Below are 57,671 nucleotides of genomic sequence, written 5' to 3'. Positions count from 1 at the left end.
TTTTCTCGAAATATTATTACAAAAAAACTGGACAAAGGTTGTTTTGACTACGGCCTTGGTCATGGTATTGGTATGGAAGTTCATGAAAAGCCAAGGCTTCATCCTCAAAGTGATTATATACTTTCGGAAAATACTATTGTTTCTGTTGAACCGGGCATATATATAGAAAATTGGGGCGGAATAAGAATTGAAGATCTTCTGTTAATAGAAAAAGAAAAAGGAGGACGTAATCTTACAAAGGCACCGAAAGATACTTTATTAGAAATATAATTTTGTTATAAGGAGGAATGCTGAAAGCGAATTTTCAGCGAATATCTATGGAAAAAACAAAGAGAAAGAAAAATTTTTTAAACAGAACTCTTGACAGAGTTGAGATAGCTGGCAACAAGCTACCTCATCCAGTCACTCTGTTCTTCTACCTGGCAATATTTGTATTGCTTCTATCATTTATTGGGGCTTCTGTTGAATGGTCAGCATCGGGTGAAATTTTAAACAGAGTAACAAATGAAGTTGAAATGCAAAAAATTACAGTTAATAACCTGCTTTCAAAAGAAGGGCTTGTATATATACTTACAAGCATGTTATCTAATTTTACAGGATTTGCACCTTTAGGTGTAGTTCTTGTAGTTACCTTTGGTATAGGTATGGCAGAAGGAAGTGGATTTATAAGTGCTGCTGTTAAAAAAACAGTATCGGTTACACCAAAAAGATTAATAGTTCCAGTAGTAGTATTCCTTGGAATCATGTCTAATGTAGCTTCGGTTGTTGGATATGTTGTACTAGTCCCACTTGGTGCGATTATTTTTATGTCTTATAATAAGCATCCTCTTGCAGGAATGGCAGCAGCTTTTGCTGGCGCATCAGGTGGATTCAGTGCTAACCTTTTAATAGGTGCAATCGATCCCCTTCTTTCTGGCATTAGCACAGAAGGAGCGAGGATTCTTGATCCTTCGTATGTTGTCGACCCTACAGGAAACTGGTTTTTTATGATGGCCTCAACAGTAGTCATAACGATTGTAGGCACTATTATCACTGAAAAAATAGTTGAACCAAGACTGGGTATATACGATAAGAGTAAGGCACAAGTTACGCAAAGTGAAATGGAACTTGGTAATATGAGTCAAATAGAGAATAAAGCTCTTAAAGTATCAAGTATAGTTCTTTTTGCAATGCTTATTGGTTTATTTTTACTTTGTATTCCTAAGACTTCATTTCTGAGAAATATACAAACAGGTAGCCTTGTAAGTGGATCTGCTCTTATGAAAGGAATAATTCCTATTATTACAATAATGTTTTTTGTACCTTCAGTTATTTATGGGAAAATTACTGGTGTATATAAGTCGGAAAAAGATATTGCAGCACAAATGGGGAAAAGTATGTCTACAATGGGTGGATATATTGCACTTGCTTTTGTTGCATCACAATTTATATCTTATTTTGAAAAAACGAATATTGGCATTATTATAGCTTTAAAAGGTGCTAAATTTCTTGGTTCAATTGGAATATGGCCTCCACTTTTAATGGTTATCTTTGTAATTCTTGCAAGTTTACTAAATTTGTTTATGGGTTCTGCTTCTGCTAAATGGGTTATAATGGCACCAGTGTTTATTCCGATGTTTATGGGACTCAATATTTCTCCTGAAATGACACAGGCAGCATTCAGAATAGGTGACTCCAGCACAAATATAATTACTCCATTAATGGACTACTTTCCACTTATTCTTGCTTTTGCAAAAAAATATGATGAAGATACAGGTATTGGCACAATGATTTCCACAATGCTTCCATATTCTGTAGGATTCCTAATTTTCTGGGCAGTTCTTTTGGTTATATGGATGGTACTTGGCTTGCCACTTGGACCCGGTGTAGGCGTTTACATGTAATATAAATCATAAAAATAATATTTTATTAAGTAAGAATGAGCTTTTGTTCATTCTTACTTTTGTTATCATGGAAGAAATGATTTATATTATCATAGAACTCGTTGAATATATAGTCAGACTAAAGGTATTTACCTAAAAGTATTTTTATTTGTTTTTGTTGAAAGAACAATGGTTTCTTGATTTAAACAGTAATAGATGGTATAATGTTTAAAATAACGCAAATGTTGAAAGATTATTAAATTATGATATTCAATCCTGAAAATAAAACTCAAATATAACAAAGAGGAACGGGAATGTTTACAGAAATAGAACCAAGCGAAAAGGTAACAAATAAAATACTTAAACAGATAACTCAACTTATAAAAGACGGAGAGCTTAAGCCAGGTGAAAAGCTTCCTCCTGAAAGACAGATTGCAGAAATGATGGGAGTAAGTCGTCCTGCCCTCAAGCAGACAATAAGTATACTTGAAGCTATGGGTATTGTTGAATCGCGTCGTGGAGACGGGAACTATATTCTTCCATGCCAGAACAAGATATTCAATCCCATAATTCTTTCATTCTATGCCGCTCACGGAAATATGGACGACATATTAGAAGTAAGATATATCATTGAAGTACAAAATGTAAAAATAGCGGCACGCAAAAGAACAGAAGAGCAACTTGCTCTTCTGGATGAAATTATTTCCCGTATGGAAGGCCCTAAAACACTTAAAGAAAGAATTCTTCTAAACAATGAATTCCATCTTGAACTTATACGAATAACCGGAAATCCGCTGCTTATAAACTTCTATGAAAGCATAATCGATCTTATTGGCGAGCAGATAACAACTACCGACGGTAGTGATTTTTATTCCACTCACAAGGATATTGTAGAGTTTATAAGAGATAAAAATTCAGATGGAGCAGCAAAATCAATACTAAGACATTTTGGAGTAAAATTCCCAAATTTCAAGTATTACGCTGAAGATATGTAATTCTTAATAATAAGGTAGATGTTTTTTTGTCCTTCAATAGGAAAGTTTTCTAAAAAGTGAAAAAGGTGTACGCCCCAAACGCTTGTTGTACTTTATACGGTGATTGGGCGGTCAAAAAATGATTGCCCTATTATTGTTCCCTCATTTTCAATATACCTATTGCTCATACCTTTTGCATATATTGCAATGATACGGTTTCCTATATCAACGGTTTTAGTTTTGAATTTACTTATTGCCTTTGGAGAAAATTCTCCGCTTCTGTCACGAGGTACATTAATTGGTATCTCACCATATTCACTTTGTAAGGTTTATTGTATCCATTACGACTGTTTCCACTGCATTTTCCTTCGACAAAATGTTTATCATATCATAAAATGTTCATCCATCTCTGATTCAAGCATTTCTTCAATTTTTCCTTTAAAAAATTCTTTTAATAAATTTTGCACATCATTCAAGTTTTCTCAATTCTTTGCTATAAATTTTGCCAATTCCTGTGTCTTTTCCTCACGTAAAAAAGTTTCGTGTTTCATGATAATACCTCCTCGCTTTTGTGGTTACCATTTATACGAAACTTTATACAGTCTCTTTAGAATATCGAAACTATGGTCTAATATTTAATTAAATTAATTGTCTAATTGACATGAGTCAGTTCAACTGAGCATGACGCTTTTTTATTTTTTATAGTCAGGAAAGTCTTAACAATTATCCGCTTATTAACAACTCGTCTATGGGCCTTCCAGGCGGAACTATGGGATAAACGCTGCAGTCATGGTCAATTCTGCATTCAATCAATACGGGTTCATTGACACCGCAGGTGCTTTCAAGAGCATTTTCCAACTCTTCCATTGATTCTGCCTTAAATGATTTTATGCCGTAAGAGCCGGCAAGCATCTGGTAGTTCACATCGTCATGGTTATCTGTTTCGGAATACCTCGCATTGCTGAACATTCTCTGCCATTGACGAACCATGCCCAACGTATTGTTGTTAAGCAATATTATTTTAACAGGAAGCCTATATCTTGAAATTGTAACTAATTCTTCACAGTTCATTCTAAAACTTCCGTCTCCGGTAACAAGAACCGTTTTTTTATTTGGGTTTCCTATCTGTGCTCCCATTGCAGCTCCAATTCCAAAACCCATTGTCCCCAGACCACCGGATGTTATAAACTCATCCGACCTGTTAAAATTCCAATACTGACCGGTCCACATCTGATGCTGCCCCACATCTGTTGCAACAACTGTATCCACACTGTAATAGCTGTTAACTTTTTTCAATATGTTCTCCGGAATAAATTGACCTTCGATATTTTTTTTCTGCCTTTTAGACATTATCTCATTCAGCCAGCCGCTTCTGTCTTTTTCCTCGGCTTTTTCAAGAAGCCTTTCAAGTATTTCTTTCATTTCACCTATAAGCGGAATACTTTCGTAGGTATTCTTGTCTACTTCCGTGGAATCAATATCTATGTGTATTATTTTGGCCCCCGGAGCAAATTTGTCCGGGCTTCCGATAACTCTGTCACTGAAGCGTGCTCCCATTGCTATAAGCAGGTCGCAGTTTGTAACCGCCATATTAGTTTCAGTTGAACCGTGCATTCCTACAAATCCCAATGAAAGCTTGTGATTCCTAGGAATAGTTCCCAGCCCCATAAAGCTGTTACATACAGGTATCCCTGTTTTTTCCGCAAATTTCAGAAGAAGATCATCATTCTTGGAAATTCTGACGCCCCCGCCGGCATATATTACGGGCTTTTGAGAGCTGTTTATAAGCTCAGCCGCCAGTTCAAGGTTGCCTCTTACATGCTCTTTCTCTTCAAAGTCTTCACCGGTGCCGCTTCCTTTGAATTCACATAAGCTCATGAACACATCTTTAGGAACATCCACAAGCACCGGACCCGGTCTTTTTTCCATTGCAACTTCTGCGGCTTCTCTTATAACGTCCTCCAGATCTTCAACGTTTCGAACAAGATAGCTGTGCTTTGTAACCGACAGAGTCATACCCGTTATATCAACTTCCTGAAAAGAATCTTTTCCTATAAGTGTATTTGCAACCTGACCTGTTATTACTAACAGCGGAACAGAATCCATATACGCGTTTGCGATTCCTGTTATGGTATTTGTTGCCCCAGGTCCGGATGTTGCAACAAATACCCCAAGTTTTCCTGTGCTTCTGGCGTATCCGTCTGCGGCATGAACTCCGTTCTGTTCATGCGCAGGTCTCAATACCTTAAAATAATCAAGTTCATCATATAGAGCATCGAAGAAAGGTATTACAGCTCCGCCGGGATACCCGAATAAAGTGTCTATTCCTTTTTCTCTTAGTACCCTTAATATTATCTGTGAGCCTGACAGTTTCATTTTATCCTCCAATTTTTCGGCCTAACCCAAGTACTTATTATTCCTGTCCTTCTGCAGGTTTTCCTATCCATGACATCATAGATCTCAGCTCTTTGCCCGTCTTGATTAACGGATGCTGCAATTCCATGTTTTTCATTGCCATGAATCTAGGTCTTCCTACTTTATTTTCAGATATCCAATCATAAGCAAATGTACCGTCCTGAATATCTTTCAATACATTTCTCATTGCCTTTCTGGTATCTTCTGTTACAATTTTTGTTCCTGTTACATAATCACCGTATTCTGCGGTATCGCTTATTGAATATCTCATATTTTCAAATCCGCCTTCATAAATCAGGTCTACTATAAGTTTCATTTCATGCAGACATTCAAAGTATGCAACCTCGGGCTGATAACCTGCCCCAGTCAGTGTATCAAACCCTGCTTTGATCAGCTCAGTTATGCCGCCACAAAGAACAGCCTGCTCACCGAACAGGTCGGTTTCTGTTTCTTCCTTAAACGTCGTTTCAATAACACCTGCTCTTGTTCCGCCGATTCCTTTTGCATATGCAAGTGTAAGTTCCCTACATTTTCCTGTATAATCTTGGTATACGGCAAATACATCCGGAACTCCCTTTCCTTCAAGATATTGTCTCCTTACTAAATGTCCGGGTCCCTTAGGGGCAACCATGAATACATCTACATTTTTAGGTGGAACTATCTGATTATAATGAATATTAAACCCATGAGCAAAAGCAAGGGCATTTCCTTCTTTAAGATTTGCAGCTACACTTTCTTCATAAATTTGTTTTTGTACTGTATCCGGTGCAAGCATCATAACAACATCCGCTTCTTTTGCCGCTTCAGCAACAGTCTTAACAGTTAATCCGTGAGATTCAGCTTTTGCCTTTGATCTGCTTCCTTCCTGCAATCCCACTACTACATTTACTCCGCTTTCTTTTAAGTTAAGCGCATGAGCATGGCCCTGACTTCCGTAGCCTACTACTGCAACCGTCTTTCCTTCAAGATATTTTAAATCCGCATCATTATCATAATACATTTTTCCCATTTTCTTCTTCCTCCATGAACTTAATTTTTTGTTTTTGAAATGATCTGTATTATCCCTCTACAGTTATTCACAAATATTACTGAGCCTCGGCAACGTCATATACGTCAACCAATTTTTGCATTTGAAGAACTGCCCTTTCAAAGCTTTCCTTCTTTTTTTCCTCCAGTGTAACTTTAAACTCCGAATTTTTTTCATTCAGCGAAACCATGCTGAATTCTCTAACATCAAATTGCTTTCTCCTTAGAGTCGTCAGCACTCTGACCGCCGAATCCATTCCCATTGATACTTTAAAGCTTATGGTTCTGCACATTTAAATCCTCCTTTTGGCTTCAACTTGAAATTAAGAGGAGGGGTAGTAAGTGCCGTTACCTAGCCATTTTCAGAAAAAATTTTGAAAACAGTATTAAGCATAAAAAAAACCTCTCGTCTCTATATACATCTAGATGTATATAGGGACGAAAGGTCTTTCGCGGTACCACCCTATTTTACGATAAAAAAATATCGCCTCATTCAAGTCGAAAAAACTTATTGTTTTTTGAACTCTATCCTTGTAACGCAGGAACACGTCCTCGCCTACTGTATTTCGGCTTGGCAGCTCTGGAGTGATCATTATATCTTGTAACACCGGCTCTCACCACACACCGGCTCTCTGAAGCTACAGTACGATATTTTTGTCTCCGTCAAAGCTTTTTAATATGTTTATGATTATACATACAGAAAAATCCTTTGTCAATACTTTTTTTAATTATTTTTCTAAATATTTATGCAAACGTTTTTTATTTTGCAATAAATTATTCTGAACAAGACTTAAAATTTCTTATTCAGAATAACTTTTGATCATTTATTTTTTACTATTACTGTCGTATAAGTTTCAGTGCATTTATAACCATTGGAACAATCTGTTTTTTTCTCGAAACACATTTATCCGCATAAATTCCCTGAAATATATTTTCCTCTTCAAATATGGTCTTTACAAGTCTTTCTCTGGCTGAAGTATAAAATATGTACGAACCTTCGTTCACTATGTCGGTAACAGCCATTATTATAAGAAAATAGTCTTTGTCATATGTAACATCGTCAATAAGTTTGATAAACTCATCCTTTCTGTCCATAATCTGATTTATATCCAATGTAAACACTTGTGATATTCCTATATTCTTATACACAAGATTAAATTTCTTGAAATCCTGAAACAGAATTTCCTCCATTGTTTTTCCTTCGAGAGATGTACCTGCTTTGAACATCTCCATTGCATACTCATGCAAGTCCAAATCTACGATTTCCAACAGCTCTTTTGCGGCTTGTTTGTCTCTCTCGGTTGTTGTAGGAGATTTGAACAAAAGCGTATCGGAAATTATTCCGGACAGCATAAGGCCTGCTGTTTGGTTTTTTATGCTTACGTTATTTTCTTTGTACATATTGTAAATAATTGTGTTTGAACTGCCTACAGGCATGTTTCTGAATATTATTGGAATTGCTGTCTTGATATCGCCTATTTTGTGATGGTCTATTACTTCAAGCACTTCTGATTCTTCCAGTCCGTCCGCACTTTGATTCATTTCATTATGGTCAACAAGTATAACTTTTTTTCTCTGAGGGTTTATCAAATGATTTCTGCTGAGCAGTCCCAGGTATTTCTTGTCCTTTGACACTATAGGAAATTTAGAATGCTTTGATTGTTCTATATCCTCCTTGCAGTCATTTAAATAATCCTCATCCGTAAACATCATGATATCTTCGCTCTTCATGATATCTTTTACATACTTGGACAAAGAAATATTCTTTGCTGTATAGTATGTCTTATACGGTGTCAGTATCATGTTAACTCTATTTTTTTCTGCCAATTCAATTAAATACGTCGGCACTGCCAAATCTCCCGTAACTATGATCAATTTGACTCCTGTTTCAATTGCATACCTGATAATATCGTATCTGTCGCCTACGATTACTATGGACTCCTTGTTAATCAGTTTCGATCTCCTCAGAGTATCTTCTTCAAACGATGCTACAGTTATATCTCCGTCAATTATTTCATCAAATTTAAGCAGTGCTTTCCCTATGAGAGTTTCAATTATATTATCATATAGTGTGCACAGATGCTGCTGATCTGTATTAATCAGGCTCATAGCTATATCCTTCATAGTAATTATTCCGGACAGATACCCATCTTCATCCACTATGGGCAGTGTCCTGAGCCTGTTTTCGTTCATATTAAAATATGCAAAATGCACGGAATTGTTTTTATTAAAGGGCTTGACCCTATCATAAGCTAAATCCTTAATTTGAATTTTTACATTATCCAGCACCTGGGGAACCTGTACGTTAAAATAATTTAGTACAAATTCTGTTTCTTTGTTGGCACTCCCCAGCATGTAGGGTATTGATAGTTCATTCAGTTCATTTTTAAGCTCCGCCAGTGCTATTGCGGAACACACGCTGTCAGTATCCGGTGTTTTGTGTCCGAATATTAAATTGTGTTTCATATATTCACCTTTCATTACTTGCTTTCCCACCTTAAATCCTTGCCGTAAAATTTAAGCGGAGCAAAATTATTGAACACTCTTGACATAATTCTGTCCGAATATGTCTCGGCAAGCTGTTCAAGCGATAAATTAGTTGAAATTATTGTTTTCTTTTCGGTTATCAACCTTTCGTTGATTATATTAAACAGTTCTGCATTTGTAAAGGAATTATTGAACTCTGTTCCCAAATCATCTATTATAAGCAAGTCACATTCAAAAATCATATTGTAATATATTCTGTTTTCTTCTGTTTCCGACTGCTTGTTAAACTTATGGTTTTCAACTATTTCAAACAGCGAAAAAGACGTCTGATATAAAACTGAAACTTCCCTGTCTATAAGAACCTTAGCTATACAATTGCACATAAATGTCTTTCCCAGCCCGGTTCCTCCGTAAAATAAAAGATTTATGCCGGTTCTGTGAAAGTTGTTGCAAAAATCTTCTGCTGCCTCAAGTATGTTGTACATATTTTGCTTCGGTGTAAGCCTTTCATTTTTATATACTTCATTGCTGAACACATTTATATCAAAAGTGTCAAAGTTCTCCTTGTTCAGCATGTGAACCATGTTGGACATGTTATACAAGCCGCGTATAATCTGTTTGTTCAGGCAGCTGCATCTTTTCCCGTCCTCAGTGTATCCGGTGTCGTTGCACTTCTCGCATTCATATTTTATGTCAATGTAATCTTTAGGAATATTATTGTCCTCATAAATTTTAGTCCTGTTTCTCTTTAGACTCTCTATATCTTTTTTTAGTTGCAAAACCTGTTCCTCCAAATTATCCGGAGCAGATATAAACAGCCTGGACAATTTAATACTCAGAAGCATAATCTGCCTGTCTGCTTCCTCCAGATCAGGAAATGCTTCATAAAGTTTCTTTTTTCTTTCTTCTGCCTCCCTAGCTGCCTTAAGCCGCTTTTTGTTGTAATCCGTCATAATATTTTCAAGTATCTGCTTATTCATCGTTCTCACCTCCGTCAGACATGTTAAGTCCTAATTTGTTGAGTTTCTTCTCAAATCTTTTTTTTACGATGCTTTCCAGCTCCTCTTCTGAATAATCCTTGATTTTCTGATCAAAATTATGAAATTTATTTCTTGCCTTAGTTCCGGTATTGCCAGGTTTTTTTACCTTTTTTGCCTCAGGTTTTACATCGTTCTTTAAATCTTCAATCGTTTTAAATCCATTTTTATTCCAATCACTAAGAATTTTATCAAAATAATTAAGATTTGGGTTGTTTATCTTAGTTGAATTATCCAAGCACTTCAAAATCATTTCCATGGAAAAGTCCCACTCATCAACCCATTTGTCAATAATCTTCATTTCAGCCTCAGTCAATATTCTGTTAAATCCCAGGGCTTTACTTATTCTGGAATAAACTGAATAACGGTCGTTTCTTTTCTCCAGATATTCTACCATTGAATCAATGTCATTTACTCCCTCATCATGCCACGCTGAAACCACTGATTCCACATAGCTGAACCTTTTTGCTTTCTTGTTGTTTATACAGTAGCTGAATGCCTGCGCCATAATTTCAGGCTTCATTTTGTAATTGTTCAGCCAAGATACTATTTTTTGCTTTTCGCTGATTTTCAACGGTCTTCTGTACATTTCCTCTATTTCTTCCATCATTTTCTTATTTTCTGAAATTTTGCTCGAAGAAATAAGCTCGTTATTATCGACATAATCCGACCTTTTTTTGTTTTGTTTAATGTACTTGTACACATTATCAATGTACAATTGCTTCAAATTGACAAATTCGACGGTATAGTTGTATTCATCGTCAGTTTCGTGTTTGATTATAATGCCTTCGTTCTGCCAATAATCCCACGCACTCATCACATCAGACAAAGGAAGCTTTAAATTTTTGGCAATTGTTTCATTGTTGAAATTTGACTGTTTATCACGAGCATACTTGTATCCCATAAGATACACTTTAACATAAGTGCCGTCGGCAACAGGCATGTAATCATTTATAAATATATTTTCAACAGGGGTATCCCCTAAATCTATTTGCATTTCTTGAAGAATAAAATACATAATTTACTCCTTTTTGGAAAAAATATATTATTATTAACGGTATAGTCCGTAAAAATTGTAATAAAATTGTAATAATGTTGTTATGTTTTTGTGAAAACATTTTTCTGTTTAATCGTTGACAATCCTTACTCATTTCGAGTATAATGTGTCAAGATGATTAATTAAAAAACTGTACTTTACGATTTAATTATATCATTTTTTAATTTAAAAGAGAATCGGTATTTTCTTCTTAAGTGATATAATTTTACAACGACAAACTACTAGGAAGTAAACTATGAAAAAATTAAAATTACCATTTAAAAAACCAAATATTCCAGAATCCGTAAAAATCTTTAAACAACTCCCAGAAAAAAAACTAAGACAAGTCTTTAATCACAAGATAAAATTCAATCATAAAATACAATTTACCAAGCGTGTCAAAGGATCAATTGCATTAGCGTGCGCCACCGTCTTGGTTTTGAGCGGCAGCTACGCATCAGACTACCTTAAAACTCACGAAAACAATATTTTTTCAACAGACAGCTTCAGTGTAGTTGAAGATGGCAAGGAGATATGCAAATTAAGAGATTCTGAAATGTTGGATACAGTGCTTTTAAAGCTTGAAAATAATCTTGAAAAATCACGCAACCATGACATAGCAATAGAAAATAAATTTGATGTTGTTAAATCAAAAGCAAGAGACAATGAAGTAGTAAATGATGAACAGCTATACAACATCCTTGAAAATACAGTGAACTATTCCATACTGGCATATTCAATAAACATCAACTCAGAACAAATAGGAATAGTCAATTCGGAATATGAAGCAACAAACGTAATAGAAGAAGTAAAAAATTATTTCAGCAAAGGCTATGACGAAGATTCAATAGTTGAAGTTAATACCATAGAAGATGTGGAAATCGAGCAGGTTAAAGCATCAAATACAGAAATAAAAAAAGCAGACGAATTAGTAAATTACATAATTAAAGGCACCGACGAAGAACAAAAATACATAGTTGAAGAAGGAGACACTTACTGGACTATCGCAGAATATTTTAATATGACTTTAGATGAGCTTATTTCTGCGAACCCCAATTCAGACCCTGACTGGATACAAATAGGAGATGAACTGAATTTAGTGGTTCCGAAGCCATTTTTAAACGTTCAGGTAAAAAGAAAAGTAACACAAGAAGAAAAAACGAAATATGAAACTGAATACACCTACGTATCTTACATGTACAACGATGAAGAGGTTGTCGACAGAAAAGGTGAGTACGGTATATCAAAAATAGAAGCGTTGGTAACAGAACAAAATGGTATCCAGGTAGCAAAAGAAGTTTTGTCAGAAAAAGTTGTATCCGAACCCGTAAGTGAAATTGTAACTACAGGTACCCAGGATCCACCGCCTAAGAAAGGAACGGGCTATTTTATAAATCCTCTGCCCGGTTCATATATTTCATCGCGTTTTGGTTCCAGAAGCGGAGGTTTTCACTTAGGCCAGGACATGGCAAAAGCATCAGGTTCATCAATCAAAGCTGCTGACGGAGGTACAGTTACATTTGCAGGCTGGTCAGGAAGCTACGGCTACATGATCGACATAGACCACGGTGGTGGATTTATTACAAGATATGCACATTGCAGCGAAATATATGTATCTGTGGGAGAAAAAGTATATCAAGGAAAAATAATTGCAGCAGTAGGTACAACAGGAGTTTCATCAGGACCACATCTTCACTTTGAAGTTAGAAAATACGGATCCGTTGTAAATCCTGCATCATACATAGGAGTTCAATACAGATAATATAAACATAAATTCGAAAATTCAGGCCGCCATACTCACTTCTTTTCATGCGAATGTGGGGTGGTGGCTCTTATTATGAAAAGCTGCGTACCATTACATTAGTTTAATTCCATCCAAATGATTACACCTACCTTATTGTATTAAAAAGCTGTTGAACAATATTTTTATTGATTATTCAACAGCCTATTAATTTTTTAATCTATCTTTTACAATAAATATTATAATTTACCTTATTGTCCTAAAATTGCTTCTAAATCTTGTTCAGGTGTTGAAATAGGTTTTAAATCAAATTTGTCAACTAATACTTGCAGTATATTGGGTGTAATAAATGCTGGTAGTGTTGGTCCAAGACGGATGTCCTTAATTCCTAATGATAATAAAGCAAGAAGTATTCCAACTGCTTTTTGTTCATACCAAGAAAGAACTAAGGAAAGTGGTAATTCATTTACTCCACAGTTAAATGCTTCTGCTAATGCAACTGCAACCTTAATAGCTGAATATGAATCACTACATTGACCACAATCAAGTATTCTTGGGAAACCTGCTACCGTTCCTAAATCAAGTTTATTGAAACGAAATTTACCACAGGCTAAAGTTAAAATAATAGTATCTTTTGGAGTTTTTTCTGCAAATTCTGTGTAGTAATTTCTGCCTGGTCTTGCCCCATCACAACCTCCAATTAAGAAGAAATGTTTAATTCCACCATTTTTAACTGCATTTACGATTTCATTTGCATGACTTAAAATAGCATTGTGTGCAAAACCAATTGGTATTCTCTTTTCAGTTTCATCTTCCTGCCATCCACCTAATTCCAATGATTTTTCAATAATAGAAGTAAAATCTTTTTTTCCATTAGATTCGTCTATATGTGGACAGTCAGGCATACCAACTATACTTGTTGTAAACAATCTATCTTTATAGCTTTCCCTTGGTTTTTGTACACAGTTAGTAGTCATCAATATGCATCCAGGGATTCCATCAAATTCTTCCTGCTGTTTCTGCCATGCTCCTCCAAAGTTTCCTATTAAGTGCTTATATTTTTTCAATTCAGGGTATGCATTTGCAGGAAGCATTTCACAGTGAGTATATATATTTATACCTTTACCTTCTGTTTGTTCTAACAGTTCTTTTAAATCTTTTAAATCATGTCCAGATACTATAATAAAAGGACCCTTTTTCTTTGTTATCAATACTTCTGTTGGTTCAGGATTACCATAAGTACTGGTAACTGCAGAATCTAATATTTCCATGCATTTTAGATCTGTTTTGCCAAGTTCCATATTTAGATTAAATAAGTCTTCAACCGTTAAGCTATCATCAATAGTACCAGCTAACCCTTTATAGAAGAAATTATTCACTTCATCATCAAATTTACCCAGTATATAAGCATGATGGGCATAGGCGGCCATTCCTTTAAATGCATATATTAACAGTTCCCTTAAAGAACGTATATCCATATCTAAATTTTTATCAGACATTATACCTATATTCTTCGCTTCTTCTACCATCTCTTCCATAGTTTTTGGTGCTTTGTATTTTGCTGCTTCAGGTACATTCTCAATCTCACCAACTGCATTTTTGAGTTCTTCTTTTATTTTCTCTGCCTTTTTAATATACTCTACAAATCTAGTTGGGTCAAAATTGACATTAGTAAGTGTAGAAAACATACTGTCAACTACAAATTTATTTATTTCACTCCTAATCTTTAGCCCTTTTTCTAAATTTTTTTGACCATAGAATCCGATACCTTTTAATTCGTGAATCAGCACATCCTGCAAATTGGCAACAATTGGATTTTTTCCACATACCCCTGACTTCACACAACCTTTTCCACCTAATGTTTGCTCACACTGATAACAAAACATTGAATTTTCCATAATTAAACCTCCTTAGAGTACTATTGTTTCGTTTGCATTAGTTTTTCTAGCTGAGTAAAATTTATCCCAAAATATATTAAAAAATAAATAATTACTGTTTCTAAATCCTTTAGCAGAAACAAAAATCTAATTTTTTATAAATAAAATAATAGGGGCATTGTAATCACATATAACGAATAAGCATCAAGGTGCTTGCGGTCTTTTTTTATGCATGAAATTATAAAAAAACACTGCGATAAAATTCCTGCATTACCATAAAAAAATATATTTTTTTCTTGCATTTTTGTATTCATAGTAATATTATGAAATAGTATTATTTATATAGGCATTGCCTGTAACAAAAAAAAACATAAGGATGGTACGATGATATATTTGGATTCTAGGTTTTTAGAAATAGCACGCCCGATTATTGAGCATGAAGAATATCAGCAGATGAGAAAAATTAAACATCACGACGAGAGCGTATTCGATCACTCATTAAAGGTTGCGTTCTATGCGTACCGAATGGCATATAAACACAACTTAGACTGGAGAGCAACAATTAGAGGAGCATTGCTTCACGATTTCTTTTTATATAAATTTAAAAAGAGCTTAAGTTTAAGAATTATAACAGACTCTATAAAGCATGCCATCGTGCATCCTCTGATTGCATATGACAATGCCATAAAACACTTTGACTTAAACGAAAAAGAAGAAAATATTATAAAAGCTCACATGTTTCCTTTTGGCTTGCCCAAATCAAAAGAAGCGTGGATCGTAAGCTATGTGGACAAGTATATTGCAGTATTTGAGTACGCGTCAAATTTTAAGAAGATGGCTAAACGGAAACCGGCATACAGTGCGGAATAGAAGATGCAAAAGCATCTTTTTTTATTTGCAAAACGTCCGACACATAGCGCCTGAAAGGACACTTTTTCGCATTGTACAAACCGATTTTGTCATGTTCTTTTGTACTTTGTAAACTACAAATAAAATATTTGCAGTTAGGTGTTTATTTGTTTCATATTTGGGTAAAATTTTAGTATAGTATAATAACTAAATAACTTGAAAGGGGCTGACTGCATGAAAATATCCATTTATGCTAAAAACATTCAACTGACCGACGCGCTAAAGGAGGCAGCTATTAAAAAGATTAGGAGGCTAGATAAGTTTTTTCAGCAGGATATCGAGGCTAAGGTTGTTCTCAGCATCGAGAAAAAATTTCACAAGGTGGAGGTTACAATTCCTTTCAATGGCAGAATAGTACGTGTCGAAGAAGCATGTGATGACATGTACAACGCTATAGATGAAGCGGTAGAGTCATTAGAAAAACAAATACGAAAACATAAAACAAAACTACAAAATAAAAAACATTCAAACGAATCTATAAAATTTGAAAATATAGAACCTCTTGATATAGAGGATGAAGAACAGGAGTTCAAGGTTGTAAAAACCAAAAGATTTGCAATAAAACCGATGAACATAGAAGAAGCAATTCTACAAATGGATTTATTAAGACATAATTTCTTCGTTTTCTTAAATGCAGATACAGAAGAAGTAAATGTAGTATATAAAAGAAATGATGAAAATTACGGGCTTATCGAACCCGAATTATAATATTCCCTTAGTTAAAAAAACAATTTGGCAAGAAAAAAATTCTTGCCAAATTATTTTTTGCCGGCAAATATAAACCTTCGCACATATTCCCCCGAATAATCCCAAACCTTTACTCTCTTTTTCTTAAGTTTGCCGTTCAGTTATAATTTTTTACATTTGCTGCAAATGAATTTCCGGAATACATATATTATATAATACATAAAACTGTATGAATGTCGAATGATGTAAATTAAATTATTATATTTTCATTTATATTTATACTCAAGATATAATTTATGAACTTATCCACAAATGTGGATAAGCTGTTGATAACTCCTTTTTTACAAACGTTGAAATTTGAACGTTTCTTTTTTTGTTGATTTTTGTAAAAACTACTTGACAAAAACATTTCTTAGTTTTTTCAAATTATGAAAGTTGTTAACAATTTTATCCACAGGTGTGGATAACTTCATAACAAAGGGAACATATCTTCTTTTTATATTATTTTATTAAAAAAATTTAAAACTCATTATTATATTTTAAAAATATAAGCATAATTAAACAATGTAAAATATTCTTATTATTAGTTACATGAATATTTAAAAGCTTCGTATAAATTGGATGAATTATTTTTATTCACTAAAAATTAATCTCTACCAGTTGACAGATATAGCTATTTTATACCTTTATCCGTAAAAATTATGTAGAATTCTGTAATTTCGTATGCTATAATGATTTAGTAATTTCAAACTACAATAGACGGGGTGTTTTATGTTATTTGTAACCAACGGACATCTCAAACCTGGGATGATTTTAGCTAAAGATATTTACTTGCATAATAACAATAATTTTTATGCTCTACTTTTGACAAAGGGACAAGTGCTAAATAACTCATACATTAAAAAAATTCATTATCACGACATAGATGGAGCTTACATAGAAAGCATAGGTTTCGAAGATATTGAAGTAGACTCCTATATTGACGATAATTTGAAATCAGAATCACTATCACAAATAAAAGACGTATATTATGAGTTTAAAATGAGCTCAGGCAAAATCAATGATCTAACCATAAAAAGATTGTCCTCAATAGTTGATACCTTAATAAGCGAAATATTGTGCAAAGATGACCTGACATACAATGTCATAGACTTTAAGAACTTTGACAGCTATACATATCACCATTGCCTCAATGTGGCTGTTCTAAGCATTTCTACAGGCATCTCCATAGGTTTAAGTGAGTCAGAGCTGCATGATCTTGGATTGGCAGGACTGCTGCATGACATAGGAAAAATGTCAATACCGGTTGAGATTCTTAACAAGCCCGGTAAATTAACCGATGAAGAATTTGAGTTAATAAAGACACACCCTGTTAGTGCTTTAAAATTTTTGGAAAACATGGTTTCATACAAGGTATTGAGGGCCATTGAAAGCCACCACGAAAAATTAGACGGCACTGGATATCCCTATGGAAAAAAAGCAGATAATATAAGCTATTACGCTAAAATTCTGGCGGTATGCGACGTATATGATGCATTGACCTCAGACAGGTCCTACAGAAAATCTGCTTTTCCCAATGAAGTAATTGAATATATAATGGGATGTGCCGACACCCATTTTGATTATGAAATATTGAATCATTTTATAAGAATAATTGTCGCATACCCTATAGGTACTTTTGTAAAATTAAGCAACGGCAAATTAGCGGTTGTAGTAAAAAATTACAGAGAAAACATACTTCGCCCCATTGTACGAATTATAGACGATGACGGTACAGTGGGAGAAGACGTGGATCTTCTTTACGACAGTGATTTTATGAATATTACCATAGTTGACATGGGATACGATTACAGCAATTCGGGACTGTCCGCAGTGCTTGAATCAACTTATGAACTTAAACTAAACAAATAGTACATTGGCTACAATAAGTTAAGAGCTTACGCTCTTATTTTTTTGCTGTTTTTTAACTCCCCATAATTTTTCAATTTAATCATTACAATGAACTTTAAATAAACCTGATGAACCGGAAACAACAGAAGATGCTACAGAATAATTCATGCCGGAACCCTAGTGTTCCGGCTTTATTTTACGATTTTTTTAAAAATATTAATTCTATTTCCAGAGAGTTATGTTATATTAGTAGTATGGTTACACATTAACCATATGACAGACCATAAGGAGTAAAATTTGATGAACAACAATATTAACGGCATTGGACCCGCCGAATGTAATCATAGCTTCGAATATGTGGTAAGTGCATGCCTTTGCGGTGAAAAATCAAGATACGACGGTAAAATTATTGTTTCGGAAAAAATAAAAAAATTAGTTGATGAAGGAAAAGCCATAATGGTATGCCCTGAAACATCCGGCGGATTAAGTGTACCTCGCCTGCCATGCGAGATAAAAAACGAAAGAGTGATTAATACCAGCTCTGAAGATATGACTGACTTTTTTATCCAAGGTGCACATAAAGTATTGGAGACAGCAAAGAAGTACGGTATAAAAAAAGCAATTTTGAAAGAAAAAAGCCCTTCCTGCGGCAGCAGGTGCATATATGACGGAACCTTCAGCAAAACTTTGATTCCCGGAGAAGGAATGACAACAAAGCTTCTTCGATCCAATGGAATAGAGGTAATAAGCGACGAAGAATTTTAACAGAAAGCGTTTCAGGCTGCAGAACATTTGTCCTGCAAGCCTGATTTGTTTTTTATAATAAAATTTTTATATTATAAATAAATGTTTTAAAATTGTCGTTTCTTGGTATATATAACATGTTGCTAATCATAATTTATTTCACCAAGGAGGACAGAAAGTGTTAAAAATCAGACAGTTAAATTTTGGAGCACAAAAGAAAAACAAAAGAAAAAGCATTACGAAAGAAATACTGAGAATAAGCGTAATAATACTTATTTTAACAATCGCCGTTATATCTACATATACATTGTACAACCTGAATAGTATGGTTTTGCAGGTTTCATTTGAAAAAGCCGAAACATCATCTAAACTAGTTGAGGCAGAATTCAAAACAATGAAAAAAACGATAGAAGAATATATAAGAGAAGCGGCAAAAAGCCAAGAACTGATAGTTTCAGTCAAAAATAGAAGCACATCTTCAATAAAAACCTACATAGATGATTTGAAAAAAAATTCGTCAAGCATAAGCAACATTACCGTTGCTGACGCAAACGGTAAAATTATTGCAAGTACCGACAGCAGCATCAATGCAGGAAAAGATATTTCAGGCATACCTATAATAAAAGCAGCCATGGGAGGAAATTACGGATCCGATATAGGAAAAAGCGTATCTGATTACTTTTCGGTAAATGTCGTTTATCCAATTTACAGCGACAGCAATATTTTAGGTGTAATAACAGCGGATTATGATATTGAACAAGCAGAGTTTATAAATGATATGAAATCCAATATCAACAATGAAATAACAATATTTGAAAATGACTCAAGAGTTAATACAACCATTGCAGAGGATGGCAAAAGGATAATCGGTACAAAACTAGAATCAGACATTTCCGATATTGTTATAAAAAACAAGCAAACATACAAAGGAAAACATGAGGTTCTGGGAAAAACATACGCAGCAGTCTATAAACCAATCCTGTCTTTTGACGGAAGCGTCGCAGGAGTTTTATTTACAGGAAACGACAATGCGGCTTTGGAGAAAATGCTGCTTTATGAGATACTTCTCATAGCTGCCTTGGCTCTTATATCATCTGCAGTCAGTATCTTTGTATTGAAAAGATACTTCAAATTGAGGGTAAGCGCTCCGTTAAACAGTGTAGTGAATGCCGCAAAGGCAATTGAAACAGGTGAAATCAGCGAAGATGTACTTAACCGCCTGGAGCTTATAACAACAAATGATGAACTTGGTTCACTTGCACGCTCTATGGAGGTTGCCGTCAATTCCATAAAGCAGCTTGAAGAAAATATCAACGGATACGAAAAAGCATTTGCGGGGCATGATTTGACATACACCTCAGATTCATCCAATCAAAGCGGAATATATTTATCAATAGTTAAAATTGTAGACAAACTGTTTTCTGAGCTTCGCAACATACTTGTTGAAATAAGCCAGGCTTCAGATGGAATAAATGCCGGTGCAGAACATGTTGCATCTGCTGCCCAAATGCTTGCCCAAGGCTCCACAGAACAGGCAAGCTCAACACAGGAAATAGCCGCTGCCATTTCAGATATATCCGAGCAGGTAAAAACCGAAGCTGCCAATGCTCAAAATGCCGGCGAGCTGGCAGGAGCAACAAATAATGAAGCAGTTAAAAACAGTACTTATATGAATGAAATGATGCAGTCAATGGAAGATATTTCTCTTACATCGCAAGAAATAGGAAAGATCATAAAAACAATTGACGACATTGCTTTCCAAACAAATATATTGGCTCTGAATGCCGCTGTTGAAGCAGCAAGAGCAGGGATTGCAGGCAAGGGATTTGCGGTTGTAGCTGATGAAGTCAGAAACCTTGCATCAAAAAGTGCGGAAGCAGCTAAAAATACAACCATTCTTATAGAAAGCTCTGCCGCCGCCGTAAACAAAGGCTATCAGATTGCAACCGAAACAGAAAATTCTTTGAATACCGTTGTCGAAAAAACAAGCAGTACAAGTTCGTTAATGCTGGAAATAGCAGAAGCATCCCAAATGCAAAGCGACCATATAAATCAACTCAATATAGGCGTTGATCAGATTTCCAGCGTAGTGCAGGCTAACTCGGCAACTGCTGAAGAAATTGCCGCATCAAGTGAAGAGTTATCCGGACAAGCCAATTCATTGATGGAAATGGTAGGTAAATATAAATTCTACTAATACACGACATATACAAAATGCGCCTTTGGCTAAAGCCCAAGGCGCATTTTCCGCATTTAGTTTGATTCTTTATGTATTATTTTTCTGCTAAAGCGTTATTTACAGCTTCTTTTATAGCATCGCTTGTTACAGTAGCTCCTGAAACAGCTTCAACTTCTGTTGAATCAGCTTCAACTATTAGAGCTGGTAATTGCTCAATAGCATTTGAGCCAATGCCTTGAGTTTCACTGTCGCCTACTGCGTCAACAGCAGTTATATCATCTCCGCTAACTGTTACTGTAACTGTAACATCTCCGCCAAATCCTTTAGCAGTACCTGTTAATGTTTTTGCTTCTTCTGTTGCAGCTGGTTCTTCTTTTGCACATCCGGCAAAGCTGAATATCATCAATGCCACAACTAAAAGTAAAGATAGTTTTTTCATTTCTTCCTCCAAAAATTTAAATAATACTTATAGATTATACCAGAATTATCAAAATTTTGAAACCGGCAAATTATTAATATTTTATTAACTTTTGCTTCTATATACTTTATACTTTAGAAAACAGCAAAAATTTTATGTTGAAAATTGTCAAAACATATCATAATTATTGATATTTTTGTAAATTATGGTATAATATATTTTAATATATACTCAGGAGCAGAAAATGTATATTACCAAAGAGCATCTTAAATCCGGAATGATACTTGCCAGGGACATAATTCTTAATGAAAGAAATCTAAGTTATGTACTTCTGACAAGAGGCCAGCCGCTAAATGCCAGATATATAAACAAAATACTGTTTCATGATATTACGGGTGTGTTTATTGAAAACGATGCCTTTGACGATATGGTTTTTGAGCAGGAAATTGATCGAAGGCTTGAATCAAAAGCTTTGACAGCCATACGATCCTTACATTATGAACTCGAAAGAAATGACAAATCTCTATCCTTCAATTCAATTGACCAATTTTCTGTAATTATTGACGATCTTATATCAGACATTCTGTCAAAAAGAAAACTGACAGATAATATATTGGAATTTAAGAACCACGATGAATACACTTATCAGCATTGCTTAAACGTTGCCAATCTTAGTATAACAACAGGTATAGCAATGGGACTGAAAGGCAGATCCCTCCATACATTAGGTATGGCTGCATTGCTTCATGACATAGGAAAAACAGCAATACCCACAGAAATATTAAATAAACCCGGTGCCCTGACCGCTGAAGAATTTGAATTAATGAAGACCCATCCTATTGTTGCGGTTGATATTTTAAAAAACTATGTATCTGAAGATATTCTTGTGGGAATTAAATTTCATCATGAGAGAGCGGATGGCAGCGGATATCCTTATGGCAGAACAAATGACAATATCCCTTTGTACAGCAAAATAATATCCATTTCTGACGTATATCATGCATTAAATTCTGAGCGTTCATACAGGAAAATGTGCTTTCCTAACGAAATAATGGAATACCTTATGGGAAATGCCGGATCTCATTTTGATTATGATGTTCTTAAGGTGTTTTTAAAAAACGTAGTTGCTTTTCCTGTGGGAACATTTGTAAAGCTCAGCAACGGCAAGCTCGGTGTCGTAATTAAAAACTATATTGAAAATAACATGAGACCTAAAATTAGAGTTGTAAATCCGGATAACACCGTAGGTGAGGATATAGACCTGTTGAATGACTATCAATACATGAACGTGACAGTAGTGGATATGGGATATAAGTATGTGGACATCGATTTTGGGAAAATAAAAAAAGCAAAAACCCCTCCTAAAAAATAAATATAGGTTCATACTAAAAAATGCTTTATAAAAAAGCATTTTTTTGGCTTATCAGTTAACCATCAATTTATCTGTACTTCCTTTGCCTCTTCCGGTTTAAAATCATTTTTTAAATCGTATATATTGTGTGAGGTAAAATCTCTCAGCTGTCTGTCTCCCAATGAATAGCATCTCATAAACCTGTTTTCCTTTACCATTGTCCAATGCTCGGCATCCCATGTCAGATAACCGTCCTCATCTGTTTTCTTTTCATTGAGTATGAGATCCACCTGCCTGCTGTTTCTCATAAGTTCAATAAGACTTTCGTAAGTAACTTCAATTTCTGTTTTATTAATCAAATCATAAGCTTTCATCTTTTCCTCCAATAGAATTTAATTGTATACTAATTATTATATATACTTACTTTGATAAAGTAAAGACAGAGCTGTGCACCGTCAAATCACAAATAGGACGGAAACGCCTATAACAGATATAACCGCACCCATAATCTCCTTAGGTGATACTTTCTCCTTTAAAACATAAATTGACAGCGGGATAATAAGAACAGGAGTAATTGAGGTTATGGTTGATGCGACACCGGTGGTTGTATACTGTATTGCCAAAAGATTGAAAGACACTCCAAGAAAAGGCCCAAAAAATGAACCTATGACTAAGTACTTTACTATTTCTTTATCTTTTACGGCTTCCTTCAGCCTGTCCCATTTTTTCATAAATAAAAATACAACGGTAAACCCTATCAGACCTGCCAGTATGCGTATCTGTGTGGCAGCAATAGGGCTGTAATCGCCCATACCTAACTTGCTGAGTATTAATCCCAGCGCCTGCCCCATAGCTCCGATAAAAGCGTATATTATCCCTTTAGCAGAGCGAGAAAATTTGAAATTACCGTCTTCGGGATTTCTGACAATTATTACTGTAGCAATTCCTGCAATCGTAATCATCATACCTATAAAATCCGAAAGAGATATTATTTCTCTCATAGTTATAAATCCCAGCAGAGCAGTTATTGGCGGAACTGACGCCATAATCAGCAAAGATATCCTGGAACCGATTTCTAAAAATGACATAAATAAAAACAAATCCCCTACAACAAAACCTACCACTCCGGATATGCTTAACCATATCCATGCTTCCGAAGATGCATCCAGCGGCAGAAGCATTCCTCTGGAAAAAGATGTGAACAGACTTATGAATACAAACGCTAAAATTAACCTTATATAATTCACAGTAAGCGCCCCTGCTTTTTTGCCTGCCAGCTCAAAGCATACCGCTGTGAAAGTCCAGAGTACCGCAGTAATTAGTGCCGATATTTCACCCAAATGTGATTGAATCATTTTATCCTCCGCAGATGCATTAACCGCATACTGAAATTCTTAAATTTAGTTCATAACTAATATTATACTCAATTTGCACATGCTTTACAATATACAAATGCAGTTAAAACCGAACACAACAAAAAGCCGGCTAAAGATTATCTCGCCTGCCGGCTTTAATGTTTGTTATAACATACTAAATATTTTTACATTTTGGCTTTTAATGCTATTTTGCTTTTAATTCTTTAATTGCAGCTTTTACAAAATCAACATTAGTGTTTGTTTCTTCTGCTAAGAATTTTATATCTGCATCATTTGGTACAACATCATAGTTTTTCAAAGCATTTTTGATAAGAGATCTTCTCATGTGTTCAACGTCTGCATCATTTGCTTTAATCAATGATGGATGTGATGGCAATATTATATTTTTGCCCGGAACTTCATCTTTAGGATCTCCGAATTTTACTTCTATTCCGTTTTCTCTGGCAAATGCAAGCTGTGGCTGAACGTGCTTTCCAGCTCCTGTGTATTCAGTTTCCTGTACAACTATCATCTGATCCTGATCTAATTCCTGTGCCAGAGAGAATGCAGCTGTTAATGCTGTATTTCCTGCAGGTCCTTTTTCCAGTCCTTCAAGGCTTGCAAGTGTTTCTGTAATATAGAACACTTCTCCTTGGCGAACAGTTACATATCTGTCCAAATATCTCAATGATCTTGCTGCAGATCTAGGAACATCTGATCTATCCGGCCATGTTGTGAAAGGAATTCCAAAGCCTGTGTGACCTGTTGTAAATGATTTTTTGTTGAATTGGCTGTCAGAAGCCATGTGCAATCCTGACAATTCAACACTTGCAGCAACTATTTTTGATTTTGCACCTGCTTTTTCCAATCCTCTTGCAGTACCAGTCAGGTTTCCACCGCCGGCATTTGTGCAAACTACTACATCTGGATCCTTGCCGTATTTTTCTCTGAACTGCATTGATATTTCATATCCTAATGTTTCAATACCTGCTATTGCATATGGTGTATAAAGTGATGCATTGAAATATCCTGTTTCTTCAAGTATAGCCAAGAATGTGTAGAATAGCTCAGGGCCTACAGTAAGTTGTACTACTTCTGCTCCCAGTGCTTCACATTTTCTTGCTTTTTCAATTATTTCAGGCTGTCCAATTCCTTTAGAATCATAGCACTCCTGAACTACTATACATTTCAGTCCATACATTGCAGCCTGTGATGCAACTGCTGCACCATAGTTACCGCTTGTTGCTGAAACAACACCTTTATATCCAAGTTTCCATGCCTGGTATACTGCTGTAGATGCTCTTCTTGCTTTAAAGCTGCCGGATGCATTTGATGCTTCATCTTTTATGAATATTCTTGCGCCTTTTCCTTCAGGAGCAGCTTTTCTTGCTAATGCTGTCAGATTTCTAAGTTCTATAATAGGTGTATTTCCTACTCCATGTTCTGATTGAATTTTCTGAATTTCTTCTATTGTAAATCCTGCTTCTTTCATCATTCTTTCATAGTCGAATGCAATTGAACCACTTTCAAATTCTGCGAAATCCAAGCCGGCAGCCTTTTTCATTATTTCAGGTCTTCTGCTCATTACTGCTGAATAGCTCATATCCTTACTCATTGTCAGCACCTCCAAATAAAATATCTTTCACTTGATCGCTGATTTTCATTAACTCAGGAACAAATGTGCCAAAGTCATGTTTATAGTACGGATTTGCTTCCAGCAAAGTTCCTTTTTCAGTTCTTTTAGTTCTAGTTACTACTGTAACTTCATCTCCAATATTTGCATCTTCCTGTAAGTATCCTTTTACCCACATTTCCAAAGGTACTTTTTTAGTATCTTCAGGTGCTTGTGGAGCTCTTTGAGACGGTTCTAATACATTTCTGTGTATTAAAACCCATTCGCCTTTTTTAATCATTGCTACACTTCCTTTTTAAATATTAAATATATATATAATAATTAAGTAACTCATTTTATTGAAAAATGAGTTACTTATTATTTGGCAATTATTTAGACTCTTTTTCCCAAACTTCAGTATTCTTTATTCCTAATTTTTCAGGATTGAATACTATTTCTTTATTAAGTTTATACTGTTCTTCGAAATCTTTAAATACTTTAATAGCAGTGTTGCTTAAGAGAAGCAATGCTATTAAGTTTAGCCATGACATAACGCCCATTCCTACATCTGCCATTGCCCATGCAAGCACTGATGGTTTTGAACAGAATATTAAAATTGCTGCTAAAGTTGCAATTCTTAAAGCTGTTAATAAATATTTCTGATTTATTTTCTTAGATGCTTTGCATACATAAGCAGCGCCTGTTTCAGCAGCATAGTAGTTTCCTAAGATTGTAGTAAAAGCGAAGAACAACATAGCCAATGCTACAAATACAGAACCAAAGCCAGGAATAAAAGTATCTATGGCATTTTGTACATATCCAGGTCCGGCTTGAATTCCAGGAAGGTTTTCAACTATACCATCTACATTGTACATACCTGTGAATATAATAACCAAAGCTGTTGAAGTACAAACGAAAATTGAATCTATATATACAGACATAGCCTGAACTAATCCTGATTTTGCAGGGTGGCTTACCTTTGCAGTAGCAGCAGCCTGAGATGCAGTACCCATACCAGCTTCGTTTGAGTAGATACCTCTCTTAACTCCCATCATTACTGCATTTCCTACAATTCCTCCAAATACAGCGTCAGTTCCAAATGCACTTTTGAATATTAAAGCAAATACTGCAGGGATTTCAGTGAAATGTGCTACAATCATTACAATAGAAATACATAAATATATTATAGCCATTACAGGAGCAATAAGCTCTGCAAATTTACTTATTCTTTTTATTCCACCGAATATAATCAATGATGCTAATATTGCAACTATTACTCCAAGCATTAATTTATTTGTTCCAAATGCAACATACATTGCATCAGCAATGGCATTAGACTGCATTCCAGGAGTACAGAAACCAAGTGCAAATATTGAGCAAACAGCAAATAACATTGCATACCATTTAATTCCTAAACCTTTGTCGATAAAATATTGAGGACCTCCTCTATATTCATCTCCATCTGTGCTTTTGTATATTTGAGCCAGTGTACATTCTATTATTGTAGTACCTGCTCCTAAAATTGCGGAAGCCCACATCCAAAATATTGCTCCAGGTCCTCCAATTGAAATTGCAGAAGCAACTCCTGCTATATTTCCTGTACCAACTCTTGTTGACATTGTTAATGCAAATGATTGGAAAGCACTTCTTCCGACATTGGAATCATTTTTTTCAAACATATAATGTGTCATAAGTTTTATATATCTAAACTGTGCTCCTTTAGTCCTTATTGTGTAATAAAGTCCTGACAATAAAGCTAATAATATTAGTGCGTTACTCCATAGTATTCCGTTAATACTATCCATTATCTGTTGTAGCATAATAAACTCCTCCGTTTAATTTTAAATTTTCGATATCTATTATAAAAAATAACTAAGTGTATTACCAGCCCTTAATTTGTTCCAATACTTCGTCCGGTACAAGTCCTTCTTCTACTTCAGCAATTGCCTTTTCAATAATATCCATTGCTTTTTCAGCCTCTTCACGACTTAAGCACAATGGAGGTTCAACCCTTAGAACCGAACCGCTGAAAAATGCCAATATAAGGCCTTTTTCCCAGCATCTCCAACAAATCTTAGCTGTTTTGTTAACATCACGTTCTTTTGTATTTCTATCCTTAACTATGTCTACTCCTATAAACATACCTGTACCGCGGACATCTCCGATACAATTATACTTTTCCATCAATGCCCTGAATCTGCTAATTATATAATCCCCTTGTGTATTAGCATTATCAAGTAATTTTTCATCATTAATTACATCAATTGTAGCTATGGATGCACTGCATGATACAGCATTTCCGGCCGTATTAAAGAAATGAACCGGAGCACCCCAACTTTCAAAAATTTCTTTTCTTGCAACTATTGCACTTAACGGCATTCCCGATGCTATGGCTTTTCCCATAACTATAATATCAGGCTCTATACCAAAATGCTCGCAAGCAAACATCTTTCCTGTTCTTCCAAAACCTGTTTGTACTTCATCCGCAATTACTAAAATTCCATAACGCTTACATATACCTATCAGTTTGTCATAATACTCCTGCGGAGGCACAATTATACCCGCATCCCCTTGCATAGGTTCAAATATGATTGCAGCCACTTCTTCAGGCGGAACCACTGTTTCAAGCATATTTTCAAAATATTTCAAACATGCTAAATTGCAGTCAGTTCTTTTTTTGTTATTCAAACACCTGTAGCAATCAGGATAAGGTATAAACTCCACTTCCGGAACCATCGGTTCCATTCCGCGTCTCATTTCAGTGCCATATCCGGAAACACTTAAAGCTCCAAATGTTGTACCATGATAGGATCTTAGGAAGGAAATTATTTTTTTTCTTTTTGTAAAACATCTTGCAGCTTTGATTGCACCATCTACAGATGATGATCCAGACAATCCATAAGCCACTCTCTTTTCAAAATTGCCGGGAGTAATTTCTGCAAGTTTCTCCGCTAATTCTATATGCGGTTTATGATACATATACGCAGGTGTATAATGAATAAACTTGTTGACTTGATCATTCACTGCTTTAACCACCTTAGGGTGATTGTGTCCCACATTAATTACCGCTGCACTTGAAAGAAAATCAATAAATTCATTTCCTTCAATATCAACAACCTTGGCTCCTTTTGCCCTTTCTACTATTAAGGGATAGTATGGAACCCTTGTTGTGTATGACATTATTTTATTTTCCCTATCAATTATTGAATAAGTTTTGTCAGTTACTTTTGTTATTATGTCGTTTTCGGTATGACTGCTCAATTTATGCCTCCTTAAATATTACGCAACATCTGTGATTAATTTGTTAATTCATACGGATTATTACAAATAAATCACTCCTCTTCTATGAAAATATCTAATATTAGTTTTTTCAGATAGCCACAAACGCTATCTTTTAGCATGCTATAATATTAAAGATGCAATTTCCGTGCCAATTATTCAGGAGTTATAAATGTTATAAAATGCGCACTTTTAATTTTAATAAATAATCAGTTATCATTAATGATACTCTTTTAATCACTGATATTATTTCTTGGCATTAATTTCACAGCTTTCAAGCTCGGTATCAAAAGCGATAATATATTATCGGTTTTGATACCTCGAATCATATATCGTACTGCTTTAATTTTCTATACAATGTTGCTATACCAATATTGAGATCCTCAGCTAATTTTTTCCTGTCTTCTTTGCTGGTTCCGTATTCTCTCGCTCTTTCGCTGATAACTTTCTTTTCAAATTCTTTCACTATGTTATCCAAAGATTTATCTTCTTTTTTATTGCATGGAGTAATTATATTTTTAGGTATACTTGCTTCTGTTATAATATTGCTTTTTTCCATATTCATAGCATATTCAATAACATTTTCAAGCTCTCGGACATTACCCGGCCAATCATACGCCTCAAATATGCACTGCACTTTATAATCTATCTCCTTAATGTCTTTATTGAAAATACCATTGTATTTATTCAAAAGATAATCAGTCAATAATGGAATGTCATCCTTGCGGTCTCTTATGGAGGGTATCATAATCGGAATTACGTTAAGTCGATAATACAAGTCATCTCTGAACCTTTTTTCTGAGACCAGCTCCTCCAAATTTCTGTTTGTAGCAGATATAATTCTGACATTTACAGGTACTTCCGATACTCCTCCGACTCTTTGTACCTTTTTATCCTGTAAAACACGCAATATTTTAGACTGCAGGTAAATGGGCATGTCACCTATTTCATCCAGAAATAATGTTCCTCCATCAGCCAATTCGAACTTACCAGGCTTACCTCCCTTTTTAGCGCCTGTGAAAGCCCCGTTATCATATCCGAATAATTCACTTTCCAGCAACGTCTCGGGAATAGCCGCACAATTTATAGCTATAAACGGTCCATCAGCCATTGGGCTCAAGCTGTGTATTGCTCTTGCAAAAAGCTCTTTACCTGTTCCGCTTTCCCCCCTTATCATAATAGTGGAATACCCCTTTGCCGAAATTTCAGCTTTCTGTTTAGCATTGCAAATAGTTCCGCTTTCGCCTATAATATCGCAAAAATGCACACTTTTATTATCAATAATATTGCTTACTATCTTTTGAATATCTTTTGAATTAGAAATAGTTATAATACCGCCAATTATTCTTCCGTCTTTGTCTTCCAGGGTATTTGTAGAAATGTAACAAATCAGCTCATTTCCATTGCCAAGCAATGCTTTGACCTCTCTTTTATCATATTTAGGGAAATGTCCTTTATCGTTAATTTCAATATTTGGGAAGATACAATTGATTTTTTTGCCTATAATACTATCCTTATTGGCTTTAAATATTTTCTCTGCAGTTTTACTGAAATGAGTTATATTTCCATTTTCATCCGTTCCTATAATTCCTTCGTTTATAGAATTGAATATATGGGTCATCTGAATTGCTGAAATTTTTAATTTTTTAGAAATAGAGACTTCCATTGCCTTTGTAGAAATCATTTGACACATTACCTCAAGAAATTTTATATAATCATTTTTTCTGGACAGCATTATTCTTTTATGCTCCTCCGTATATCCGACTATACTTAAAATTCCTATTATTTCGTTGCCGATTTTTATCGGAAAGTCAAACTCTGCTTTTTGAGGGCAGTGTTTATAATTTTTACAATTCTCACACAAATAATGAAACCCGGGATTATCTACTATTACTTCGTCTCCGGTTTTCATAATATATTTATAGATGTTGCTAATATAATAGTTCTTTTCGTTATTAACAGTACCGCCAAGCTTATTTAATTTATTGTCCATTATCATAATCTCAACATTTAAAATAGCAGCTATTGACTTTGCAACATGTTGTATGGTATTTATGACAGCCGGATCATTCAGCATATTTATTCCTCCCATTTACTTTTTATTAATTTATTTACAGTCCGTAACAAAATTATCGGAATACCCCTTTGCAAGATATTCCGATACTGAATATTATCAACCTATACTGTTATTTTTAGGCCATCAGGCTTAGATATCTTTGAAAGCAGCTCTTGTGCATATTCCTTTGGTTGAGTCTTTAACCCTTTAAGTTGGTACTCTCTGGAAAGCCTTTCATATTTACCTTCACCAAGTCGATGATACGGAAGTATTTCTATTGATTTTACACCTATCTGTGATGAAAAATCAACAACTCCCTGAATATTTTTAACACTGTCATTGTGATCGGGTATCAGAGGAACCCTAACTATGACTTCTTTTCCTTTTTCTATGAGTTTTTTCAGGTTCTCATGAATTACTTCATTGGAAACACCTGTATTAATTTTATGTTCTTCATCGTCCATGCCTTTAATATCATAAAGTATTAAATCCACATGTTCAAAAACTTTCCAAGCGGTTTCGAATTTGCTGAATCCACTGGTTTCAACAGCTGTGTGCACTCCTGCCTCTGAAGCTGCAGCTATTATAGCAGAAGCGAACTGCGGCTGTGCCAATACTTCGCCTCCTGATAAAGTAACTCCGCCACCGGAATTATCAAAGAATACTTTGTCTCTAAGCACTGCTTCCATAACTTCCTTAACCGATACTTTCTTTCCTACCAGCTCTTCTTCATCGCTTTGAAATTTTTTCATGTGCTCAATTTCAAAGTTTTGAGACTCCGGATTAGAGCACCAGAGGCATCTCAGTGGACATCCTTTTAAAAATACCGTTGTTCTAATTCCCGGGCCGTCATGTACACTGTATCGCTGTACATCATAAATTATCCCTGTTATATCATCATATTCTTTCATGCTCTGCCCTCGCAATAATATCGTTCTGAAGTTCCCTTGCAAGCTCGATAAAACGGGCACTGTATCCGGCAACACGGATAATTAAATCTTTATATTTCTCAGGATGTTTCTGAGCATCTTTCAATGTTTCTGTTGATACAACATTAAATTGAACTTCCTGGCCATTCAAAGGACTAAAATATGTTGATACAAGACTCATTAGCTTTTTCTTAGCCTCTTCGCTTGCTATTGCAGTCTTACTTAATTTAAGATTAAGCACATTTCCTTCAAGTATGTGACTTTGCTTAATTTTACTTGCAGATAATAGGACTGCAGTCGGCCCTTCACTATTTCCTTCATTAGATGGTGACATTGAGTCAGACACAGGCATTTTGGATTTTCTTCCGTCTGCAGTAGCTCCGGTCTTCCATCCGTGAGGAACAGTTCCGCCCAATGTAAGGATCATGTTAGTGTAGTTTCTTCCGTCTATATCTTTATGTTTCTCAATTTCTTCAAAGAACATATCTGTCAATTTGCACATAACTTCGTCAGCGTAGTCATTATCATTTCCATATTTTGGTTCGTTCAGCAATTCGGTTCTGATTTTTTCACCGTCTTCGCCTTCAAAATTGCTGTTTAAAACTTCATTTAATTTATTCATATCCATCTTTTTCATGTCAAACACTTGGTGCTTAACTGCTGTCAATGAGTTAGATGCAGTTGCAAGACCAGCCATAAGAATAGGAGTTGCGCCCCATTTTGAGCCTCCCCATGTCATATCCTTACCATTATCTATACAACCGTCAATCAATGAAGATAAGAATAAATGCGGTGTATTTTCACGCTGTACAAAGTCAACAACCATTGCATTTACTACCTGATGCTTAAGAATAAACTGCATCTGGCTTCTAACAGCGTTGAACAAATCATCAAATGTTTTAAAGTCTTCAGGGTTACCTGTTTTTAAACCAAGCTGTTTTCCTGTAAGTCTGTCAATCCCGTTATTCATAGCAAGGTCTACTACTCTTGCAACATTCAGCATTCCGCCGTTTACACGTCCTTGGAATCCCTGAGGAGCAAGTTCAACACAACCTACAATTGCGAAGTTACGCATATTTTCAATAGGCATGTCCGGAACAGCGCGCTTCATAGCTGATATACATCCGTTGTCTCCAAAAAGAGCAGGCATTCCTGTACCGTATTCTATAATTTCAGCAACACGTTCTTTGAAATCCTCAGGAGTTTTATCGTGGAAACGAACTGTAAACTGAGGATTTGTCAGACGTATATGTTCCTGACAGTTCAACATAATAAAGCTAACTTCGTTTACTGCATCCTCTCCATTAGGTTTTACTCCTCCTGCTGTAACATTGGGAGTCATAGGGAATCCTGGATGAATATGAATGGATTCTGTATCCTGTGCCTTAACTATTTCATTAAATTTAATCCAAAGGCAGTCATAAAGTTCCTGTATTTGTTCAATACTGTATTTTCCTTCTTCCATATCCTTCTTAAAATACGGATACAGATATTGGTCCATTCTACCTGGAGAAACAGAGTCTCCGTTAGTTTCCAGCTGAATAATAATCTGCATGAACTGTATAACCTGCAGCGCATCCCATGTATCTCTAGCCGGGTTTTCAGGTACCCATGCACAAACATCAGCAATTTTTTCTAATTCTGATTTTCTTTTTGGATCTTTTTCAACTTCAGCCATTTCTAAAGCTTTTTTGCTGTATCTCTTTGCGTAGTTTATAACAGCATCAAAGCATATCAAAAGTCCGTCATAAAATAATTTCTTATTAAAATCATCACCAACAGACAAATCCAGTTGTTTAATTTTAGCGCTAACTTCTTCTTTAAGTCCTTTTATTCCAACCTTAAGAAGCTTTTCAGCCTGATATGCTGTATGACCGTAGCCGTTTCTTTCAAATAAATCCCTTGAAAACATGTATGCATCTCTGACTACCTTTGTATCTTCAGGAAGCAGATTTCTATATTTTTTATATATAGTCTTTCCTTCCCAATACGGAAAAATACTTTTTAAATCATCTTTTACATATTGCGGAACAATAAATGTATCCTGTTCACGTGTCTCTAAAGTTTCGTCAAGCTCTTCTTGAAGCCACTCAATGGAAAAGTCCGGGTATACAGGAGCTGATCTTCTTCCATTCTTACCATGGTTTCCAACTATCAACTCATCATCCCAAATATTAAGTGTTATTTCTCCCAATATTTTTTCAAGAGATCTGGCGCGCCTTTCGATGTAATGTTTTCCTTCTGTCTCACGGTAACTCTTAGTAACCGACAAAGCCCTTTCACTGCACAAAATAGGTTTTGCATCTATAACTGCCTGTCTTATCCTCTTGATACGATCTGTAGGCTTAACATTTGCAATTTTATTTCTATCCATACTGCCTCCTCCAAAATATGCTTTATTTTCTTAATTTAATAAGTAAGCAAATTGCATGCCACCTTTTGTTTTATCAGCTCTTTTGCTTGATATCAGCCATACAGAGAGATTAATGATGCAAATTGTAAAAACTGTTAATATATATAATAGTCTAATTTTTTAGACTATTCACTTATTACTGCAGCTCACCAAAGATGTGCTAATAGGCGAGCACTCTCCTTTGTCTAAAATTTTAGACAACTTTCCATAATTTTATACTTTTTGAGCAAAAAAGATTAATATAACTAAAAATATTATCAAAATTCTAAAATATTGTATATACTTTTATATGTTTCTGATATAATAAACTTAAAAACTACCGCGCCTCAAAAAAATATTACTAGTTTTTATTTAAATCCGGAGATGTTTAAAATGAGTGAATTACAAAAAATTAAAGAGATAGCCATCGAAATAGTTAAAGCAACAAGCAAAATTTTAAATGATGCCGAAGTCATTATCGTTGACCAAAACGGTTCTTTTATGGCATTTAATGATAGTTATCTGAAACGTAAAAAAAACGCTGAGTGGAAGCCATACATTGATACTATAATAAAGCGAAAAGAAATAGCCATTATAGAGAATCCAGGAGAAAACCCTCTGTGCAAAGGATGCTCCAATGAAGGTAACTGCCCTCAAACTCTGGAGATTATTGTTCCCTTTGACATTAAGGAGAAATATATCGGCTATATTAGTATTGTAACATTTTCGCAGGAAGCTAAGAAAATGTACTTAAAAAACAAAAAGCAGGTTGTTGAATTTCTTCAAACAATGATTAATGTAATGGTAAGCGCCGGCAAAGAACATTTTTCAAAGCTTGAAGCAGAAAAAACATACAAACAGCTTGATGCTATAATCCAGCACATGGACTACATAGTTTTTACATGCAATACCAACGGCATAATACAATGCGCAAACCAGGCCTTTTACAATTTTTTCAATCTCGATTCCAATAATAATGCTAATATTAATATAACCGAGCTTGTAGAATCCCGAGCAATATCTTTAGCTATTCTTGAAAAAAAAGGTTTTGAAGACCAGGAAAGCGCAATAGTTTTTAATAACATAATGCACCGTATGATATTAAGCTGCAAAGCAATGAAAAGCGAAGACGGCACATGTGCAGGGTTTGCATTTTTTGTAAGAACAATTGAAGATGCTCGAAGGTTTATGTCTAACGTACCTGCCCTGACTCCTGACGATTCATTAAATCAAATTGTGGGAAAAAGCCCTGAAATAATGGAATTGAAGAATAAAATAAGTCATTTTTCACAAAGCACTTCTACTGTTTTAATAAGAGGCGAAACGGGAACCGGCAAAGAATTGGTTGCAAGAAGCCTTCACAGCCTAAGCTCGCGCCGCGATAAGCCATTTGTTACGATCAACTGTGCAGCCATACCTGACAGCCTTTTGGAAAGTGAGCTTTTCGGTTATGAAGAAGGAACTTTTACCGGTGCAAGCAAGGGTGGAAAGGCAGGCCTTTTTGAAATAGGAAATAACGGAACAATTTTTCTCGACGAAGTCGGAGATATGCCTCTTCATCTGCAAGCAAAGCTTTTACGTGTTCTTCAGGATAATCAGGTCATACGACTCGGCGGTTTCCATCCCATAGATTTAGACATACGCATTATAGCTGCCACAAATCAGAACCTTGAAAAAATGGTGCAGGATAAAAAATTCCGATCGGATCTGTTTTACCGTTTAAACATACTTCCGTTAAATGTACCTCCCCTAAGAAACCGGATTTCAGATTTTAATGATCTTGTATTTCATTTTATTAAAAAATACAATACTCGATTAAAAAAGAATATATCCGGAGTTGACAATGACTTTTTAAATATGCTGAAAAGCTACACATGGCCCGGCAATATACGAGAGTTAGAAAACGCAATTGAATATGCCATAAACCTGGAAGACGGTCCCCGACTTACAAAGTCTGTATATCCCCCGGATATCCTTACATATACAAATAATCATGACAACTCTTCGCTAAAAAATATGATTAAGCAATATGAAAGCTCCATCATTCAGGAAACACTGCAAAAATTCAACAACGAAAAAAACAGCATAAATAAAGCCGCAAAAGCTTTAGATATCAGCAGGGCATCCCTGTATCAAAAAATCAAGGAATATAATATAGAAATTTAAAACATATAGAGGCTGCAGCAAAACAAAATTGCTGCAGCCATTTTTTAACCAATATTTACACAGATTTTTCTCTAATTCCATATACAGTAAATTTGTATGATATATATTTGTCAATTCGTAACGTATTTTATAAAATATAAAATTTATTGAATATATTTACAATATAAAATTATCTAATCATCCAAAAAAAACGGTATTTAGTAACCAAAAGTATACGTTAATTATTTGACAATGCATAAATCGGATGTTACCATAATATTTGTATTTATAAATAATAGCAAGGAGAAAAAATATGAAAAATTTTAAAAAATTAATATCTGTATTTTTAGTTGTAGCCATGCTGTTTTCTTTAGCTGCCTGTGCAACTACTGATAATACCGCCAAGGAGGGTGAGGAGCCTTCAAAAACAGAAGAAACTCCAAAAACAGGTAAGGGGAACTTGACACCTGGTACATACAGCGGTGAATTCCAAGGACTTGGTGGAAAGCTAAAAGTTAACGTCACAGTTGACGAAAATGAAATAAAAGACATCAAAGTTCTTGAAAACTATGAAACTCCTGGAGTTGGAACAGTTCCAATAGAACAGATTCCGAAAGAAATCATAGAAAGACAGACTCTGGCTGTTGATACAATTACCGGAGCAACTCTTACAAGCAACGCCATTCTGGCATCAGTTGAAAGCTGTTTAAAACAAGCAGGCGCCGACATTGCTTCATATAAATCTGATGCAGATAAAATTGTTAGTGAATATCCAAGCGAACTTACTGCAGACGTAATAATAGTAGGCGGAGGCGGAGCAGGACTAGCTGCAGCAGTATCTGCCACAGATGAAGGAGCCAGCGTTATAGTAATTGAAAAAATGGGCATCTTAGGTGGCAATACAGCAGTGTGCGGAGGTATTTACAACACTCCAGATCCTGAACTGCAACCAGCTCAAGGCATAGAAGATTCAGTTGAACTGTACGCTAAACAGACTCTGGAAGGCGGAGACAACATGGGTAACCCTGAGCTTGTTGATACATTGTGCGGAAATGCTTACGACGGACTTCAATGGCTGAAAAGCTTAGGAATGCAGTTTGATGATAAAATAATACAAGGTGCCGGTTCACTTTACCCAAGAACACACCAGTCTTTGGATCCTCTGGGAACAGGCTTTATCAATGCATACACTGAAACATTAGACCAAAGAGCTGACAAGTGCAAAATTCTTACAGATACAAAAGGTGATACATTAATATTGGACGGCGACAAAGTTGTAGGAGTTAAAGCCACAAATAAAGATGGCAGCGAGCTTACACTTAACGCAAACAAAGGTGTAATCCTTGCAACAGGAGGATTTGCAGGCAATGTAGAACTAAGACAAGAATACAACACTTCAGGAAAATGGCCTGATTTAGGAGAAAATGTACCTACAACAAACATGCCTGGCGTTACTGGAGACGGTATAAACATGGCTTTCGAAGCAGGTGCAGAACTTATAGACATGGATTTAATTCAGCTTCTGTATCTGAGCATCCCTAAAAATGGAAGTATTGCAGGTCTGTACAACTTAGGAGCTGAAAACACAGTATTTATAAACGAAGAAGGAAACAGATTCGTAAGAGAAGACGGCAGAAGAGACGTAATATGCAAGGCAATATTAGATCAGCCTGAAGGATTAATGTACATGATTCACAGTGCAGATGTTCTTCCTGACATCACACAAGCCAAAACTCTTGAAGGTGTTCCAATGACTGAAATCTTAGAAGATAATGTATACGGATGGCAAACAGGAGAAACACTGGAAGAGCTTGCTGAAAAAATAAATGTACCTGCTGAAAACCTCAAAGCTTCAATAGAAAAATACAACGAATCAGTTGACAGTGGAGTAGACGAATTCGACAGAGAATTACTTACTAAGAAATTTGAAAATGGTCCTTGGTACGCATTGCCAAGAGTTCCAGCAGCACACCACACTATGGGTGGAGTAAGAATAGACAAAGAATGCCACGCATTAAATGCTGACGGTGACATAATCGAAGGATTATTCGCTGCAGGAGAAATCACCGGAGGAATTCACGGTGGAAACAGACTGGGTGGAAATGCAGTTGTTGATACAGTAGTATTCGGAAAAATAGCTGGAACAAGCGCAGCAAATAATTAATATTACCATTATGAATTAATACTATCCAATAAAAAAAGAACTTTCACAACGTTATTATGACGCTTCGTGAAAGTTCTTTTTTATACGGAATTCTACACCCTGCAGACCCGACACCATGCATTCATTATTAAACCCGGCCGGAAATGAACAGTTTACCCTAAATTGCTGATTTACAGTAACAAAAAATATAATTACAACATACTATGGACTGTATAAAGCTACTGCTTGTACATAGATTATAGGAAGGTGAATTTATGTTAAAAATTGTACTGCATTGCAATAGTAAATCTATAAAAAAAATCGAATCAGAGTTATCTGAATATTTCAATAAAAGGAATACCCTCTACAAACTTTACCAAGTAGGATCTTCCTCTGAGTTTCTCAGCAGCTACTTACCTAATAAAGACTTTCAGCTGCTGTTAATATACAAAAATGACCGTCTGTCATATATCATAAAAACCTACCATAACTTTGATAAAGATTACATGCACATGGTTTCAGGAACTCTTGAATTTCCTCTGAACCATGAAACTATAGACAAAGTATTATTCAACAATATTGAGAACACACATTGCTGCCCTTACGGCATCTACAATGTTAACAATAAAACAGTTTTTCGTAGAGTACTGCATGAGGATATTGAATATATACGCCGAACCAAAAACCAGACGATTGTCTACCTCAAAAACGGCGAAACAGAAAAAACATCCGGAAGCATAAACAAAATAATGAATGAGCTCAATGAAAAATATTTCATAAAATGCTGCAAAGGCTATATAGTAAATATATTTAATGTTAAAAAAATAAATAAAGATACTAATACAGTTGAGTTGAAATCAGGCACTAAATTACCTCTTACCAAAGTTAATTTTCGTAAATTTCTAAAAACCTACATTACATCAATGGCCGGCTTCAAAATATTTGATGACTAATGAATCGCACGTGTAAGTTTATGCAAAAAATATAAAAATTAAGTTTCAAAAACTATCACTTTACGCACACGAGAAGCAAATTTAGCGAATCTTCAATAAATTTCACCACCATCCGCATTGAAATTTCAATATTTTATATTTTAAAGCTGTCATCTAAACTTTATGCAAGTTTATGAATAAAAAAGATGACTTCTATAAAGAAGTCATCTTTTACGACTTTATTTTTTATCCTCTTTAAACCAGTATTCTTGAAACAATGCAACCATAACACCCAGCATTCCGCCAAGCACAATTCCTATAGCAACATTAAGAGAGTTTCTCGGGCTTGTTTTCTGCGTTGGAGCAACCGGCGGAGAAGGAAGATACACATACGTTTCAACCAATCCCACAACGCTGGATTCCAGCGTTTCGGCTTCACCCGTTCTGTAATACTTTTTTATAGCCGCTCTTTCCACATCCAGCTCTTCCATATACCTGCTGTATTGATTCATTGAAGCTTCAATACTATTTATAGATTGTTTATTTGAAATAATATCATTTTCTATCTTAATGTAATTAGGATTAACCGTATCCACCGGAACAACATAATTGCTATCGTTATTTAACTGTGTCTGTATTTCAAGATTAGCCTGTCCCTCACCAATTAGCCTTGGAGTCTGAGCCAATAACTCCTCGTTGCTTTTTAAAAGTTCCTTAACTCTTTCCAGTGAATTTTCAAGAGACTTCATCTCAACATTAAAGCTGTTGTAATAATAATCAACTGCTCTTTCCTTTGTCATTACGTCTATGAAATCCAAGTAATTGCTGTACAATATCTGAGCCAGCTTCAGCGATTCCTCCGGATTATCCGCCGATACAGTCACTTCAAAGCTGTTTACACTTCCTGTCTTCGCATCATTTTGAGTAACGGTGATTCTTTTTTTCAAGCTATCTAAACTTGCTTCCTCTGAACTGTACCCCATCTTATCAATGGTATTTATTATTACATTGTTACTTTTTATAAGGTTTACGTACTCCTGATTCGTTGTTATAGGCAGTGTATACTCTCCATATCTTGTATCATATTTCTCCGGCATGCTTATAACTATATTCAACTTTGTTTCATACACCGGTGATAAAACAAACATGCTGAACATCCCTGCCAATATTGCCACTACCAATGTAAGGCTTATAATCATTTTTTTCCTTTTCCACAACGCCATTATAAGCTCTCTTAAATCTATCTCATCCTCATAATATTGTACATTATTCTGGTTTTCGTTCATTGTACACTCCTGTTTTGTTGTAATGGGTCATTACCATTTGTTATTGATTATTATATCAGTTTGGGTGTCAAAGCTCAATTAAAAATTTAAATTAGTCCACCTGCACGCAATAAATATTTCTCAGCTCCGTTAACGAATATTATAAGCATATGTGTGCGTATTCACTTCCTTTAGCATAGCCTTTGTTTCTTAGAAATATCGTTTCAAGCCCAGCAACTGGTATGACTGCTTTACTTGCTTTCATTTTTTATTAGGATCTCCAATGATTGATTTGGGCTTTAAATAATATTACCATTTTATGTTGAAACAGAGCTTATCCATTAATCTCTACTAAATAAATCTCTCGTATACACCTTGTCCACCACATCTTTAATTTCATCAGACAATCTATTCGCTACGATAACATCAGAGATTTTCTTGAACTCATCAAAGTTTTTGATGACTCTTGAATTGTAGAACTCATCTTCATGAAGTGCTGGCTCAAATACAACAACCTCAATACCTTTAGCTTTAACACGCTTCATTACACCTTGAATAGCAGACTGTCTAAAATTGTCAGAGTCCATCTTCATGGTAAGCCTATAAATACCGACAATCTTAGGATTCCTCTTGATGATCATATCAGCAATATGGTCTTTTCTTGTTCTATTAGCATCTACAACAGCTGTCATAATATTTTGTGGGATATCCTGATAATTTGCCAGAAGTTGCTTAGTATCTTTAGGCAAACAGTAGCCACCATACCCAAACGAAGGATTGTTGTAGTGAGTTCCAATTCTTGGATCAAGACCAACACCTTCTATTATCTGCTGCGTATTTAAGCCTCTAACCTCTGCATAAGAATCAAGTTCATTAAAGTAAGCTACACGAAGTGCAAGATAAGTATTCGCAAATAACTTAATTGCTTCTGCTTCTGTTGCATCTGTAAAAAGAATTGGAATATCTTTCTTTATTGCCCCTCCAGCTAATAGTTCAGCAAACGCCTTAGCTCTTTCAGATTGCTCTCCAACTACAATTCTTGACGGGTAAAGATTATCATATAACGCTTTGCCTTCTCTCAAGAACTCTGGTGAAAAGATGACATTCTCAGTATCAAATTTTTCTTTAATTGAATCTGTATATCCAACAGGAACTGTTGATTTAATCACCATTACAGCATCTGGATTAATCGATAATACATTTGCAATTACAGCTTCTACTGTTCTAGTGTTGAAGTAATTCTTCTCCGAATCGTAGTTTGTTGGTGTAGAAATGATGACATAATCAGCATCTTTGTATGCCTCAAAATTATCTGTTGTTGCAGTTAGATTAAGTTCCTTTGTTGCAAGATATTCTTCAATCTCTGGGTCAATAATTGGAGATTTTTTGTTGTTGATCATATCAACCTTTTCTTTGATGATATCTAAAGCTATAACCTCATTGTGTTGTGCTAAAAGTATAGCATTGGACAAGCCAACATAACCTGTTCCAGCTATTGTAATTTTCATTGTTCTACCCCCTTATATTTATGTAAGTTTTCAAAATTCATGATCTAATAGTTACTCATATATGCTTGAAGATAGCTTTCATTATCATTTAACATGTTTCTCGACAAGATTTACTTCTCTACCTTATAATATTCTTCATACCATTCAACGAACTTCTGTAGACCATCCTCAATGCTTGTAGATGGCTTGAAATTAATATCTCTCTCAAGATCTGATACATCCGCATAGGTTCTAAGAACATCCCCAGGCTGCATATCCATATAGATCTTTTCAGCTTCTTTTCCAAGAGCTGATTCTAAAGCGTTGATAAATCTCATGAGCTGTACAGGGTTGTTATTACCGATGTTGTAAATCTTATAAGGTGCAAAGCTTGTGCTTAAATCGTCTTTGCTTTCATCCCACTCTTTATTGGCAACCGGAGCTTTATCAATAAGCTTTACAATACCTTCTACAATATCATTGATATAAGTAAAGTCTCTTTCCATCTTCCCATGATTAAAGACTTTAATAGGCTTTCCTGCTAAAATGTCTTTTGTAAACGAGAAATAAGCCATGTCTGGTCTACCATATGGTCCATAAACCGTGAAGAACCTAAGTCCCGTTGTTGGAATACCATATAGGTGACTATAAGTATGAGCCATCAATTCATTAGACTTCTTCGTAGCAGCATAGAGTGATACTGGATGATCCACATTATGATTTGTAGAAAACGGAGCTACTTTATTGCCGCCATAGACAGAACTAGATGAGGCATAAAGCAGATGCTCTACTGGATAATTTCTACAAGACTCTAAGATATTTATAAATCCGATCAAGTTTGAATCCACATAAGCATAGGGATTATCAATAGAGTACCGCACTCCTGCTTGAGCCGCTAAATTTATGACGTGAGTAGGCTGGTAGGTTTCAAAGATATTGTCTACTGCAGCCTTGTCCTTGAGATCTACTTTATAGAAATTAAAGTTATTGTATTTACCTAGGATTTCAAGCCTGGACTGTTTTAGACTTGGATCATAATAGTCGTTCAGGTTGTCAATTCCTATTATTTGATAGGATTCATCAAGTAATTTCTTTGAAAGGTGAAAGCCGATAAAGCCGGCCGCACCTGTTATTAACAATCTATTATCCTTAAACATCTTAGACCTCCATTTCATTTATCTAATAATTCTATAATTAATTATTGATTTCTTTTGATTTTCTCCTTAATTTGTCTAATTATCATAAACAATTCTTTTCTATTTAAGATTATTATAATGAATGCCGTAAGAATTAGTACAAACATTTGATATATTACATCTCTAGGTTTGATAGAACTAATATACATAGTTAATAGATTGAGTGAAGTTAATCCCATCAGAATCGTAAAATCTATTTTTAAATCCATTCTTTTTTTTAGGATTGGTACTCTTATAAAATACATAATTAGATACCCCAATAATGATGTTATGACTACAGCCATGATTCCAAAAGATCCCGCAAGTGCAAACCCGCCAACTATAGAAACGATTCCTCCAATTAATGTTGTTTTAAAAATTTTGTCACTTTCTTTTCTAGCAAGAAACCCACTTCCCAAGTGAGCGGCTAAAGTAGAATACGCAGAGCTTAAATAGATAATTGGGGTTAAAAAAACACCATCATAGTAATCACCAAAAACGAAGAAATTATAGAATATATATGTTATTGGTATTAATACTGCTACGCCACTTAACACCAACCGAGTTAGTATATTTAGTACTCTATTAAAGTATTGATCTTTATCACTATCACCATATGTTCTAAAAGCTTCTTCAAGCCAGGCCATATTTACAACAGATGTCACTAATGTCAGTATAGAACCGAACCGACTTGCCATTGAATATATACCATTTTCATCAATACCAATTCTACTCGATATAACTAAATTGTTAGATGATGTAATAAGCCACCAAGATAATGCATTTATAGAAAGTGGTAATGAATATTTGAGTATTGATTTCAGTAAATGAAAACTAAAATCAGCTTTCTTTGTATTTATAATTAGCTTGATTTTACTTTCAATAACAATTATCATCGCTAAATTACCAAAAGTATTTGCAACAAAAAGTGCCAATAACCCCCATTTAAGTACAATAATTAAAAATAAATTTAGACTAACCGTAATAATTGAATTAACCACTGTTGACAACGCATAAATCTTATTTTCTTTCAAGGCTCTTGCTGAAAACTGCCAATACGCAACCCCCATTTGACTTAGACCCAAAATCAATATAAGAACACCATACTGTATATTTAATAATTTACTTACAACTGCAAATATAGCTGAATATAATATAGTAATGCCTAAACAGTAGATGTTAGTTGTTGATAACACCCTCTTTTTGTTATTTTCATTTTCTATGGTAAATCTTAATATACCCTCCCATATTGATTGGTATAATAAAGGCATTACCAAACTTATAATCGATATTGTTAAATTGAAATAGCCAAAATCTGATGTAACAATGTAAGCTGTATAAAGTGGAATAAATAAAAACTGTATTAACTTTGTAGAAAAAGTCCCCATAAAATAAAAAGCTATATTTTTTAGTAGCCTACTTGATCTCATAAATTATGCTCCTTACCAGTCTAGCTGTCATATCAATACTTTCCTTTTTTGAATATATATACAGCTAGTAACACAAAAATTTTTTTTAAATTGAAAATATTGTATCTTATATAACTCCAATACAAGATTCTTATCCTAGAAATTAAACCACTATATTTTGATGTTCTCACTTCACTTGTTCTAATTAGATTTATTCCTTCACCATTATTATTCTTTAATATATTAGCCTCATAAGGTTTAAGATTTAACGAAAAACTAAGTATACTGTTTTGCGATTTTCTAGTCGTTAATATATAATCTTTATCAAAATTTTTTTTAGTTGAGTTAATGTCTACAATAAAATCATAAGTCTGAAGTGACTCATTATATTTTTTCAATACTTCAGGTTTTATTTCTTGAAATGCATCGTAAATTGATAGTGATATGCTAAGATCTGAAAATGTCCATTCTTTATCACCATACAATAATTCAGTCTGATATTCTATCCTATCTGATGCATGTATACCGCTAACACCTTGATTTGTTGCTAAAGATATTCGAGGGAATAAATAATACTTATCTTTTGTGATTAAGTATAAAATATAATGTTTCTTAAAAGATGTTTCTTTCCATTTGTTTACATTTGAAGGTAATAGTTTATAATCAAACTCGCCTTTATCAAACCATTTACGAAACTCTAGCCATTTATCTCTCAGATAAATCTTTCCCCAGTATGGTTGTTGATAAAAAAAGTTGTCATAACCATCATTAATAGGCTTAAAATTAGTTGATGTTAATTCGTTATACTCAATGCTATATAAAGAGGCACCCGCTATTCTATCATCATTTTTAAATCTGTCTACAAATGATAGAACAAAGTTTGGAAAAGTCTTAACTACTAACATATCTTCCTCTAAGAATAATACCGTACCATGCTTTAATGTTAAGTCACCACACCATAAAAAATGGCTTTTTAAACCCAATTGGTTTTCGTGAATAACAACGTGTTTTTCACCGTATTTCCAATTGAACTGATTTGAAATATTTTGTACTTCCTTATTTTCATTTCCATCTATACTAATTATCAAGTTAGCAGAGCAGTTATCAAAATCTGCATCACTTAAACTATATAGTAGTTTTTCGAGCGATTTGGGTCTATTATAAGTTGCAATTACTATTGTAAAGAAATTATTATTAACTTTCATATATAACCTACTTCCTTTTATTTATTTGTTTATCTGAGAAATACTAAAATAACTTAGCGTTCTATAACCAAGATGTGTTGAGTCAAAAGATATAATATCAGAATTAGGAGAAGCTTTAGGATGTAAATCACATCTTTTAATATTAAATTGCATTGGATCGCTATAGATTTCCAATAGATCTATTCTCTCCTCCATCTTAAAATTGTACGTAAAAAGAGACTGGTAGCTAGTTCTATCAGGATAAGTATCAGTAATAATTGTATTTTCACAAATATAAGTTGGGTGTCCATCTCCGAACAGACCCGATAAACATTTAACGGTGTATGTCTTGTTTTCAAAATCGAACTTATACAACTTATATTTGCACTTATCTTTTTCATATGTCGTAATTAGAAGTTCATCTTTTTCTTTCCATGTATAATGTGAAACCTTATTACCCTCTTCGAGAATAAAAATGATTTCTAAATCAGTATTCGCAATTAAGAGCCTATTTGATAATTGCCCAGTTTGTTTATCTTTCCACAGATGAAAGAAGAGAAAATATTTATCATCAGTATTAAAGGATATATGATTAAAATAATGATAATATTTTTCCTTATTTAAAACTGGAAACTCTGTAAGAATATCTTTCATCTGCAATGATTTGATAGGAACAGATTCATTGATATCATATAATATCAAACTATTTTTAGAATTACTGTAATAATCTTCTATCGTGGTATGAAGATTATTGTAACCATATCCTTCACGAAGTAAATGCAATAAGGAAAAATCTAGACCTATCCCATATTTTTTATTGTTTGAAATTTCATACAACGGAAAACTAAAATCCCTCATCACATTACCATGTACATCAATAACTTTTGAGTTGAAAATACCATTGTTAAAATTATTAAAGAAAATTTGGCCTTGCTTAAACCAAAGTAGTCTAGGCCCCATTTGCCAACTATTAACATAAACTTCAGAAAGTATTACTGTTTTATGCTTATCCAGATCATAATATCCGATTTTACTATTCTCCAAATTTCTATCACATGTTACAAAAAGTATTTTTTTATCCTCATTTGAATAAGGATCTTTATCATAATAACCAGCAAAAACATGTCTATTTTTTATAGATATCGTATGTAACGTCAGTTTGTGTGGATTATATATCTTCCTAATTTTGTTCTTTTTTATTCTACTAATATCATATTTTGCCTTTCTTAAATATTTAAAAATATTTCTTTTTAAAATGTGTTTCACCGATTCACACCCTCCCCAATTACACAGTAACTAATACTTTACTTTAAAGCAAAAATAATATCAAATATCCTAATATTAAATGGATAAAGATTTAGCATTGAATTATAAATTGCACCTAATATAGAATTTGTTGTACTTATTAGAGCAAAAGCCCCTATCGTTAATTTATATATTGTATTAATATATCTATCCGTCGTATAGAATAAGTTTTTATAACTTCCTATTGTTAATATAACGAATATAGTAAAATAATAATAAAATCTCATAGTAAGAGTAGAAAAATTAAGAATCGAATTAAACAAAATAAACAAAACCGCCATAAACTGAATGAACATACCAATATTATATTTATCTTTATCAAGAACTGTGTTTTTTTTGAAATTGTTTAAATTAATGAGAACCAATAATAAAATTGCCATAATCAAATTGAAAGTAGAAAAATAATTATCATCACCAATAATTCTATCAAAATAACTATTATATTTCCCTATGCTACTCGTAATGTATAATGTTATCCACTTAATCCAATTAGAGATAAAAGGAACAAACATATTAATTATAGAAATCAATAGTGTTAGGTTAAAAAGTGTTCTTTTATTCTTCAGCTTTATAAAAAGCATGCTAATTGGATATATCGCGAGTAAAAACACAGCTGTCATATGAAATGAAGCTGCTAGTAAAACATATAATATAAATCTAATGATTTTTTTCTCGACAATAAATCTAGTAGAGTACGCAAAAACACTTGCTGCTAAAATTTGTCTTGAAATATTAAGCGAATTAAAAAACAATAGGGAGAATATTAAAATAATACTTATATATCTTGTTTTTTTGTTCTGATCATAGTATTTAATTGTAAGATATAAAAATAGTCCGGTAAAAAAAGAAAGTGCAAATATAAAAGCTTGCATATCTAGCTTTAAATATTGTACTACGTTTATTAAATATCTTGCCCCAACTTCAACATTATAGCCTTGAGACGCCATATTGTTATAATATCCCCAGAAATCTCTCCCAACATCATATCTAAGACCACTCAAGAAAAACATCGAAGATATTGATAAATAATCGAAAATATTACTCATTTTATTGTTTTTAATAATCTTTGATATGAATTGTAATATCAAAGAAGCACTTAAAATGATCACAAATATCATTGGTATTCTCCTAATCTTAAAATGTATCTATTATTCTTATTTGGTTAACAAATTAATTATCTTCTCACATTGTTTAATGTTGTTTTTTTTAGTTAATACAAATTCTTTCGCGGTTCTTCCAAACTCATCTAATATATCAGAATCTTCTTCGCAAACTTGAAGTATTTTTGAAGCCATACTTTCAGCCGTCATATCATTAATAAAATATATGAATTTGTCATATTCTTCTGGTATTCCAGGTAGTTTGTATGCTATAGTTGGTCTTCCCGACTTGAGATATTCCATTATCTTTGATGGAAATGAGTATTTGGTATATTCATCTTCATATCCCCTTGGGTTAATCAAAACAGTAGCCTTTCTCTGTAAACTAACAACCTCTTGTCTATTCAATAAACCTAGATATTCAACTCTAGAATCACTTTTTGATAACTCAACTATTCTACCCTTAGCTTCTCCTGCTCCACAAATCAGCAACTTATAATTGGGACGATCTATAAGCTTAAAAGCATCCAATAACTTTTGAATACCATATTTAAAATTCAATGTTCCTGTATATAAAATTGTTTTTTCCTTTTCTTCACTATGAGAAATAGATTCATAGTCCCTGATTATCTCATTGCTATCAACCATACCTTCAACTACAACATACTTCTCTGCAGATATATGAAAATACTCCGCCATGTGTTTTGTTAGAAAAACATAATAATCAATGTATTTTATCAATTTATTAATTAACTTAATATCTAAAGGCTTAAAAATCCGATATAATACGCCAGGATTAGTACCTAACTTCATAAATTGAGGGAGGTCTGGTACTATTAAACATATCTTAATTTCAGGATTTGTTTTCTTTGCTTGTCTTATCGCATATAAAAAAGGGGTATGCATTGCATAAGCAATAATAATTTTCTCTCCAGATTCTTGACTTGCCCACTTTTTAATCTCTTTTGATAAGTTGCATGCTCTAGTGATATGTTTTATACCAGCAATATTAATAAACCCTACATTTCTATCGAGTGCCCCTTTAACATGATTCCAATTATATGACTTTATAAATATTTCTGAATATTGTTCAGGGAATGATCCGACAAAAACCGAATTCAATATATTTACCGGTTTCTCTAAACCACTCTCGATACCATTAACTATATTCCATTGAAGTAAGTTAGCGGCATTCTGGACACTTTTCTTGCTTTTTTTAATATAACTATCATTATCAAAAACCCCTCCCAAAAAAAGTATATCCATTTAACATTTCCCCTTTTTTCCCCAAACTACTCTATTCACATAATCTGTATAAGATAAAATAATCCTCAACACCTTATCTGACACATTCGGCATACTATAATCAGCTACTAATCTCAATGAATCTTTTTTTTGTGTCTCTAATACTTCTAACCCCTGTAGAACTCTTTCCTTCTTTAGTCCTACCATCATAACAGATGCTTCTTCCATTGCCTCTGGTCTCTCATGAGCTTGTCGAATATTAAGTGCCCTAAATCCAAGAATCGATGACTCTTCACTGATTGTACCGCTATCACTTAGTACAGCCTTTGCATATTTTTGAAGTTTTACATAATCATTAAATCCAAGCGGCTTCATAGTTTTAATTAAAGGATTAAACTCAATACCTTTTGCTTCAATCATTTTTCTCGTTCTTGGATGTGTACTCACGATCAACGGCATCTGATATTTTTCCGCTATCGTATTTAAGCTATCTACTAAATCCATAAAATTTTCTTCCGAGCTGATATTCTCTTCTCTATGAGCAGAAACAACAAAATATTTATCTTTATCAAGTCCTAACCTTTCAAGCACATCTGACTTTTCAATATCATCTTTCCTTGAATTAAGAACTTCTAACATTGGACTGCCAGTCTTTATTACTCTATCTGAAGGTAGACCTTCTCTTAAAAGATACTCTCGAGCAATATCACTATAGGTTAGGTTGATATCTGCTGTGTGGTCCACAATTTTTCTGTTTGTTTCTTCTGGTACTCTTTGATCGAAGCATCTATTTCCCGCTTCCATATGGAAAATAGGAATATGCTTTCTCTTAGCTGCTATTGCGCATAAACAGCTATTAGTGTCTCCTAAAACTAAAAACGCATCTGGTTTTACTTCATCTAAAATAGGATCAATCTTTACTAAAATATTTCCAATCGTTTCAACTGCTGTTCCCGTAGCAGCATTTAAGAAGTAAGCCGGTTTCTTTAATTTGAAGTCATTAAAGAACACTTCATTTAATTCATAATCATAATTTTGCCCTGTATGAACAAGGACATGTTCAATTGCTTTTGATTCATCTAATTTATTTATAACCGCTGACAGTCTTATTATCTCTGGTCTAGTGCCTACAACTGTCATGACTTTTAATTTCTTCATCAGTTATACCTCCAAAAAGTAAGTATCTGGTTTTTCAGGGTCAAATGGCTCATTGGCCCACATTATCGTGACCATATCTGTATCCCCTAAATTTTCAATATTATGTGTATAGCCCGTTGGTATATCTACGACTTCCATTTTATCTCCACTTACAAAATACTCTATTACTTCATCTGAATCAATTTTTCTAAACCGAACGACTCCATTACCACTGACAACTAGAAACTTCTCATTCTTCGAGTGATGCCAATGATTCCCTTTTGTAATTCCAGGTCTTGAGATATTAACTGAAACCTGGCCACGATCAGGGGTTCTAATAAACTCTGTGAAAGATCCTCTCTGATCCACATTCATCTTTAAGTCATAACCAAACTTATCTTCAGGCAAATAGCTTAAGTATGTACTGTAGAGTTTCTTGGCAAATTCATCAGACATATTTGGCACTGATCTATCTTCTCTACTCTTTTTGAATGAATGAATCAAATCTACTATTTCACCAAGAGTAACAGTATGTACCACAGGAACTTCACAAAATGAACCTATTTTGTTTTCTTTTCCCTCTAGCGTATTAATAAGTTCGTTAACCACATCATCTATATATACAAGGTTCATTACTACGCTTGGGTCATTCACTTGAATAGGTAAATCATGTGAAATATTATGACAAAATGTAGCTACTGCACTGTTATAGTTAGGTCTACACCATTTACCGAATACATTTGGAAATCTGTAAACAAGAACTTTAGATCCACTTTCTACACCATAATTAAACAGAAGGTCTTCTCCTGCCTTCTTACTTTCACCGTAAGAATTATCTAACTCAGCTTGAATAGATGATGAAATCATCACTGGGCAGGTGTTATTATGTTTCTTAAGAGAATCTAATAGATCGGAGGTGAAACCAAAGTTGCCTTCCATAAACTCAGATTTTTCTTTTGGACGGTTAACTCCCGCAAGGTGAAACACAAAGTCAGCCTCTTTACAATACTCATCAAGTAGAGAAGGATCTGTATCCCGATCATATTCAAAAATTTCAGTGTACTTTCTATTTCTCAGCTCTGCTATTAAGTTTTTTCCTATGAAGCCCTTTGCTCCAGTGACTAAAATATTCATTATCTATCCCAACTTTCCAATTGATCCCTTACATAATCAAGTTGAAGCAACTTTTCTTTAATCTGCTCTATGTTTATCCTTTCTGTATTATGAGAGTTATACTCATCTTCAGATGAAAGTTTTTGATCTCCTTCTACAAAATACTTGTCGTAGTTTAAGTCTCTCTTATCAGCAGGCACTCTATAGAATCCACCCATGTCTTTTGCTACAACATGTTCTTCTTTTGTCAGAAGTGTTTCGTAGAGCTTCTCACCATGACGAGTTCCAATTACTTTGATTTCGTTATCTGATTTGAAAAGTTCCTTAACAGCTTGAGCTAAATCTCCGATAGTTGATGCTGGAGATTTCTGAACCATAATATCGCCTGCTTCAGCATTCTGAAATGCAAATACAACAAGTTCAACAGCTTCTTCAAGGCTCATTAAGAATCTTGTCATATTGGGGTCTGTAACAGTTAGGGGTTGTCCATTCTTGATCTGATCAATAAACAAAGGAATTACTGACCCTCTTGATGCCATTACATTTCCATACCTTGTACCACAGATAAGCGTTCTTTCAGGATCAATGGTCTTTGCTTTTGCCACAAAAACTTTCTCCATCATCGCTTTAGAGATTCCCATCGCATTAATTGGGTACGCTGCTTTATCTGTAGAAAGACAAATAACTTTCTTCACTCCCATTTCAATAGCACCAGATAGTACATTATCAGTTCCTAACACATTTGTTTTAACTGCCTCAAGCGGGAAGAATTCACAAGAAGGTACCTGTTTAAGAGCTGCCGCATGGAAAATGTAATCTACTCCATGCATAGCATTTTTGACACTAGCAAGATCTCTGACGTCTCCTATATAAAACTTTAGTTTATCGTTTTTATATAGTTTTCTCATGTCATCTTGCTTCTTTTCATCACGAGAAAAAATACGAATTTCTTTAATACCTGTATTTAAGAATCTTTTCATTACTGCGTTACCAAAAGACCCTGTTCCACCTGTAATAAGTAAAGTCTTACCTTTAAACATTTAACTACCTCCTGAAAAATCGCTTTTTGTTATTAAAATTAGCTTGAAATACTTCTCAACAAATCATTATATTTAGAAGTTTGTGTTTTTCTTTCCAGTTGTTGTTCAGCATACAATCTGACATCTTTAGAAATTGAGTCCAATTCATGCTGGTTATTATAATAATATTTTATAAGTTCAACTAAAGACTCTTTTCTGAAATTATCAACTATTGCACCAAGATTTTTATTTTTTATCTCACTAGAAATATAACTATCTGAATCAAACATTCCCAATAACGGGCTTCCAGCAGCTAAAATCTGACCCACTTTTGAAGGTAGTGCAATTTTCGTCATTTCTTTTTCTAGTGAAACTAACTCAAGATCACCTAAACTATAAGCACTCGAAACCAATTCTATTGGTTGCAGTGGAAACATAAATACATTATTTAGTCTCCTTCTTTTGATACTTTTCTCCATATTATCTTTATATGAACCATTTCCAATAATGACAAATTTAATATCATTGAATTCTTTATCGAGTTCTTCTGCTGCATCTAATATTACTTCCCAATTTTGAAACAACCCTATGTCACCTGCATATGATATATAAAAAGAATTTTTGTCTAAATTAAATTTTGCAAAAAGTTGATTATTTTCTCGATCAACTTTATTAATTTTTTGAATGTCAACCCAATTTTGAATAACTTCAACTTTTTCTTCATTGCATCCTTGTTCTATAATAGTATTTTTCATATCTTCAGATATAGTAACAATTTTTGCGTTTGAGTTATAAACCTTTTTTTCAAGACTTCTTAAGAACTTAACAAGGAAATTATTCTCACTCAACTTTTTCATTTTCACAAGCGTATCTGGAAATAAATCTTGGGCATTATATAATGTCGGTGCAATTTTTTTAAGTTTTGAACCTAGCAAACCTAAAAAGGGAGGAGTGCTATAAATATATATGGCATCAGCTTCATGTCTTTTAGCTTGCTTATATATACTAACCGTCAAAAACACATATTTAATCATACGTATAAACAAACCATTACCTTCACCACTTTTTGAACCTACTCTAATTACTTTTACATTATCAGAAACTTGTTCAATAGGATGTTCCAAGTAATAGTGTCTAACTTTCTCAGTTATTCTTCTAGAAGGAAAGCCTGTAATTACTGTAACATTATTATTGTGTTCTCCTAAATCTAAGGCAAGTTCATATAGCAACGAATGTCTTTCTTTAGCTAAATGCCCTACCAAAAATGTAATATTCATACTTCTATCTCCCATTCGTTTATTTTAAGAGATTAGTTTATAAAAATAAACTTTACCCATATTTGCATTTTCACTCACATAGTTCTTCCATCCAAATTTCTCATAGAATTTTATCGCCCTGATATTTGTATCAGGTGTTTCCAAAATAATACTTTTATAATTTCTTTCTTTTGCAGCGATCTCATAACCTATCAACAATTTTTCCCCAATCCCTAAATGTAAAAATTCTTCTAATACAGCAATCCCTGTTAGTCTTAAAATTGGACTAGGTGGTGAATACTGTGTTTTGGAACTATTCATAATCACCTGATTTTTTGTGCTACTAGGTTTCAATTTTAAAGTCAGTCTATTTAAAGCTGATTTATACTTGTATATAAATTCTCTGCCAAATAATAGATATGGCTTTCTCAATAAACTCCATACTATTTTTTTCATTATATGCTTGTTCATATTATTCTTGTAACCTTCTGGGCCACCGTAAACTAGACCTAACATTTCCCCAGCATTATTCTTTGCAGAAACCGTAACAGCATCTTCATTCAGAAGTAAATATTTGAATCTTTCGGCAAGATATATATTTGAAAATTCACTATCTGAAAACAAATTTTCAATGTGTATCTCGATAAAAGAATTAAGATCTTCTTCAGTAAAACTAGAAATAGTAATATCTTGCATACTTAATGATTTCTCTTGTTTAATGTCCACTGCTAAAATCTCCTTATTTCAATAAATTTCAGAGCCAGATTATGCATATATTGCGGTTAACCATTTTCTGTATTCTTCTCTTTTACCAATCACTATTTCGATATAAGTTTGATGGATTCTCTTGGTTATATTGCCTTGGTTACCATTTGAAACTTGAATTCCATCGACATTTACTACAGGTGTAATTTCCATTGCTGAACCACATAAAAAGACTTCATCACATATATATAACTCTGTTCTGTCAATTTCTCTTTCAATAACCTCAACATTCAACTCATTTCTTGCTAATTGAATAATTGTATCTCTAGTTATACTTTCTAGTATTGACGCTGTAACAGGTGGTGTTATAAGTTTACCATCTCTTACTATGAACAGACATGATCCAGGACTTTCGGAAACCTTTCCTTGATTATTTAGGAAAATAGCTGAATCATATCCGTTTTCTATTGCTTCCATTTGAGCCATACGACTATTAATGTAATTTGCACCTGCTTTGACTTTTGGCGAAAGATTTTTATCGCTAATTCTCTCCCAAGAGCTAATACAACACTTTATTCCACTATTATTATTAAAATCATTTCTTGATTTAGCTATAGGAGCAATAAACATGTTAATAGGGCCTTTAGCCATCCATGATCCAAAACCATCAATAAATACAGTTTGTCTGACGGCAATATCTTCCCTGTAATTATTAGCTGTCACCACATCAATAAATCCTTTTTTCAACTCTTCAACAGTATATTTATCTTCCATGCGAAACATTTTTATCGAATTTTTTAAACGTTTGAAATGCTCGTCTAACTTAAATGCATAAAGTTGTTTGTCTTCTTCATTCCAATAACATCTAATACCTTCAAATACATTAGCTCCAAATTGTGATGTTGGTGCCAGAACATTTACTGTCGCTTCGCCAAGTGGGACAATCTTACCATTTAACCAAATCAAACGATTATTACTCATTATTAATTCTCCTTTAATCTACATTTTCACTCTTCTTATTCTGCTCCACATCATAACTACCTTCCATTTTTAGAACTTTAAAAATAGTCAATACAAATATTTTTAAATCAAGCCAAAAGCTCCTATTCTCTATATAAAACAAATCAAATTTAAACTTTTCGTCCCAAGACAATTCATTTCTACCGTTTATCTGAGCGTATCCTGTCACACCAGGTTTAACTTCAAATCTTCTTTTAGGTACGGGTGGATAATCTTCATATTTGTAAGGGTGGTAAACTACTGGTGGTCTCGGTCCTATAAAACTCATATCTCCTTTTAATATATTAAATAACTGTGGTAACTCATCCAAACTTGTATTCCTTAAAATTTTACCTACTTTTGTAACTCTACTGTCGTTTGCAAATGAATCTAATCCTGTTCCCATTTTCTCAGCATTTATAACCATAGTTCTAAATTTAAGTATAGTGAAGTCTTTTCCATTCTTTCCTACTCGCTGCTGCTTAAAGAGAACTGGACCTGATGAGTCTAGCTTTACAACTAATGCTGTAATAAACATTATCGGAGCTACAAGAATTAGCATCACTACACTCAGCAAAATATCGAAAATTCGTTTAGATACCTTATACATTGTTGAATCTCCTTCTTCTTTTATCAATTCTGTACCTTTTCAAGTTTATTTTTTATTTCAGCAACTTTCTCATTAGCAGCAATTCTATTCTTTAAAAAAAACTCTTCACTTTTTTTAAAAAGTTCTTTTTCATATTCTCTAATTTCTTTAACTCCATTTAGAAAAAGCTCTCTCATGTCATATAGTTCTCCAATCTGCTTAACATTACAAAAACTTCTTGAAAGAATAACCATGCTAGAACCTAATCTATAATGTTCTGTAATTATCTTTTCAGCTGGTAAATCTCCTTTTCCTAACTGTGCGATCCCACCAAATCCATATGGTATGCCTGCAGCTTTAATCTTGTTGCATAACTTCTCTACTGTACCATCAGCCAGAAGCTCAAACATAAACTTCATGCCATATCCAAGATGAAGGTCATTAAGTCCAATGTGGATATAATCAACCCCCTCAACACTCAAAATATCATCAATGTTTTCAACAGCTTCAGGAGTCTCTAGTAGAAGCATCGTTTTAGATCTTTTATCAACAAATCTTACAAAAGAATCCACTTCTTCTTTTGACTTGAAAAATGGAAGCATGACAATGTCCGCTCCATCATCAATAACTTTATTAATTTCATTTACAGACCCTTCGTAAATAGGATTTACTCTCACAAGTAGCTTTGAATTCTTAAGTACACTTTTAACTCTCCTTACATCTTCAATATGGTGTCTTGAAATCACCGTATCCAAATGCCCTTGACGTTCTTCTTTCCCGTTAATCTCAAGGTCAATAAAAATCCAGTCTACACCACTACTTTCAGCTATTTCTGCAATTGTTGGATTATTAGTTATATACATCAAGTTCAAAGCCATTTTACCGTCATCCTTCCTTATCTAAAGTCTATGTTATTGTATAGAGGTACCTTAATATATTGTGCCCCTTCTTGATTTCTAATTTATGTGAGCTATATGTATCTATAATTAATGAGAAATTAAAATGTACATTTTTGACTTTCTGTTAAAACTATTGATATCACTGCCTTCCTTTCACCATACTCACGTAGAATCGGCGTAAAATACATAAAAAGTTTGCTGAATTCGTAATTACATAATTACAAATCACGATTTCGCCTATGCAACATATTGTGTTTCAGCATTTGTATATATCTATTTTACTTAACCCTACAAAAACGACACCACAC

Annotated in this window: 46 protein-coding genes, 1 pseudogene and 1 other annotated feature (1 of these 48 only partly in view); of the genes and pseudogenes, 13 read left to right on the top strand and 34 right to left on the bottom strand. The window is 34.2% G+C overall.

Annotated features, from left to right (window positions below):
- From RBQ61_RS04075 to RBQ61_RS04065, 3 genes are all read left to right on the top strand, one after another.
- Positions 1 to 270: the 3' end of a Xaa-Pro peptidase family protein gene (locus RBQ61_RS04075; RefSeq protein WP_308139248.1), read on the top strand. The gene continues 792 nt to the left of window position 1, outside the view; only the last 270 of its 1,062 coding nucleotides appear in the window; its start codon lies off the left edge, out of view; it ends in the stop codon at positions 268 to 270.
- A gap of 47 nt (positions 271 to 317) precedes the next feature.
- Entirely contained in the window at positions 318 to 1,883 is a 1,566-nt protein-coding gene (locus tag RBQ61_RS04070; RefSeq protein WP_308139247.1) for an AbgT family transporter, read from the top strand.
- Positions 1,884 to 2,176: 293 nt separating this feature from the next.
- Positions 2,177 to 2,857 (top strand): FadR/GntR family transcriptional regulator, encoded by a 681-nt coding sequence (locus RBQ61_RS04065; protein WP_308139246.1) that lies wholly within the window; start codon positions 2,177 to 2,179, stop codon positions 2,855 to 2,857.
- A gap of 92 nt (positions 2,858 to 2,949) precedes the next feature.
- Here the strand turns inward: RBQ61_RS04065 and RBQ61_RS17630 are convergent.
- The 7 genes and pseudogenes from RBQ61_RS17630 to RBQ61_RS04035 all read right to left on the bottom strand — a co-directional run.
- Positions 2,950 to 3,150 (bottom strand): annotated as a pseudogene (locus RBQ61_RS17630) (transposase); the annotation flags it as partial.
- 409 nt (positions 3,151 to 3,559) lie between these two features.
- A complete protein-coding gene (gene ilvB / locus RBQ61_RS04060; RefSeq protein ID WP_308139245.1) occupies positions 3,560 to 5,212 on the bottom strand; it encodes a biosynthetic-type acetolactate synthase large subunit in 1,653 nt (550 codons plus the stop codon).
- 37 nt (positions 5,213 to 5,249) lie between these two features.
- Positions 5,250 to 6,260 carry a ketol-acid reductoisomerase gene (gene ilvC / locus RBQ61_RS04055; protein WP_308139244.1) on the bottom strand — a complete coding sequence of 337 codons (1,011 nt, stop codon included), beginning with the start codon at positions 6,258 to 6,260 and terminating at the stop codon, positions 5,250 to 5,252.
- A 76-nt stretch (positions 6,261 to 6,336) separates the two neighbouring features.
- Positions 6,337 to 6,570, bottom strand: coding sequence for an ACT domain-containing protein (locus RBQ61_RS04050; RefSeq protein ID WP_213923949.1), 234 nt, complete (start codon positions 6,568 to 6,570; stop codon positions 6,337 to 6,339).
- Positions 6,571 to 6,708: 138 nt separating this feature from the next.
- Positions 6,709 to 6,953 (bottom strand) — a binding site (T-box leader).
- Between the two features lie 161 nt (positions 6,954 to 7,114).
- Positions 7,115 to 8,743 carry a putative manganese-dependent inorganic diphosphatase gene (locus RBQ61_RS04045; protein ID WP_308139243.1) on the bottom strand — a complete coding sequence of 543 codons (1,629 nt, stop codon included), beginning with the start codon at positions 8,741 to 8,743 and terminating at the stop codon, positions 7,115 to 7,117.
- Between the two features lie 14 nt (positions 8,744 to 8,757).
- A complete protein-coding gene (locus RBQ61_RS04040) occupies positions 8,758 to 9,744 on the bottom strand; it encodes an ATP-binding protein (protein WP_308139242.1) in 987 nt (328 codons plus the stop codon).
- Positions 9,737 to 10,819: a DnaD domain-containing protein gene (locus RBQ61_RS04035; protein ID WP_308139241.1), complete on the bottom strand. Its 1,083-nt coding sequence runs from the start codon at positions 10,817 to 10,819 to the stop codon at positions 9,737 to 9,739. The genes RBQ61_RS04040 and RBQ61_RS04035 overlap by 8 nt, the downstream gene beginning before the upstream one ends.
- 274 nt (positions 10,820 to 11,093) lie before the next feature.
- Here RBQ61_RS04035 and RBQ61_RS04030 point away from each other — a divergent pair, with 274 nt between their 5' ends.
- Positions 11,094 to 12,599 (top strand): M23 family metallopeptidase, encoded by a 1,506-nt coding sequence (locus tag RBQ61_RS04030; protein ID WP_308139240.1) that lies wholly within the window; start codon positions 11,094 to 11,096, stop codon positions 12,597 to 12,599.
- Positions 12,600 to 12,829: 230 nt separating this feature from the next.
- Here RBQ61_RS04030 and hcp read toward each other — a convergent pair whose 3' ends face one another.
- Positions 12,830 to 14,476: a hydroxylamine reductase gene (hcp, locus tag RBQ61_RS04025; RefSeq protein WP_308139239.1), complete on the bottom strand. Its 1,647-nt coding sequence runs from the start codon at positions 14,474 to 14,476 to the stop codon at positions 12,830 to 12,832.
- Positions 14,477 to 14,839: 363 nt separating this feature from the next.
- Between hcp and RBQ61_RS04020 the strand changes: the two genes are divergently transcribed.
- The 5 genes from RBQ61_RS04020 (at position 14,840) to RBQ61_RS04000 (ending at position 20,882) form a co-directional block, all read left to right on the top strand.
- Complete coding sequence (locus RBQ61_RS04020) at positions 14,840 to 15,325, top strand: HD domain-containing protein (RefSeq protein ID WP_308139238.1); 486 nt, start codon at positions 14,840 to 14,842, stop codon at positions 15,323 to 15,325.
- Positions 15,326 to 15,538: 213 nt separating this feature from the next.
- The gene (hpf, locus tag RBQ61_RS04015) at positions 15,539 to 16,072 is read left to right on the top strand and encodes a ribosome hibernation-promoting factor, HPF/YfiA family (protein WP_308139237.1); all 534 of its coding nucleotides are present in this window, start codon (positions 15,539 to 15,541) and stop codon (positions 16,070 to 16,072) included.
- Between the two features lie 750 nt (positions 16,073 to 16,822).
- Positions 16,823 to 17,962 (top strand): HD-GYP domain-containing protein, encoded by a 1,140-nt coding sequence (locus tag RBQ61_RS04010; RefSeq protein WP_308139236.1) that lies wholly within the window; start codon positions 16,823 to 16,825, stop codon positions 17,960 to 17,962.
- 279 nt (positions 17,963 to 18,241) lie between these two features.
- The gene (locus tag RBQ61_RS04005; RefSeq protein ID WP_308139235.1) at positions 18,242 to 18,706 is read left to right on the top strand and encodes a DUF523 domain-containing protein; all 465 of its coding nucleotides are present in this window, start codon (positions 18,242 to 18,244) and stop codon (positions 18,704 to 18,706) included.
- 157 nt (positions 18,707 to 18,863) lie between these two features.
- Positions 18,864 to 20,882, top strand: a complete 2,019-nt coding sequence (locus RBQ61_RS04000; protein ID WP_308139234.1) for a methyl-accepting chemotaxis protein — start codon at positions 18,864 to 18,866, stop codon at positions 20,880 to 20,882.
- A gap of 76 nt (positions 20,883 to 20,958) precedes the next feature.
- On the opposite strand, the gene RBQ61_RS03995 is transcribed toward RBQ61_RS04000, so the two are convergent.
- On the bottom strand, positions 20,959 to 21,303 hold the full coding sequence (locus RBQ61_RS03995; RefSeq protein WP_308139233.1) for an FMN-binding protein: 345 nt from the start codon (positions 21,301 to 21,303) through the stop codon (positions 20,959 to 20,961).
- 223 nt (positions 21,304 to 21,526) lie between these two features.
- Here RBQ61_RS03995 and RBQ61_RS03990 point away from each other — a divergent pair, with 223 nt between their 5' ends.
- Positions 21,527 to 22,654, top strand: coding sequence for an HD-GYP domain-containing protein (locus tag RBQ61_RS03990; protein ID WP_308139232.1), 1,128 nt, complete (start codon positions 21,527 to 21,529; stop codon positions 22,652 to 22,654).
- A gap of 62 nt (positions 22,655 to 22,716) precedes the next feature.
- Here the strand turns inward: RBQ61_RS03990 and RBQ61_RS03985 are convergent, their stop codons facing one another.
- From RBQ61_RS03985 to RBQ61_RS03945, 9 genes are all read right to left on the bottom strand, one after another.
- The gene (locus tag RBQ61_RS03985) at positions 22,717 to 23,007 is read right to left on the bottom strand and encodes a hypothetical protein (RefSeq protein ID WP_213923980.1); all 291 of its coding nucleotides are present in this window, start codon (positions 23,005 to 23,007) and stop codon (positions 22,717 to 22,719) included.
- An 81-nt stretch (positions 23,008 to 23,088) separates the two neighbouring features.
- Positions 23,089 to 23,988: a DMT family transporter gene (locus tag RBQ61_RS03980; RefSeq protein WP_308139231.1), complete on the bottom strand. Its 900-nt coding sequence runs from the start codon at positions 23,986 to 23,988 to the stop codon at positions 23,089 to 23,091.
- Between the two features lie 205 nt (positions 23,989 to 24,193).
- Positions 24,194 to 25,603 (bottom strand): 2-amino-4-oxopentanoate thiolase subunit OrtB, encoded by a 1,410-nt coding sequence (gene ortB / locus RBQ61_RS03975; protein ID WP_308139230.1) that lies wholly within the window; start codon positions 25,601 to 25,603, stop codon positions 24,194 to 24,196.
- Entirely contained in the window at positions 25,596 to 25,901 is a 306-nt protein-coding gene (ortA, locus tag RBQ61_RS03970) for a 2-amino-4-oxopentanoate thiolase subunit OrtA (protein ID WP_308139229.1), read from the bottom strand. The genes ortB and ortA overlap by 8 nt, the downstream gene beginning before the upstream one ends.
- Before the next feature lie 88 nt (positions 25,902 to 25,989).
- Positions 25,990 to 27,420: a sodium:alanine symporter family protein gene (locus RBQ61_RS03965; protein ID WP_308139228.1), complete on the bottom strand. Its 1,431-nt coding sequence runs from the start codon at positions 27,418 to 27,420 to the stop codon at positions 25,990 to 25,992.
- Between the two features lie 61 nt (positions 27,421 to 27,481).
- Positions 27,482 to 28,861: an aspartate aminotransferase family protein gene (locus RBQ61_RS03960; RefSeq protein ID WP_308139227.1), complete on the bottom strand. Its 1,380-nt coding sequence runs from the start codon at positions 28,859 to 28,861 to the stop codon at positions 27,482 to 27,484.
- A 343-nt stretch (positions 28,862 to 29,204) separates the two neighbouring features.
- Positions 29,205 to 30,956 carry a sigma-54-dependent Fis family transcriptional regulator gene (locus tag RBQ61_RS03955; protein ID WP_308139226.1) on the bottom strand — a complete coding sequence of 584 codons (1,752 nt, stop codon included), beginning with the start codon at positions 30,954 to 30,956 and terminating at the stop codon, positions 29,205 to 29,207.
- A gap of 101 nt (positions 30,957 to 31,057) precedes the next feature.
- Positions 31,058 to 31,846: a glycyl-radical enzyme activating protein gene (locus RBQ61_RS03950; RefSeq protein WP_308139225.1), complete on the bottom strand. Its 789-nt coding sequence runs from the start codon at positions 31,844 to 31,846 to the stop codon at positions 31,058 to 31,060.
- Positions 31,833 to 34,238: a formate C-acetyltransferase/glycerol dehydratase family glycyl radical enzyme gene (locus RBQ61_RS03945; protein ID WP_308139224.1), complete on the bottom strand. Its 2,406-nt coding sequence runs from the start codon at positions 34,236 to 34,238 to the stop codon at positions 31,833 to 31,835. Before RBQ61_RS03945 ends, RBQ61_RS03950 begins: the two co-directional genes overlap by 14 nt.
- Before the next feature lie 411 nt (positions 34,239 to 34,649).
- Here RBQ61_RS03945 and RBQ61_RS03940 point away from each other — a divergent pair, with 411 nt between their 5' ends.
- The 3 genes from RBQ61_RS03940 to RBQ61_RS03930 all read left to right on the top strand — a co-directional run bounded on the left by RBQ61_RS03940 (position 34,650) and on the right by RBQ61_RS03930 (position 39,497).
- Positions 34,650 to 36,422 (top strand): sigma-54-dependent Fis family transcriptional regulator, encoded by a 1,773-nt coding sequence (locus tag RBQ61_RS03940; protein WP_308139223.1) that lies wholly within the window; start codon positions 34,650 to 34,652, stop codon positions 36,420 to 36,422.
- A 292-nt stretch (positions 36,423 to 36,714) separates the two neighbouring features.
- A complete protein-coding gene (locus RBQ61_RS03935; RefSeq protein WP_308139222.1) occupies positions 36,715 to 38,565 on the top strand; it encodes a flavocytochrome c in 1,851 nt (616 codons plus the stop codon).
- A gap of 254 nt (positions 38,566 to 38,819) precedes the next feature.
- Positions 38,820 to 39,497 (top strand): LytTR family DNA-binding domain-containing protein, encoded by a 678-nt coding sequence (locus RBQ61_RS03930; protein ID WP_308139221.1) that lies wholly within the window; start codon positions 38,820 to 38,822, stop codon positions 39,495 to 39,497.
- A gap of 218 nt (positions 39,498 to 39,715) precedes the next feature.
- Here RBQ61_RS03930 and RBQ61_RS03925 read toward each other — a convergent pair whose 3' ends face one another.
- The 16 genes from RBQ61_RS03925 to RBQ61_RS03850 form a co-directional block, all read right to left on the bottom strand.
- Complete coding sequence (locus RBQ61_RS03925; protein ID WP_308139220.1) at positions 39,716 to 40,762, bottom strand: Wzz/FepE/Etk N-terminal domain-containing protein; 1,047 nt, start codon at positions 40,760 to 40,762, stop codon at positions 39,716 to 39,718.
- 320 nt (positions 40,763 to 41,082) lie between these two features.
- Positions 41,083 to 42,249 (bottom strand): nucleotide sugar dehydrogenase, encoded by a 1,167-nt coding sequence (locus RBQ61_RS03920; protein WP_308139219.1) that lies wholly within the window; start codon positions 42,247 to 42,249, stop codon positions 41,083 to 41,085.
- Between the two features lie 110 nt (positions 42,250 to 42,359).
- Positions 42,360 to 43,385 carry an NAD-dependent epimerase gene (locus tag RBQ61_RS03915; protein WP_308139218.1) on the bottom strand — a complete coding sequence of 342 codons (1,026 nt, stop codon included), beginning with the start codon at positions 43,383 to 43,385 and terminating at the stop codon, positions 42,360 to 42,362.
- A gap of 41 nt (positions 43,386 to 43,426) precedes the next feature.
- Positions 43,427 to 44,833: a lipopolysaccharide biosynthesis protein gene (locus RBQ61_RS03910; protein WP_308139217.1), complete on the bottom strand. Its 1,407-nt coding sequence runs from the start codon at positions 44,831 to 44,833 to the stop codon at positions 43,427 to 43,429.
- A 32-nt stretch (positions 44,834 to 44,865) separates the two neighbouring features.
- On the bottom strand, positions 44,866 to 46,017 hold the full coding sequence (locus RBQ61_RS03905) for a glycosyltransferase family A protein (RefSeq protein ID WP_308139216.1): 1,152 nt from the start codon (positions 46,015 to 46,017) through the stop codon (positions 44,866 to 44,868).
- Positions 46,018 to 46,038: 21 nt separating this feature from the next.
- Positions 46,039 to 47,262, bottom strand: a complete 1,224-nt coding sequence (locus tag RBQ61_RS03900; protein ID WP_308139215.1) for a hypothetical protein — start codon at positions 47,260 to 47,262, stop codon at positions 46,039 to 46,041.
- 38 nt (positions 47,263 to 47,300) lie between these two features.
- Positions 47,301 to 48,419, bottom strand: coding sequence for an EpsG family protein (locus RBQ61_RS03895; protein WP_308139214.1), 1,119 nt, complete (start codon positions 48,417 to 48,419; stop codon positions 47,301 to 47,303).
- A gap of 36 nt (positions 48,420 to 48,455) precedes the next feature.
- Positions 48,456 to 49,667, bottom strand: a complete 1,212-nt coding sequence (locus RBQ61_RS03890; protein WP_308139213.1) for a glycosyltransferase — start codon at positions 49,665 to 49,667, stop codon at positions 48,456 to 48,458.
- A complete protein-coding gene (gene wecB, locus RBQ61_RS03885) occupies positions 49,668 to 50,804 on the bottom strand; it encodes a non-hydrolyzing UDP-N-acetylglucosamine 2-epimerase (RefSeq protein ID WP_308139212.1) in 1,137 nt (378 codons plus the stop codon). It abuts the gene before it with no gap.
- A gap of 3 nt (positions 50,805 to 50,807) precedes the next feature.
- Positions 50,808 to 51,917 carry a capsular polysaccharide biosynthesis protein CapF gene (locus RBQ61_RS03880; RefSeq protein WP_308139211.1) on the bottom strand — a complete coding sequence of 370 codons (1,110 nt, stop codon included), beginning with the start codon at positions 51,915 to 51,917 and terminating at the stop codon, positions 50,808 to 50,810.
- Entirely contained in the window at positions 51,917 to 52,936 is a 1,020-nt protein-coding gene (locus RBQ61_RS03875; protein ID WP_308139210.1) for a nucleoside-diphosphate sugar epimerase/dehydratase, read from the bottom strand. Before RBQ61_RS03875 ends, RBQ61_RS03880 begins: the two co-directional genes overlap by 1 nt.
- A 38-nt stretch (positions 52,937 to 52,974) precedes the next feature.
- The gene (locus RBQ61_RS03870) at positions 52,975 to 54,192 is read right to left on the bottom strand and encodes a glycosyltransferase family 4 protein (protein WP_308139209.1); all 1,218 of its coding nucleotides are present in this window, start codon (positions 54,190 to 54,192) and stop codon (positions 52,975 to 52,977) included.
- 24 nt (positions 54,193 to 54,216) lie between these two features.
- Positions 54,217 to 54,897: an N-acetyltransferase gene (locus RBQ61_RS03865; RefSeq protein ID WP_308139208.1), complete on the bottom strand. Its 681-nt coding sequence runs from the start codon at positions 54,895 to 54,897 to the stop codon at positions 54,217 to 54,219.
- A 39-nt stretch (positions 54,898 to 54,936) separates the two neighbouring features.
- Positions 54,937 to 55,860, bottom strand: coding sequence for a branched-chain amino acid transaminase (locus RBQ61_RS03860; protein ID WP_374049908.1), 924 nt, complete (start codon positions 55,858 to 55,860; stop codon positions 54,937 to 54,939).
- 10 nt (positions 55,861 to 55,870) lie between these two features.
- The gene (locus RBQ61_RS03855) at positions 55,871 to 56,512 is read right to left on the bottom strand and encodes a sugar transferase (RefSeq protein ID WP_308139206.1); all 642 of its coding nucleotides are present in this window, start codon (positions 56,510 to 56,512) and stop codon (positions 55,871 to 55,873) included.
- A complete protein-coding gene (locus RBQ61_RS03850) occupies positions 56,509 to 57,342 on the bottom strand; it encodes an aldolase/citrate lyase family protein (protein WP_308139205.1) in 834 nt (277 codons plus the stop codon). Before RBQ61_RS03850 ends, RBQ61_RS03855 begins: the two co-directional genes overlap by 4 nt.
- Positions 57,343 to 57,671: the final 329 nt, after the last annotated feature.

The sequence above is a fragment of the Sedimentibacter sp. MB35-C1 genome, assembly GCF_030913635.1.
Classification (GTDB): Bacteria; Bacillota; Clostridia; order Tissierellales; family Sedimentibacteraceae; genus Sedimentibacter.
This window is presented reverse-complemented; position numbering and strand designations above follow the sequence as displayed.

Coding starts and splice junctions, on each gene's coding strand:
- RBQ61_RS04070 (WP_308139247.1), top strand. CDS start 318: ATGGAAAAAACAAAGAGAAAGAAAAATTTTTTAAACAGAACTCTTGAC.
- RBQ61_RS04065 (WP_308139246.1), top strand. CDS start 2,177: ATGTTTACAGAAATAGAACCAAGCGAAAAGGTAACAAATAAAATACTT.
- ilvB (WP_308139245.1), bottom strand. CDS start 5,212: ATGAAACTGTCAGGCTCACAGATAATATTAAGGGTACTAAGAGAAAAA.
- ilvC (WP_308139244.1), bottom strand. CDS start 6,260: ATGGGAAAAATGTATTATGATAATGATGCGGATTTAAAATATCTTGAA.
- RBQ61_RS04050 (WP_213923949.1), bottom strand. CDS start 6,570: ATGTGCAGAACCATAAGCTTTAAAGTATCAATGGGAATGGATTCGGCG.
- RBQ61_RS04045 (WP_308139243.1), bottom strand. CDS start 8,743: ATGAAACACAATTTAATATTCGGACACAAAACACCGGATACTGACAGC.
- RBQ61_RS04040 (WP_308139242.1), bottom strand. CDS start 9,744: ATGAATAAGCAGATACTTGAAAATATTATGACGGATTACAACAAAAAG.
- RBQ61_RS04035 (WP_308139241.1), bottom strand. CDS start 10,819: ATGTATTTTATTCTTCAAGAAATGCAAATAGATTTAGGGGATACCCCT.
- RBQ61_RS04030 (WP_308139240.1), top strand. CDS start 11,094: ATGAAAAAATTAAAATTACCATTTAAAAAACCAAATATTCCAGAATCC.
- hcp (WP_308139239.1), bottom strand. CDS start 14,476: ATGGAAAATTCAATGTTTTGTTATCAGTGTGAGCAAACATTAGGTGGA.
- RBQ61_RS04020 (WP_308139238.1), top strand. CDS start 14,840: ATGATATATTTGGATTCTAGGTTTTTAGAAATAGCACGCCCGATTATT.
- hpf (WP_308139237.1), top strand. CDS start 15,539: ATGAAAATATCCATTTATGCTAAAAACATTCAACTGACCGACGCGCTA.
- RBQ61_RS04010 (WP_308139236.1), top strand. CDS start 16,823: ATGTTATTTGTAACCAACGGACATCTCAAACCTGGGATGATTTTAGCT.
- RBQ61_RS04005 (WP_308139235.1), top strand. CDS start 18,242: ATGAACAACAATATTAACGGCATTGGACCCGCCGAATGTAATCATAGC.
- RBQ61_RS03995 (WP_308139233.1), bottom strand. CDS start 21,303: ATGAAAAAACTATCTTTACTTTTAGTTGTGGCATTGATGATATTCAGC.
- RBQ61_RS03990 (WP_308139232.1), top strand. CDS start 21,527: ATGTATATTACCAAAGAGCATCTTAAATCCGGAATGATACTTGCCAGG.
- RBQ61_RS03985 (WP_213923980.1), bottom strand. CDS start 23,007: ATGAAAGCTTATGATTTGATTAATAAAACAGAAATTGAAGTTACTTAC.
- RBQ61_RS03980 (WP_308139231.1), bottom strand. CDS start 23,988: ATGATTCAATCACATTTGGGTGAAATATCGGCACTAATTACTGCGGTA.
- ortB (WP_308139230.1), bottom strand. CDS start 25,603: ATGAGTAAGGATATGAGCTATTCAGCAGTAATGAGCAGAAGACCTGAA.
- ortA (WP_308139229.1), bottom strand. CDS start 25,901: ATGATTAAAAAAGGCGAATGGGTTTTAATACACAGAAATGTATTAGAA.
- RBQ61_RS03965 (WP_308139228.1), bottom strand. CDS start 27,420: ATGCTACAACAGATAATGGATAGTATTAACGGAATACTATGGAGTAAC.
- RBQ61_RS03955 (WP_308139226.1), bottom strand. CDS start 30,956: ATGCTGAATGATCCGGCTGTCATAAATACCATACAACATGTTGCAAAG.
- RBQ61_RS03950 (WP_308139225.1), bottom strand. CDS start 31,846: ATGAAAGAATATGATGATATAACAGGGATAATTTATGATGTACAGCGA.
- RBQ61_RS03945 (WP_308139224.1), bottom strand. CDS start 34,238: ATGGATAGAAATAAAATTGCAAATGTTAAGCCTACAGATCGTATCAAG.
- RBQ61_RS03940 (WP_308139223.1), top strand. CDS start 34,650: ATGAGTGAATTACAAAAAATTAAAGAGATAGCCATCGAAATAGTTAAA.
- RBQ61_RS03935 (WP_308139222.1), top strand. CDS start 36,715: ATGAAAAATTTTAAAAAATTAATATCTGTATTTTTAGTTGTAGCCATG.
- RBQ61_RS03930 (WP_308139221.1), top strand. CDS start 38,820: ATGTTAAAAATTGTACTGCATTGCAATAGTAAATCTATAAAAAAAATC.
- RBQ61_RS03925 (WP_308139220.1), bottom strand. CDS start 40,762: ATGAACGAAAACCAGAATAATGTACAATATTATGAGGATGAGATAGAT.
- RBQ61_RS03920 (WP_308139219.1), bottom strand. CDS start 42,249: ATGAAAATTACAATAGCTGGAACAGGTTATGTTGGCTTGTCCAATGCT.
- RBQ61_RS03915 (WP_308139218.1), bottom strand. CDS start 43,385: ATGTTTAAGGATAATAGATTGTTAATAACAGGTGCGGCCGGCTTTATC.
- RBQ61_RS03910 (WP_308139217.1), bottom strand. CDS start 44,833: ATGAGATCAAGTAGGCTACTAAAAAATATAGCTTTTTATTTTATGGGG.
- RBQ61_RS03905 (WP_308139216.1), bottom strand. CDS start 46,017: ATGAAAGTTAATAATAATTTCTTTACAATAGTAATTGCAACTTATAAT.
- RBQ61_RS03895 (WP_308139214.1), bottom strand. CDS start 48,419: ATGATATTTGTGATCATTTTAAGTGCTTCTTTGATATTACAATTCATA.
- RBQ61_RS03890 (WP_308139213.1), bottom strand. CDS start 49,667: ATGGATATACTTTTTTTGGGAGGGGTTTTTGATAATGATAGTTATATT.
- wecB (WP_308139212.1), bottom strand. CDS start 50,804: ATGAAGAAATTAAAAGTCATGACAGTTGTAGGCACTAGACCAGAGATA.
- RBQ61_RS03880 (WP_308139211.1), bottom strand. CDS start 51,917: ATGAATATTTTAGTCACTGGAGCAAAGGGCTTCATAGGAAAAAACTTA.
- RBQ61_RS03875 (WP_308139210.1), bottom strand. CDS start 52,936: ATGTTTAAAGGTAAGACTTTACTTATTACAGGTGGAACAGGGTCTTTT.
- RBQ61_RS03870 (WP_308139209.1), bottom strand. CDS start 54,192: ATGAATATTACATTTTTGGTAGGGCATTTAGCTAAAGAAAGACATTCG.
- RBQ61_RS03850 (WP_308139205.1), bottom strand. CDS start 57,342: ATGGCTTTGAACTTGATGTATATAACTAATAATCCAACAATTGCAGAA.